Source organism: Microbispora siamensis (assembly GCF_016863095.1).
GTDB classification, from domain to species: domain Bacteria; phylum Actinomycetota; class Actinomycetes; order Streptosporangiales; family Streptosporangiaceae; genus Microbispora; species Microbispora siamensis.
This window is the reverse complement of sequence record NZ_BOOF01000043.1, coordinates 1-57,671: the sequence shown is the minus strand read 5'-3', so window position 1 is coordinate 57,671 and position 57,671 is coordinate 1. Positions and strand designations below refer to the sequence as shown.

General features: G+C 73.0%; 46 protein-coding genes (1 of these 46 running past the window's edge). 21 read left to right on the top strand and 25 right to left on the bottom strand.

Features of this window, described 5'->3' with window-relative positions; translation table 11 throughout:
* A protein-coding gene (locus tag Msi02_RS44100; RefSeq protein ID WP_204051688.1) for a sensor histidine kinase crosses the window boundary here: on the top strand, positions 1-433 show its 3' end. The gene continues 1,745 nt to the left of window position 1, outside the view; 433 of the gene's 2,178 nt are visible here — the last part of the coding sequence; its start codon lies beyond the left edge, outside the window; it ends in the stop codon at positions 431-433.
* 12 nt (positions 434-445) lie between these two features.
* Here the strand turns inward: Msi02_RS44100 and Msi02_RS32325 are convergent, their stop codons facing one another.
* A complete protein-coding gene (locus Msi02_RS32325; RefSeq protein ID WP_204051687.1) occupies positions 446-1,054 on the bottom strand; it encodes a response regulator transcription factor in 609 nt (202 codons plus the stop codon).
* Positions 1,055-1,152: 98 nt separating this feature from the next.
* On the opposite strand from Msi02_RS32325, the gene Msi02_RS32320 reads away from it, so the two are divergent.
* Genes Msi02_RS32320 through Msi02_RS32310 form a run of 3 tightly spaced genes read left to right on the top strand, consistent with a single transcriptional unit; the run spans position 1,153 to position 5,768 of the window.
* Complete coding sequence (locus Msi02_RS32320; RefSeq protein WP_204051686.1) at positions 1,153-1,887, top strand: ABC transporter ATP-binding protein; 735 nt, start codon at positions 1,153-1,155, stop codon at positions 1,885-1,887.
* Positions 1,884-4,271 (top strand): FtsX-like permease family protein, encoded by a 2,388-nt coding sequence (locus Msi02_RS32315; RefSeq protein WP_239108914.1) that lies wholly within the window; start codon positions 1,884-1,886, stop codon positions 4,269-4,271. Before Msi02_RS32320 ends, Msi02_RS32315 begins: the two co-directional genes overlap by 4 nt.
* Before the next feature lie 42 nt (positions 4,272-4,313).
* The gene (locus Msi02_RS32310) at positions 4,314-5,768 is read left to right on the top strand and encodes an alpha/beta hydrolase (RefSeq protein WP_204051685.1); all 1,455 of its coding nucleotides are present in this window, start codon (positions 4,314-4,316) and stop codon (positions 5,766-5,768) included.
* Positions 5,769-5,773: 5 nt separating this feature from the next.
* Here Msi02_RS32310 and Msi02_RS32305 read toward each other — a convergent pair whose 3' ends face one another.
* Genes Msi02_RS32305 through Msi02_RS32295 form a run of 3 tightly spaced genes read right to left on the bottom strand, consistent with a single transcriptional unit; the run spans position 5,774 to position 8,738 of the window.
* On the bottom strand, positions 5,774-7,426 hold the full coding sequence (locus Msi02_RS32305; protein WP_204051684.1) for a phospho-sugar mutase: 1,653 nt from the start codon (positions 7,424-7,426) through the stop codon (positions 5,774-5,776).
* A gap of 8 nt (positions 7,427-7,434) precedes the next feature.
* Positions 7,435-8,232, bottom strand: a complete 798-nt coding sequence (locus Msi02_RS32300) for a purine-nucleoside phosphorylase (RefSeq protein ID WP_373308326.1) — start codon at positions 8,230-8,232, stop codon at positions 7,435-7,437.
* A 53-nt stretch (positions 8,233-8,285) separates the two neighbouring features.
* Positions 8,286-8,738 carry a gamma-glutamylcyclotransferase family protein gene (locus Msi02_RS32295; protein ID WP_079315968.1) on the bottom strand — a complete coding sequence of 151 codons (453 nt, stop codon included), beginning with the start codon at positions 8,736-8,738 and terminating at the stop codon, positions 8,286-8,288.
* A 140-nt stretch (positions 8,739-8,878) separates the two neighbouring features.
* On the opposite strand from Msi02_RS32295, the gene Msi02_RS32290 reads away from it, so the two are divergent.
* On the top strand, positions 8,879-10,270 hold the full coding sequence (locus Msi02_RS32290; protein WP_079316011.1) for an NAD(P)H-quinone dehydrogenase: 1,392 nt from the start codon (positions 8,879-8,881) through the stop codon (positions 10,268-10,270).
* Positions 10,271-10,280: 10 nt separating this feature from the next.
* Here Msi02_RS32290 and Msi02_RS32285 read toward each other — a convergent pair whose 3' ends face one another.
* Positions 10,281-11,441 (bottom strand): MFS transporter, encoded by a 1,161-nt coding sequence (locus Msi02_RS32285; RefSeq protein ID WP_204051682.1) that lies wholly within the window; start codon positions 11,439-11,441, stop codon positions 10,281-10,283.
* A 45-nt stretch (positions 11,442-11,486) separates the two neighbouring features.
* On the opposite strand from Msi02_RS32285, the gene Msi02_RS32280 reads away from it, so the two are divergent.
* Positions 11,487-12,515 (top strand): ROK family transcriptional regulator, encoded by a 1,029-nt coding sequence (locus Msi02_RS32280; protein ID WP_204051681.1) that lies wholly within the window; start codon positions 11,487-11,489, stop codon positions 12,513-12,515.
* An 11-nt stretch (positions 12,516-12,526) separates the two neighbouring features.
* Here Msi02_RS32280 and Msi02_RS32275 read toward each other — a convergent pair whose 3' ends face one another.
* Entirely contained in the window at positions 12,527-13,744 is a 1,218-nt protein-coding gene (locus Msi02_RS32275) for a pentapeptide repeat-containing protein (RefSeq protein WP_204051680.1), read from the bottom strand.
* A gap of 194 nt (positions 13,745-13,938) precedes the next feature.
* Positions 13,939-15,345: a hypothetical protein gene (locus Msi02_RS32270; RefSeq protein ID WP_275414196.1), complete on the bottom strand. Its 1,407-nt coding sequence runs from the start codon at positions 15,343-15,345 to the stop codon at positions 13,939-13,941.
* A 195-nt stretch (positions 15,346-15,540) separates the two neighbouring features.
* Between Msi02_RS32270 and Msi02_RS32265 the strand changes: the two genes are divergently transcribed.
* A complete protein-coding gene (locus Msi02_RS32265) occupies positions 15,541-17,475 on the top strand; it encodes an asparagine synthase-related protein (protein WP_204051679.1) in 1,935 nt (644 codons plus the stop codon).
* 26 nt (positions 17,476-17,501) lie between these two features.
* Here the strand turns inward: Msi02_RS32265 and Msi02_RS32260 are convergent, their stop codons facing one another.
* Positions 17,502-19,283, bottom strand: coding sequence for an acetyl/propionyl/methylcrotonyl-CoA carboxylase subunit alpha (locus Msi02_RS32260; protein ID WP_204051678.1), 1,782 nt, complete (start codon positions 19,281-19,283; stop codon positions 17,502-17,504).
* 199 nt (positions 19,284-19,482) lie between these two features.
* Between Msi02_RS32260 and mycP the strand changes: the two genes are divergently transcribed.
* Both mycP and Msi02_RS44095 read left to right on the top strand, forming a co-directional pair.
* Positions 19,483-20,637, top strand: a complete 1,155-nt coding sequence (gene mycP / locus Msi02_RS32255) for a type VII secretion-associated serine protease mycosin (RefSeq protein ID WP_204051677.1) — start codon at positions 19,483-19,485, stop codon at positions 20,635-20,637.
* A 116-nt stretch (positions 20,638-20,753) separates the two neighbouring features.
* Positions 20,754-22,958 (top strand): serine/threonine-protein kinase, encoded by a 2,205-nt coding sequence (locus Msi02_RS44095; protein WP_204051676.1) that lies wholly within the window; start codon positions 20,754-20,756, stop codon positions 22,956-22,958.
* Positions 22,959-23,040: 82 nt separating this feature from the next.
* Here the strand turns inward: Msi02_RS44095 and Msi02_RS32245 are convergent, their stop codons facing one another.
* Positions 23,041-23,961: a helix-turn-helix transcriptional regulator gene (locus Msi02_RS32245; RefSeq protein WP_204051675.1), complete on the bottom strand. Its 921-nt coding sequence runs from the start codon at positions 23,959-23,961 to the stop codon at positions 23,041-23,043.
* Positions 23,962-24,180: 219 nt separating this feature from the next.
* Here Msi02_RS32245 and Msi02_RS32240 point away from each other — a divergent pair, with 219 nt between their 5' ends.
* Entirely contained in the window at positions 24,181-25,044 is an 864-nt protein-coding gene (locus tag Msi02_RS32240) for an SDR family NAD(P)-dependent oxidoreductase (RefSeq protein ID WP_204051674.1), read from the top strand.
* A 4-nt stretch (positions 25,045-25,048) separates the two neighbouring features.
* Here Msi02_RS32240 and Msi02_RS32235 read toward each other — a convergent pair whose 3' ends face one another.
* Genes Msi02_RS32235 through eccCa form a run of 3 tightly spaced genes read right to left on the bottom strand, consistent with a single transcriptional unit; the run spans position 25,049 to position 30,479 of the window.
* The gene (locus Msi02_RS32235) at positions 25,049-26,176 is read right to left on the bottom strand and encodes a WXG100 family type VII secretion target (RefSeq protein ID WP_204051673.1); all 1,128 of its coding nucleotides are present in this window, start codon (positions 26,174-26,176) and stop codon (positions 25,049-25,051) included.
* Positions 26,173-26,478 (bottom strand): hypothetical protein, encoded by a 306-nt coding sequence (locus Msi02_RS32230; protein ID WP_204051672.1) that lies wholly within the window; start codon positions 26,476-26,478, stop codon positions 26,173-26,175. Before Msi02_RS32230 ends, Msi02_RS32235 begins: the two co-directional genes overlap by 4 nt.
* 20 nt (positions 26,479-26,498) lie before the next feature.
* A complete protein-coding gene (gene eccCa / locus Msi02_RS32225; RefSeq protein WP_204051671.1) occupies positions 26,499-30,479 on the bottom strand; it encodes a type VII secretion protein EccCa in 3,981 nt (1,326 codons plus the stop codon).
* Between the two features lie 124 nt (positions 30,480-30,603).
* Here eccCa and eccD point away from each other — a divergent pair, with 124 nt between their 5' ends.
* Positions 30,604-32,031, top strand: a complete 1,428-nt coding sequence (eccD, locus tag Msi02_RS32220) for a type VII secretion integral membrane protein EccD (protein WP_204051670.1) — start codon at positions 30,604-30,606, stop codon at positions 32,029-32,031.
* Positions 32,032-32,080: 49 nt separating this feature from the next.
* On the opposite strand, the gene Msi02_RS32215 is transcribed toward eccD, so the two are convergent.
* The 6 genes from Msi02_RS32215 to Msi02_RS32190 form a co-directional block, all read right to left on the bottom strand.
* Positions 32,081-32,860, bottom strand: a complete 780-nt coding sequence (locus tag Msi02_RS32215; RefSeq protein ID WP_204051669.1) for an SGNH/GDSL hydrolase family protein — start codon at positions 32,858-32,860, stop codon at positions 32,081-32,083.
* On the bottom strand, positions 32,847-33,488 hold the full coding sequence (locus tag Msi02_RS32210) for a PadR family transcriptional regulator (RefSeq protein ID WP_204051668.1): 642 nt from the start codon (positions 33,486-33,488) through the stop codon (positions 32,847-32,849). The genes Msi02_RS32215 and Msi02_RS32210 overlap by 14 nt, the downstream gene beginning before the upstream one ends.
* A 143-nt stretch (positions 33,489-33,631) precedes the next feature.
* Positions 33,632-34,009, bottom strand: coding sequence for a YbaB/EbfC family nucleoid-associated protein (locus tag Msi02_RS32205; protein WP_239108919.1), 378 nt, complete (start codon positions 34,007-34,009; stop codon positions 33,632-33,634).
* 11 nt (positions 34,010-34,020) lie between these two features.
* Positions 34,021-34,398, bottom strand: coding sequence for a YbaB/EbfC family nucleoid-associated protein (locus Msi02_RS32200; protein ID WP_204051666.1), 378 nt, complete (start codon positions 34,396-34,398; stop codon positions 34,021-34,023).
* A complete protein-coding gene (locus Msi02_RS32195) occupies positions 34,395-35,276 on the bottom strand; it encodes a hypothetical protein (protein WP_204051665.1) in 882 nt (293 codons plus the stop codon). The genes Msi02_RS32200 and Msi02_RS32195 overlap by 4 nt, the downstream gene beginning before the upstream one ends.
* 10 nt (positions 35,277-35,286) lie before the next feature.
* Positions 35,287-35,769, bottom strand: a complete 483-nt coding sequence (locus tag Msi02_RS32190) for a hypothetical protein (protein ID WP_204051664.1) — start codon at positions 35,767-35,769, stop codon at positions 35,287-35,289.
* A gap of 297 nt (positions 35,770-36,066) precedes the next feature.
* Here Msi02_RS32190 and Msi02_RS32185 point away from each other — a divergent pair, with 297 nt between their 5' ends.
* On the top strand, positions 36,067-36,507 hold the full coding sequence (locus Msi02_RS32185; protein ID WP_204051663.1) for a YbaB/EbfC family nucleoid-associated protein: 441 nt from the start codon (positions 36,067-36,069) through the stop codon (positions 36,505-36,507).
* Between the two features lie 205 nt (positions 36,508-36,712).
* On the opposite strand, the gene Msi02_RS32180 is transcribed toward Msi02_RS32185, so the two are convergent.
* From Msi02_RS32180 to Msi02_RS32155, 6 genes are all read right to left on the bottom strand, one after another.
* A complete protein-coding gene (locus Msi02_RS32180) occupies positions 36,713-38,089 on the bottom strand; it encodes a WXG100 family type VII secretion target (RefSeq protein WP_204051662.1) in 1,377 nt (458 codons plus the stop codon).
* Between the two features lie 28 nt (positions 38,090-38,117).
* On the bottom strand, positions 38,118-38,531 hold the full coding sequence (locus Msi02_RS32175; protein ID WP_079320680.1) for a hypothetical protein: 414 nt from the start codon (positions 38,529-38,531) through the stop codon (positions 38,118-38,120).
* Positions 38,532-38,548: 17 nt separating this feature from the next.
* Positions 38,549-40,030, bottom strand: a complete 1,482-nt coding sequence (locus tag Msi02_RS32170; RefSeq protein WP_204051661.1) for a WXG100 family type VII secretion target — start codon at positions 40,028-40,030, stop codon at positions 38,549-38,551.
* A 27-nt stretch (positions 40,031-40,057) separates the two neighbouring features.
* Complete coding sequence (locus tag Msi02_RS32165) at positions 40,058-40,420, bottom strand: hypothetical protein (protein ID WP_204051660.1); 363 nt, start codon at positions 40,418-40,420, stop codon at positions 40,058-40,060.
* Positions 40,421-40,499: 79 nt separating this feature from the next.
* Positions 40,500-40,799, bottom strand: coding sequence for a WXG100 family type VII secretion target (locus Msi02_RS32160; protein WP_079320191.1), 300 nt, complete (start codon positions 40,797-40,799; stop codon positions 40,500-40,502).
* 39 nt (positions 40,800-40,838) lie between these two features.
* Complete coding sequence (locus tag Msi02_RS32155; RefSeq protein ID WP_143737861.1) at positions 40,839-41,189, bottom strand: WXG100 family type VII secretion target; 351 nt, start codon at positions 41,187-41,189, stop codon at positions 40,839-40,841.
* 239 nt (positions 41,190-41,428) lie between these two features.
* Between Msi02_RS32155 and Msi02_RS32150 the strand changes: the two genes are divergently transcribed.
* Genes Msi02_RS32150 through Msi02_RS32130 form a run of 4 tightly spaced genes read left to right on the top strand, consistent with a single transcriptional unit; the run spans position 41,429 to position 45,031 of the window.
* Positions 41,429-42,586, top strand: a complete 1,158-nt coding sequence (locus tag Msi02_RS32150; RefSeq protein ID WP_204051659.1) for a hypothetical protein — start codon at positions 41,429-41,431, stop codon at positions 42,584-42,586.
* Between the two features lie 3 nt (positions 42,587-42,589).
* A complete protein-coding gene (locus Msi02_RS32145; protein WP_204051658.1) occupies positions 42,590-43,357 on the top strand; it encodes a hypothetical protein in 768 nt (255 codons plus the stop codon).
* Positions 43,354-44,658, top strand: coding sequence for a UCP033725 family protein (locus Msi02_RS43565; RefSeq protein WP_239108910.1), 1,305 nt, complete (start codon positions 43,354-43,356; stop codon positions 44,656-44,658). The genes Msi02_RS32145 and Msi02_RS43565 overlap by 4 nt, the downstream gene beginning before the upstream one ends.
* A 34-nt stretch (positions 44,659-44,692) precedes the next feature.
* Entirely contained in the window at positions 44,693-45,031 is a 339-nt protein-coding gene (locus Msi02_RS32130; protein ID WP_204051657.1) for a hypothetical protein, read from the top strand.
* A 117-nt stretch (positions 45,032-45,148) separates the two neighbouring features.
* On the opposite strand, the gene Msi02_RS32125 is transcribed toward Msi02_RS32130, so the two are convergent.
* Positions 45,149-45,529, bottom strand: a complete 381-nt coding sequence (locus Msi02_RS32125) for a cupin domain-containing protein (protein WP_079320186.1) — start codon at positions 45,527-45,529, stop codon at positions 45,149-45,151.
* 99 nt (positions 45,530-45,628) lie between these two features.
* Here Msi02_RS32125 and Msi02_RS32120 point away from each other — a divergent pair, with 99 nt between their 5' ends.
* The 5 genes from Msi02_RS32120 to Msi02_RS32100 all read left to right on the top strand — a co-directional run bounded on the left by Msi02_RS32120 (position 45,629) and on the right by Msi02_RS32100 (position 57,522).
* Positions 45,629-46,495, top strand: coding sequence for a helix-turn-helix transcriptional regulator (locus tag Msi02_RS32120; RefSeq protein ID WP_239108909.1), 867 nt, complete (start codon positions 45,629-45,631; stop codon positions 46,493-46,495).
* An 18-nt stretch (positions 46,496-46,513) separates the two neighbouring features.
* A complete protein-coding gene (locus Msi02_RS32115; protein ID WP_204051656.1) occupies positions 46,514-46,936 on the top strand; it encodes a YbaB/EbfC family nucleoid-associated protein in 423 nt (140 codons plus the stop codon).
* Positions 46,937-47,012: 76 nt separating this feature from the next.
* Positions 47,013-47,363, top strand: a complete 351-nt coding sequence (locus Msi02_RS32110; RefSeq protein ID WP_079320184.1) for a hypothetical protein — start codon at positions 47,013-47,015, stop codon at positions 47,361-47,363.
* A 2-nt stretch (positions 47,364-47,365) separates the two neighbouring features.
* Complete coding sequence (locus tag Msi02_RS32105; protein WP_204051655.1) at positions 47,366-57,013, top strand: WXG100-like domain-containing protein; 9,648 nt, start codon at positions 47,366-47,368, stop codon at positions 57,011-57,013.
* Positions 57,013-57,522: a hypothetical protein gene (locus tag Msi02_RS32100; protein WP_079320180.1), complete on the top strand. Its 510-nt coding sequence runs from the start codon at positions 57,013-57,015 to the stop codon at positions 57,520-57,522. The genes Msi02_RS32105 and Msi02_RS32100 overlap by 1 nt, the downstream gene beginning before the upstream one ends.
* Positions 57,523-57,671 lie beyond the last annotated feature (149 nt).

Below are 57,671 nucleotides of genomic sequence, written 5' to 3'. Positions count from 1 at the left end.
GGGCGCGCGGGCGGACCTGCGCTCGGTGTCGGGCGAGCAGCGGGAGCTGTCCCTGACGGCCGAGGTGGAGTCGGCGCGCACGGTGCTGTCGGCCGCCGGGATCCGGGTGACCGTGGAGCCGATCGAGCTGAACCTGCCCGCCGAGGTCGAGACCGTGCTGGGCACCGTGCTCAGAGAGGCCGTGACGAACGTGCTCAGGCACAGCGAGGCCCGCCACTGCGCGATCACGATGCGCGCCGACGAGAGCGGGTTGCGGCTGCGGGTGCGCAACGACGGGGTGAGTGCGGGTAAGACGCGGCGGGGGTCGTCCGGCATCGGCAACCTGACCACCCGCCTCGCCGCTCTGGACGGCCGGCTGATTTCACACGTCGACGGCGACCGGTTCACGCTGGACGCCTGCGTGCCGCACCCCGCGCCGGTGCCCGCGCGTTAGATCCAGCCGGCCCTATATCCAGCCGGCCTCGGTGGCGATGCGTACGGCGTCGGTCCGGTTGCGGGCGTTGAGCTTGGTGACGATCCCGGTGAGGTAGTTGCGCACGGTGCCCGCGGCCAGGTGGAGCCGCGCGGCGATGTCCGCGGCGTCCGCGCCGGAGGCGGCCAGGCGGAGCACGTCCGCCTCACGCGGGGTGAGCGGGTTGTCCGCCAGGTCCCACGCGGTGACCGCGAGCGAGGGGTCGAGCACGCGCTCGCCTGCCGCGACCTTGCGGATGGCGGCCACCAGTTCGTCCGGCGGCGCCGTCTTGAGCACGAATCCGGCGACACCCGAGCCGAGGGCGCGGCGCAGGTGTCCCGGCTTGCCGTACGCGGTCAGCATGAGGGCGCGGCAGGCGGGCAGGCGGGTGCGGAGCTCGGCCGCGGCGGCCAGGCCGTCCAGCCTGCCGGGCATGTCGATGTCGAGGACGGCGACGTCGGGGCGGTGCACCAGGGCGGCGGACAGGGCGGCCTCCCCTGACTCCACGGTCGCGACGACTTCCAGGTCCTCCTCCAGCCCGAGCAGGGCGGCGAGGGCGCTCCTGATGACGTGCTGGTCCTCGGCAAGGAGTACGCGAATCACGTGCATATGTCTACCAGTGTCCGGATCATGAGGATGTCATGGCCAGGAGGTGAGGCCGTCTCTGGGCCGCGTGATCGCTGATCGACAGGCTTGAGCACATGACAGAGGTGCTTCGCCTTGACGCGGTGAGCAAGGTTTATGGAAAGGGACAGGGCGCGGTGGCCGCCCTGCGTGAGGTCTCGGTGAACATCCCCGGCGGGAGCTTCACCGCCGTGATGGGACCCTCGGGTTCGGGCAAGAGCACGTTCCTGCACTGCGCGGCGGGGCTGGACACGCCCTCCTCCGGCTCGGTGCGGCTGGGCGGCACGGAGTTGTCCGGCATGGACGAGACCCGGTTGACGGAACTGCGCAGGCAGCGGATCGGCTTCGTGTTCCAGGCGTTCAATCTGGTCTCGTCTCTGACCGTGCTGGAGAACATCACGCTGCCGATGCGGCTGGCCGGAGCGCGGGTGGACCGGGCGTGGCTTGAGGAGATCGTCGGGCGGGTGGGGCTGTCGGGCCGCACCGGGCACCGCCCCGCCCAGCTGTCCGGCGGGCAGCAGCAGCGGGTGGCCATCGCCAGGGCGCTGGTGACCCGGCCGCAGGTGGTCTTCGGCGACGAGCCGACCGGCGCGCTCGACACGATGACCGCCCGTGACGTGCTCCGGCTGCTGCGTGAGGTGGTGGACGGCCTCGGCCAGACGGTGGTGATGGTCACCCACGACCCGGTGGCGGCCTCCTACGCCGACACCGTCCTGTTCCTCGCCGACGGCCGGATCGTGGACGCGATGGCCACGCCGAGCTCCGAGAAGGTCGCCGAGCGCATGACCAGGATGGGGGCGTACGCGGCATGATCACCGGACTCGCACTGAAGACCCTGCGGCACCGCAGGGCGGCGTTCGCGGGGGCGTTCGTGGCGCTGGTGTGCGCCGCCGCGCTGGTCTGCGCGTGCCTGATGCTGCTGGAGACCGGCCTGCGGGGCGGGGTCGCGCCGGAGCGCTACGCGGGGGCGCCGCTGATCGTCGCCGGCGACCAGAACGTCCACGAGACCGTGACCAAGTCCTCCGGGAAGGTCAAGACGAAGGCCAAGCCGCTGTCCGAGCGGGTCTGGATCCCCGAGGCGACCGCCGCCGGACTGCGCGGCCTGCCCGGCGTCTCGAAGGTGATCACCGAGGTGACGTTCCCCGTGAACGGACACGCTCTCGGGCACGGGTGGGAGTCGGCGGGGCTCACGCCGTTCACCATCGCCCAGGGACGCCCGCCGCGTGAGAACGGCGAGGTGGTCGTGGACGCCCGCGCCGGCCTGTCCGTGGGCTCGGCCCTGCGCGTGCGGGGAGAGGCGTACCGGGTCGTGGGGGTCACCGCGCAGGCTCTGCCGAGCCAGGACACGGTGTTCTTCTCGACGGCCGAGGCCCGCAGGCTCGCCGGGCGTCCCGGGCTGGTGACCGCGATCGGCGTGTTCCCTCACGTGGATGTCTCGCCGGTGCTGAATGATCACCTCGTCGCCTACACCGGGGACGAGCGCGGCACGGTGGAGTTCCTCGGCGCGGAGCGGGCGCGGGTGCGGCTGATCAGCCTGGGCGGCGCCCTGGGCGGCACGTCCCTGCTGGTGGCGATCCTCGTCGTGACCGGCACCTCCGCTCTCGCGGTCCAGCAGCGACGGCGCGAGATCGCCCTCCTGCGGGCCGTCGCCGCGACCCCCGGGCAGGTGCGCAAACTCCTGGGCGGCGAGGCGCTGCTGGTCGGCCTGGCGGCCGGCGTCATCGGATCGGCGGCCGGCATCGGCCTCGGGTTCTGGCTGCGCGGCCGGTTCGTCGACCTGGGCGCCATGCCGGAGAACCTGCGCCTGGTGGTCAGTCCGTTCCCGGCGGCGGCCGCCCTGCTGGCCGCCGTGGCCGCGGCCTGGGCCGCGACCCGGCTCTCGGTCCGCCGCACCGCGCGGATCCGCCCGGTCGAGGCGCTGGGCGAGGCCGCCATGGGCGGGGGCCTGCCCCTCGGGCGGTCGATCGCGGGCGTCCTCTGCGTCGCCGGCGGGATCGTGCTGACGCTGGTGCTGTCGGGACTCGAGACCGAGGCGGCGTCGAGCCCCGTGACGATGCTGACCGCGCTCGTCTGGACGGTGGCCGTCACCCTGCTCGGCCCGGTGCTCGCCCGCGCCGCGACCGCCCCCCTCGGCATCGCGCTGCGCGCGTCCCGCGCCGGATACCTGGCGGCGCGCAACCTGCGGACGGGCCCGGGACGGACGGCCTCCGTGATGGCGCCGCTCACTCTCCTGGTGGCCATGACCTGCACCATCCTGTTCACCCAGACCACGATGGGGCACGCCTCGGCCGCGCAGGCCGCCGCCGGCACCCACGCCGACTACGTGGTGAGCGGCGCGACGGCGGACGCGGTGCGCCGCGTGCCGGGCGTGCGAGCCGTGACCTCGGTGGTGCGCACCTCCGTGCGGATCGGGCTGGACAAGTACGGCGCGCAGGGCGTCGACGGCGGCGAGCGGCCGATCGGGCAGGCCCTGGACCTCGGGGTCGTGTCCGGCTCGCTCGACGGATTCGGCGCCCGGTCGGTCGCGCTGAGCGAGTCGGCGGCCTCCAGGCTCGGCCTGTCGGTCGGCGACGCAGTGAGGATCACCCTGGGCGACGGGACCCCGGCGGAGCCGAAGGTCGTGGCGATCTACTCGCGCGGCCTCGGATTCGGCGACCTGACCCTGCCGTACGCGCTGGTGGCCGACCATGTCGACGATCCCTCGGGCACCCTGCTGGTCGAGGCCCCCTCGGTCTCCCGTGCGGCCCTGGCCGCCGTGGCACCGGTGGTGTCGCCGACCGGAGGGGCCGCGGCGGAGACCCCGAACGCCGAGGTCAACTACGTGGCCATGGGCCTGATCATCGCGTTCAGCGCGATCGCCGTGGTCAACACGCTGGCCATGTCCACCACGGACCGGTCGCGGGAGCTGGCCCTGCTCCGCCTGGTCGGCGCGACGCGGCGGCAGGTGCTGCGCATGCTCCGCCTGGAGACCCTGACCGCGCTGGTCGTCTCCGTGCTCGCCGGGACCGGCATCGCGCTGATCACGTTGTCGGCCTTCAGCAGGGGGATGACCGGGTCGGCCCTGCCGTACGTCCCCCCGGCCGGCTACGCCCTGGTGATCGCCGCCGTGGCCGCGCTCGCCCTGGTCGCCACGAGCCTCCCCGCGCGTCTCGCGCTGCGCGCCCGTCCGGCCGAGACCATCGGCGCCCGCCAGTAGCCGGGCCGCCGCCAACCCCCTTACGACGCGAAAGCTGGAATCGTGAACCGCATCGCCTCCATCGGCGCAGCCGCCCTGATCTCCCTGTCCGCCACCCCGGTCCCGGCTCACGCCGCCCCGGCCTGGACCTCCTGCGGCACCGCCGCCGGGCTCGACCCCCGCCAGGAGTGCACGACGCTCCAGGTCCCCCTCACGTACGGCAAGCCGGGCGGCGGCACGATCTCCCTGGCCGTCTCCCGGATCCGTACGGCACGGCCGGGACTGCGCAGAGGCGTGCTGCTGCTCATCCCCGGAGGACCGGGCAGCCCGGGCCTGAGCAGGCCGAGCACGATGGTGAAGCGCCTGCCGAGCGCCGTGCTCGACCGTTACGACCTGATCGGCTTCGACCCGCGGGGCGTCGGCCAGAGCTCGCCCGTCTCCTGCGGGCTCGCCCACGAGGACCTGGCGCCCTCCCGGCTCAAGCCCTACCCCTCGGCCGGCGGTGACATCGGCGAGAACGTCGCGTACGCCCGCAGGTTCAGCGAGGCCTGCGCCCGCAACGGCGGCCCCGTGCTGCGCACCATCAGCACGCGCAACGAGGCCAGGGACATCGATGCCATCCGCCGGGCCCTCGGGGAGGAGCGCCTGTCCTACTGGGGCGTCTCCTACGGCACGTACGCCGGGGCCGTCTACGCCACGATGTTCCCCGGCCGCACCGACAGGGTCATCCTGGACAGCAACGACGATCCCGACCCGCACAAGGTCGCCCGCGCCTGGCTGGCCAACTACTCGGTGGGCGTCGAGGACCGGTTCCCCGACTTCGCCGCCTGGGCGGCCGAGCGTGACGGCGAGTACGGCCTGGGAGCGGACGGCGCGGCGGTCCGCCGCACCTTCCTGGACCTCGCCGAGCGCCTGGACCACACCCCGATCCCTTGGCCCGGGGCCAATCCGCCGCGGCTCGACGGCGCGGCCCTGCGCGAGACCATGCTGAACGCGCTGTACTCCGACACCGGGTTCCCCGGCCTGGCCGGGCTCATGCGGGCGGCGCTGGGCTCGGGTCCCCTTCCCGACCCCTCCGCCGCGCCTGACGCGGCGCTGCAGAACGGCGCGGCCTCGGTGGCCGCGACCATCTGCAACGACGTCGAGTGGCCGAGCTCGGTCGATCTGCACCGGCGGCTGGTGGCCCGCGACCGGGCGGCCCACCCGCTCACCGGAGGGATGCCGGTCAACATCGGTCCCTGCGCCTACTGGCCCTACCGGCCGGCGGAGGCGCCGGTGCGGGTCACGCCGCAGGGGCCGTCCAACGTGCTGCTCGTGCAGAACCTGCGCGACCCGGCGACGCCGTACAGCGGGGCCCTGCGCATGCGCGAGGCCCTCGGGAGCCGGGCGCGCATGGTCGCCGTCGACTCGGGCGGGCACGGGTCCTACCTGGTCAACGGCAACGCCTGTGGTGACGGCGTCGTCACCACGTTCCTGGTCACCGGTGAGCGGCCGGCCCGGGACACGATCTGCCGGTAGGCGGCTCAGAGCCCGAGGGCGACGGCCAGGTCCTTCTTCAGGTCCTCCAGGTTCTGCGCGGCCCGGGCGCGAGCGGGCGCGACGTCGTCGCCCTCGACCGGCACGACGACCTCCAGGTAGCACTTGAGCTTGGGCTCGGTGCCGCTGGGCCGTACGACGACCCGGGCGTCGCCGGACAGGCGGTAGCGCAGGCCCTCGGTCGGCGGCAGCCCCGCCACCCCCTGGGACAGGTCCTCGGCCGACTCCACCGCCCGGCCCGCCAGTTGCACCGGCGGGTGCGTACGCAGGCGCTCGATGGCCTTCGCGATCAGCGACAGGTCCTCGACCCGGACGGAGAGCTGGGTGGTCGCGTGGAGGCCGTAGCGGCGGGCCTGGTCGTCCAGCAGGTCGAGCAGCGACCTGCCGTCCCGCTTGGCCGCGGCGGCCATCCCGGCCACGGTGAGGGCGGCCCCCACGCCGTCCTTGTCGTGGACCGGCAGGCCGGCGTCCGACCCCACGCTGTAGCCCAGAGCCTCCTCGTAGCCGAAGACCAGCCCCGGGCCCGTCTTCATGATCCACTTGAAGCCGGTGAGGGTCTCGGCGTGCCGCACGCCGTGGTCGGCGGCGATCTTGGCGAGCAGCGACGACGACACGATCGAGGTGGCGACCAGCCGGTCGGCGCCCGAGGTGTGCCGCAGCACGTGCTCGGCCAGCAGGCCGCCCACCTCGTCGCCGGTCAGCATGCGGTAGCCGCCGCCCGGCAGCGGGGCGCCCACCGCGCACCGGTCCGCGTCCGGGTCGTTGGCGATCACCAGGTCGGCGCGGGTCGCGGCGGCGAGTTCGAGCGCGAGGTCCATGGCGCCCGGTTCCTCCGGGTTGGGGAACGCCACGGTGGGGAAGTCCGGGTCGGGCATCGCCTGCCGGCTCACCATGACCGGCACCTCGAAGCCCGCCACGCGGAACGCCTCGGACACGGTCGCGCCGCCGACGCCGTGCAGCGGCGTGTACGCGACCGCGATCTCGCGGGCGTCGCCGATCGGGAGCGCGGCCAGGGCCCGCAGATACGGCACGAGGATGTCGTCGTGGCCGAGGGTCTGCCAGTCCTCGCCGAGCGGCAGCGCGTCCACCCGCCCGACCGCGTCGATGGCGGCCGAGATCTCCTGGTCGATCGGCGGCACGATCTGCGCGCCGTCGCCCCAGTAGACCTTGTAGCCGTTGTCCTGGGGCGGGTTGTGCGAGGCGGTGACCATGACGCCCGCGTCCGCGCCCAGGTGGCGCACGGCGAACGCCAGGACAGGGGTGGGCCACTTGGCGGCCATGACCGAGGCGCGCAGGCCCGCCCCGGTCAGCACGCGGGCCGTGTCGGCGGCGAACACGTCGGACTTGTGCCGCGCGTCGTAGCCGATCACCACGTGGCGTCCCGGCCCGAGGACGCGGGCCAGCCCGGCGGCCGCCCGCATCACCGTGACCCGGTTCATCCGGTTGGGCCCGGCTCCGAGCGCGCCGCGCAGGCCCGCCGTGCCGAACTCCAGCTTCGCGCCGAAGCGGTCCTCCAGCGCGGCCAGATCACCACGCCCGTGTTCCCCGCTGCGCTCCAGGAGCGCGTCGAGCTCCGCCCGCGTCTCGGGGTCGGGGTCCTGGTCACGCCATTCCCGGGCGAGCCGTACGAAGTCGGTCATGGTGCTCCCTACAGCTTGTCGACGACCTGGGCGAGCAGGACGCCCATGCGGGCGGCCGTGGCCCGGCCGACCTCCAGGACCTCCTCGTGGTTGAGCGGCTCGCCCACCAGGCCCGCCCCGGGGTTGGTGACCAGGGAGATCCCGAGCACCTCGGCCCCGGCCTCCCGGGCGGCGATCGCCTCCAGCACGGTGGACATGCCCACCAGGTCGCCGCCGAGCGTGCGCAGCATGCGGATCTCCGCGGGCGTCTCGTACGTCGGGCCGCGGAAGGCGACGTACACGCCCTCGGCCAGCGTGGGGTCCACCGCGCGCGCGAGGTCGCGCAGGCGCTTGGAATACACCTCGGTGAGGTCGATGAACGTCGCGCCCGTGAGCGGGTTGTCGCCCGTGAGGTTGATGTGGTCGCTGATCAGGACGGGGTCGCCGACCTTCTGGGTCTCCGGGCGCAGCCCGCCCGCCGCGTTGGTCAGCACCACCGTGCGCACCCCGGCCGCGACGGCCGTGCGCACCCCGTGGACCACCGGCTCCACCCCGCGGCCCTCGTACAGGTGCGTACGGCCGAGGAAGATCAGGGCGTTGAGCCCGGCGGAGGTGCGCACCGCGCGCACCGTGCCCGCGTGACCGGCGACCGCGGGAGGGGAGAACCCCGGCAGTTTCGTCACCGCGAGTTCGGCGACCGTCTCGCCGATCGCGTCCGCGGCCGGGACCCAGCCCGAGCCCATGACGAGGGCGACGTCGAAGGAAGGGATGCCGGTGAGGTTCCTCAGCGTGGTCGCGGCCTCGGCCGCCAGGTCATATGGGGTCACTTTGCTGAGGGTACAGAAGAGCATGAACCCGGCCGATAAGTGCCGGGCCCGTGTCAGTCGCCGAGCTTCTTACACGGGCGGGTGCGCAGCCACGCGACGTAGTCGTCGGGCGCGCCCGCCTTCTCCGCGGCGTCGGCCAGGATGCCGATGTATCGCGCCGAGGGCAGCCCGCCCTCGTAGGAGTTCAGCACGTACGACCAGGCGAGCACATCCCCCTCCAGCGTCGCGACGCGGAGCCGGAGCTTGCGGTAGAGGCCGAGGTCGGTGGCCATCCAGCGGTCGAGGGACGCCTCGTCCCACTCCGGCACGTCGTACAGGACGACGAATACCTGCTCGTCGGCGTCCTCGACTATCGTGGCGAGAGCGCCCTCCCAGCTGACGTCCTCGCCGCCGAAGGTGAGCCGCCAGCCCGGGAGCCAGCCCGTTCCTCGCATGGGCGAGTGGGGCGCCCACTCCGCCATCTGCTTGGGGTCCATGTTGCTGCCGTAGGCCGCGTAAACAGGCACGGCACACAAGCCTAAACCAAGATCCCGAAAGTTGGACGGGTAGCGCGCGCACGGAGGTGTGGCGAAAGAAATCCGCGTAGTTGGCCCGTTACGCGCACCTCGCCGGGAATACGAAGCCAGGATGCGGGACAATGGAGCATGTGACAAGGATCGTGATCATCGGTGGTGGCCCCGGCGGATACGAGGCGGCCCTGGTCGCCGCGCAACTGGGCGCCCAAGTCACCGTCGTGGAGGAGGAAGGGCCCGGCGGGGCGTGCGTGCTCACCGACTGCGTGCCGTCCAAGACCCTGATCGCCTCCTCCGTCCGCAAGCAGGCGCTTCTCGACGCGTCGTCTCTCGGGGTCCGCTTCGACGGCGGCCCTGACCACGACGCCGGCGGCGTCGCCGTGGACATGATCGACGTGAACAAGCGCGTCAAGGAACTCGCGCTGGCGCAGTCGAACGACATCGCCGCCCGGCTGGCCGCCGAGGGCGTCGAGGTCATCCGCGCCCGGGGCCGCCTGGTCGACCCCCAGGTGGTGCGCGCGGGGGACCGTACGATCCGGGCCGACGTGGTCATCGTGGCGACCGGCGCCCACCCTCGCGTGCTGCCCGGTGCGGAGCCCGACGGCGAGCGCATCCTCAGCTGGCGGGAGCTGTACGACCTGGAGGAGCTGCCCGAGCACCTGATCGTGGTCGGCTCCGGCGTCACCGGCGCCGAGTTCGCCGGCGCCTACCGGTCGCTCGGGTCGGAGGTCACGCTGGTCTCCTCGCGCGACCGGATGATGCCCAACGAGGACGCCGACGCGGCCGAGGTGCTCGAGGAGGTCTACCGGCGCCGCGGCATGAACGTCATGGGCCGCTCGCGTGCCGCCTCGGTCAAGCGCACCGAGCACGGCGTCGTCGTGACCCTGGAGGACGGCCGCACCGCCGAGGGCAGCCACTGCCTCATGACGGTCGGCATGGTGCCCAACACCTCGGGGCTCGGGCTTGAGGACAACGGCGTGCGGCTCGACCGCAACGGCTTCATCGAGGTCGACAAGGTGTCGAGGACCTCCGCGCCGGGCGTGTACGCCGCGGGAGACTGCACCGGCGTCCTGATGCTCGCCTCGGTCGCCGCCATGCAGGGCAGGATCGCCGTCTGGCACGCGCTCGGCGAGGCCGTGCAGCCGATCCGGCTGGCCACCGTCGCCGCCAACATCTTCACCGACCCGGAGATCGCCGCCGTGGGCGTGTCGCAGCGGCAGATCGAGGCGGGCGAGATCGAGGCCAACGTCGTCAAGCTGCCTCTCGCGACCAACGCCCGGGCCAAGATGCAGGGCTTCAACGACGGTTTCGTGAAGCTGTTCTGCCGTCCGAACACCGGCATCGTGCTCGGCGGCGTCGTGGTCGCCCCGCGCGCGTCGGAGCTGATCCTGGCCGTGTCGGTGGCCGTGCAGCACCGCCTGACCGTGGACCAGCTCGCCCACACCTTCGCCGTCTACCCGTCGCTGTCGGGCTCGATCACCGAGGCCGCCCGCCGCCTCATGTCCCCGCTGACCGCCGGCATCTGACGGCCGGACCTCAGTCAGCCGCGGCGACCGGTACGCGGACGGCGGCGCGTGGGCGCAGCGCGCGCGCCGGCCGGATCATCGCCGCGACCATGCACGTCACCAGGGCGAACGCGAACGGGAAGGCGAACGTGCCGGCCAGCCAGCCGATGACGGAAGGCGCCACCAGCCCCGACATCCAGGTGATCGTCGCGACCCCCGCGACGCCCTCGGCCGGCGTACGGGCGGCCTGGCCCGCCGCCGCGAACACCAGCGGCACGACGACGGCGACACCGGCGCCGAACAACGCGAACCCGGCGATCACGGGCGCGGGAGTCCGGAACGCGACCACCATCACGCCGCCGAGCACGGCCGTGACGGCCCCCGCGCGCACCGTCGCGACCGGCCCGAGCCTGCGCACCACGAAGTCTCCGGCGAGCCGCACCGTGACCATGCACGCGGTGAACACGGTGAAGCCCGCCGCGGCGAGGCCCGCGCCCGCCCCGGTCACGTCCTTGAGGTAGATCGCCGCCCACTGGCCGCTGGCCCGCTCCGCGAAGGTGGCGAAGAAGCCGATCAGGCCGATCAGCAGGACGGCCCTCGGCGGCACCGTGAAGCGGGACGGCGGCTTCTCGTCCGGCGCGGGCACGTCGTCCAGGAGCGCACGGCTTCCCACGGCGCCCACGGCGATCAGCGCCGCCGCCATGAGGGTGAGATGCGCACGCGCGTCCAGGCCCGCCTGCGCCGCCGCGGCCCCGAGACCCGCGCCGCACAGGTTGCCGACGCTCCACATGCCGTGCAGGCCGGACATGACCGAGCGGCCCAGGCGCCGTTCCACGAGCACGCCCTGGGCGTTCATCGCCAGGTCGCACATCCCGGCCGCGGCGCCGTACAGGAGGAACGCGGGCACCAGCCACAGCGGGCCGGGCGAGAGCACGGGCAGGGCCAGCGCCGCGCACCACAGGGCCAGCAGGGTGCGGGTCGTCGCCTTGGTTCCGAAGCGGTAGGCCAGCCGCGCCGTCATCGGCATCGCGAGGAACGAGCCGATCGGCGGGCAGAGCAGGACGAGCCCGAGCGCGGCCGTGCCGAGGCCGAAGTGGTCCTGGAACCAGGGCATCCGGGTGGCGAGGGTGCCGGCCACCGCGCCGTGCACGGCGAAGACGACGGCGGTGGCCCGTTGATGTCTGTCTCGCATGGGGCTAAATTAACAGGTAGGGTTCCTGATAAAAAGTGGGTTTTCATGAAGACCGCGACACCCCAGCTCGCACGGGCCATCAACGACCGGCTCGCGCTCGACCTGCTCCTGGAGCGGGGCCCGCTGACCGCGCCCCAGTTGCGCGCGCTCACCGGCCTGTCCCGCCCGACCGTGTCGGACCTGATCGAACGCCTCCAGGTGAACGGCCTGATCGGGATCACAGGGGAGAGCGGAGGCGACCGGCGCGGCCCCAACGCCAGGCTCTACGGCATCGTCGCCGACCGGGCGTTCGTGGGCGGGGTGGACGTGCGGCGTGACGTGGTCAACGTGACGGTCGCCGACATCGTCGGGGGCATCGTGGGCGAGGCGACGCGGCCCATCGGGGAGAACCTTCCCGCGCTGGTCGCGGAGGCGCTCACCGAGGCGGCCGGCTCACGTCCCCTGCACGCCGTCGTGATCGGCGCGCCCGGGATGGTCGACCCGCAGACCGGAGACCTCGCGGCCGGGAACGCCGAGCCCGCCTGGCGCCCCGGACTGCTCCCGGCCCTGCGCACCCTGGTCGACGCGCCGGTCGTCATGGAGAACGAGGTCAACCTGGCCGCCGTCGCCGAGCAGGCCACCGGGGCGGCCGCCGGGCGGGACGATTTCGTCCTGCTCTGGCTGGACGACGGCGTCGGCGCGGCCGTCGTGCTGGACGGCAGACTCCGGCGGGGCGCCTCCGGCGGCGCCGGCGAGATCGGCTTCCTCGGCCGGCTCGACATCAAGGTGTGCGACCTGCTGGGCGCGCAGGCCGTACGCGGGCTGGACCTCCCGGCCCTCGCGGACAGGGTCGCGACGGCCGCCTTCACGCTCGTCGCCGTGCTCGACCCCGGCCTCGTCGTCCTCGGCGGCGCCACCAGCCTGGCGGGCGGCGACCCGCTGGCGGCCCTGGTCGCCGAGCGCCTGGCGGAGGTCTCGCCCGTCCCCGTGCACGTACGCGTGAGCGGCATCCCGGACAACCCCGTCCTGAGGGGCGCGGTCTCCACCGCGCTCTCGATCGCCCGCGACGCCGTCTTCGGGCAGGGCCGCCGGTGAACTCGCCGAGGTCAGTGGTGGCCGCCCGTGGCGGACAGCCGTGACCTGACCTCGTGCAGGGCCTGCCGTCCCCGTGCGACCGCCGCGGCGGCCGCCCGCAGGTCGTACGGCGTCTGGGCGACGTTCAGCGCCTGCTTGGCCGCCTCGTACGCGTCGAGTGCCGCGCGCCACTCGAACGCCGGGCCGCTGACCTGGTTGATCTTCATCTCGAAGTCGAGAGCGTCGATCTCCTCGCCGAAGCGGGTCACGTCCTCCTCGGCCGCGTGCCTGGCCACCGCCATCTCGGCCACGAACCGCTCCTTGCGCCGGTGCGCGACGCCCCAGAGGATCAGCGTCAGGCTCAGGCCGAGCCCGGACACGATGACGAGGATGAGCGCGGGCGACGGGCCCTTCGGGCGGCCCGGCAGGTCCTGCCCCCACGTGGTCGTCCTGTCTCCGGCCGGCTCGTCCCCGGCGGTGGTGCCGGGCGCGACGGCGTCGTCGGGGAGGTTGACCGGCGTGCCCCGGGCCCCGGTGAGGTCCACGTCGTCGGCCTGGATGAAGGAGGCCTTGTCGACGTTCGCCCCGTGGAAGTCCGCGCCGTCGAGTTCGGCCTGGGTGAACTCCGCCTCGGACAGATCGGCGTCCTTCAGCACGGCGTGCTCCAGGTGGGCCTGGCCGAGTTTGGCCTCGCCGAGCTTGGCCCGGGTGAAGTCGGCCTTACGGCCCTTGATCTGCCCGAGCGTGGCGTCCTTCAGGTCGGCGTCCACCAGTTGGGCGTCGGTGAGGTCGGCCTGGCTGAGCACGGCCCGGGTGAGGACCGCGCCGGTCAGGTCGGAATGCGGGAACTCGGCCTGCACGGCCTCCGCGTCGACGAGGACCGCCCCGCGCAGGTTCGCCCGCTTGGCCCGCATCTGGCCCATGTCGGCCTCGGTGAGGTCGGCGCCGCGCAGGTCGGCGTAGTCGAGATGCGCCTGGCCGAGGTCGGCCTCCTTCAGCGAGGCCTTGCGCAGGACGGCGCCGGTGAGGTCCTTGCCCGTGAGGTCCACCCTGTCGAGCTTCGCGCCGGTGAGGTCGGCGCACCGCAGGTCTGGAGGCAGGGTGGCGCTGGTGAGGTCCTTGCCGCGCAGCTTGACGCCGCTGCCCGGTTTGCAGGGCGCGGCGGCCGCGTGAGCGGCGGTCGCAGGAAGCGACAGGAACGCGAGCGACAGGAGCAGGGCGGTGACGGACAGGGGGGCGAAGCGACGCACGGGGAGCCTCCTGAGGGGAACGTCCCGAGTTTCCCATGCGATCTTTAACCGCACTTGCAATCCGCTGACGGCCCCCGGCGTCGGCACTTCCTTGGGTGTCCAACGAGGCCGTGGTCGCGGCCCCGGGACATGACGAAGGGGCGGACCCGGCCGGGTCCGCCCCTCGTCGATGCCGTGCAGGAAGCGTTCGGGCGTTACCAGTCGCCTCCGCCGAAGTCCCCTCCGCCGAAGTCGCCGCCGCCCCAGTCGCCGCCACCGCCGCCGAAGTCTCCTCCGCCGCCGAAGTCGCCGCCGCCACCCCAGTCGCCGCCGCCGGCCTCCACGCCCGCGGCGTAGCCGGAGTCGTATCCGGCGCCGTATCCGCCGTGGCCCCAGCCGCCGAACGCGTTGCCGAGCATGGTGCCGACGAGCATGCCGGTCAGCAGGTCGCCGCCGCCGAAGCCGCCGTAGTAGCCGTACGCGTAGGGCTGGTAGGCGGGACCGGCGTCCCAGTAGGGCCTGCGGTGGCCGTCGACCATGACCTCGCGCATCTGCGGGTCGAAGCCGCGCTCCACCGCCTCGGCGTCCGCCGCGCAGGCCGGGACGTCGCGCACCGCGCCGCCGGGGGGCGCCCAGCGGACGTTGCGGACCGACGGGCCGTGCTGCGGGTTGAAGAAGCACGGGGGCAGCCGCTCGGGCAGCGGCTGGTTGTTCACGCGCGCCTTGACGCAGGCCAGCGCGTAGCGGCCGTCCTCCAGCGTGGAGGTCACCGTGCGCAGGTCCTCCGGGCGCTTGATCGCGGCGAGTTCGGTCTTGGCCCGCTCGTAGGAGTCGAGGGCGCGCTGCCAGTCGCCCGTCGTCTCGGCCTGCGGGAGCATCTTGACGTCCACGTCGAGCGCGGTGATCTCCTCACCGAACTTCGTGACGTCCTCCTCGACTGTCTGCTTGACGGCGGCGAGCTCGGCGGCCTCGCGCTCCTCGCGCTTGCGCTTGTTACGGCGTCCGATGATCCACAAACCGGCACCTCCCACAACCGCGATGCCCAGAATGCCGACGAGCACACCCGAACCGCCACCGCCGGTCTTGCTGCCCGGGGTCATCGGGTCCTTACGGTCGCCGCTCGCGAACTGGTCGATCCGGTGGACGAAGTCCTCCATCACGGCGACCGGGTCGCCCTTGTTGTTGGCGGCGGCCAGATTCGCGATCTGGCCGGCGGCGCCCCGGGAGTTCCTGCCCAGCGCGCTGGACCCGGCGAACAGGTTCGTGCCGTCGATCACGGCCACGGTCGCCGACGTCCTGCCCGCCTGGGCGAGCGCGTTGCCGAGCTGGGTGATGTACGCGCCCGCCTGCTGGGACGAGGTGATCGTGCCGTCCGGCAGGGCGACCGCGTAGATCTTCGTGTCCGCGTTCTTGAGCGCGTCGCGTATGCCCGACTGCTGGTCGGACGACAGCGGGGCGCCGCTCTGCACGAACAGCGGGTTGCCGCTCTTCCAGGACGACAGGACCGTGGTGGGGTCCGGGGGAGCCGCCGCCATTGCGGACGGCGCGAGCGCGAGCAGGGTGATGAGCCCGGCGAGCAGCGCCGCCAGGGCGGCCCCCACCCGGCCGAGCGGTGTCTTCATGGTCACGGCTTCAAGCCTCCTTCGCCCTACTGGACGAACGGCAGGGCGCGATGGTTCCTCCACAAAAACCTATCGTTCCGCACCCGGAACCCGGCATGCGTCCTCCTGCCGGTGAATGACCGTGGCGCCGGTCGCCGAACCGTCCGTGGCGATCTCGCATCGAACCCCTCAACGATCGACAAAGTGAGGTGGCAGTTGCGCGTTTACTTGGGCATCGCGGCCAAACGGGCCGGTGCGCCGTTGCCTCCCGTGGGGTTGGCCGCGGCCCTGGCCGCGATCGGCCGCGCCTTCCCCGTGCCCGCCGAGACCGTCACCGCGGAGGAGTGGCGGTCCGGCGCGGGTGACGTGGCGCTGCTGGCATGGTCGAACGAGCCCGAGGACGGCGTCCTGCCTCTCCTGGTCAGGGGTGACGGGGTCAGGGGCGACCGGCGGGTGGCCGGCGTCACCGGTCACCTCGCCGACCCCGCCGACGCCGCACGCCTGCTGGCGGCCGCTCGCCTGGGGGAGACCGCCTGCCGTACGGGCGGCTGTTTCTCGGTGTTCCGCGCGGGGGAGGGCGAGCTGACGGCCGCAACCGGGATGACGGGGGCCTGCCCGGTGTTCCACGCCGAGACTCCGGACGTCCACGTCGTCGGCAACCGGGCGCTGCTCGTTCACCTGGTCGCCCGCGCCGTGATGACGGGCACGGCCCGTCCGGCCGTCGCCTGGAACCTCCCGGCGCTGCAGTCCATGGTCAGGATGGGCTACTTCCTGTCCGACGAGACCCCGTTCGACGGGGTGCGCGCGCTGCCGCCGACCACCGAGATCGGCATCGTGCGGGGGCTGGCCGCGACCGGCGAGACCCCGCCGCCCGAGGCGCGCCCCCGGCCCGGCTCCGCCCGCGGCATGCGGGCCCAGGCCGACGAGCTCGCCGCGGCGTTGCTGGCCTCGGTGCGCCCACTGGCGGCCGTCACCGAGCCCGTACGGCTGTCGCTCACCGGCGGCAGGGACAGCAGGCTCCTGGCCGCGCTGCTCCATCACGCGGGCATCCCGTTCACCACGGCCACCTCCGGGCGCGAGGGAACCGCCGACGTCGTGCTGGCGCGGCGCGTCGCGGCGGCCCTCGGCGTGGAGCACCGGGCGGTCGAGCCGAAGCGGTCGGCGGACGCCGCGCACCTGGTCGTCGCCCACCCCAGAGTCCGCGCGCACAACGTCGTGCGCGTCTGCGAGGGCATGCTGTCGGCGTACGAGAACGTGCCGGAGGCGGCGGGCTTCGATCCGCGACCGCGGATGTCCGGGCACGGCGGGGAGGTGCTGCGGGCGGGGTTCCTCCACAACCAGGAGGACCTCGGCGTCGCCGCCATGCGGCGCAGGATCGAGGGGTTGTTCACCAGGAACGCCGACCTGCTGAGCCGGGAGGCCGCGGACCACGCCCGCGAGCTGGCGGAGCCGTGGCGGCGGCGCGGGCAGGACGACCCGGCGGGGACGCTCGACCGGCTCTATCTCACCTACCGCGTCGGCCGCTGGCACGCCGCCTCCCGGGCCGCGCTGCTGCGCGGCGGGACGCCGGTTCCGCCGTTCCTCGACAACCTGGTCGTACGGACCGCGCTGAGCATCGACCCGATGTGGCGGCGGTCCGAGGAGGTGGTCCACCGGTGCATCGTGGCCTTCGCGCCCGGGCTGAGGGACGTCCCGATCGAGGGCAGGCCGTGGCGGTTCGCTGCCGAACCCGCGGGCCGGACGTTGCTGGACCGCGTACGGCGTCACCTGCGGGACGTCCCCTCGTCGATCGCCGGTGGAGGCGGCCCCAAGGCCTGGAACTGGCGCGTCGACGTTCCGCAGGCCCTGGCCGCCGAGCTCCGGGCCGGCGTCCTCGCGTGGGACGGGACGGCCGTCACGGACGAACTGGCGCGGGTCGTGGACGAGGCGGCGGTGGCCGGCCTGTTCGCCAACCTGCCGGCCACACCCGAAGGGCGGCCGAAGGCGCGGCGACCCCATGTGGCGTGGCACCTCTACACGGTGGCCGCCATGCTGGCCGACGGCTTCTCCGGCTCCGCGCCCCCGGCGGACGCGCCGCTGCGGATCGCCGATCCGGTCGACGACCGCGAGGACCAGGCAGGCGCCCGCGCGCCTTCGGGCACACGGGCGTGACCCGGCCCCCACGGCCGCGCGCAGGCTCAGGCGTCCTTGATCTCGCACAGGACGGCCCCGGCGGTGACCGTCTGGCCGACGGCGGCCGCGAGGCCGGTGATCGTGCCGCCCTTGTGGGCGGTCAGCGGCTGCTCCATCTTCATCGCCTCGAGGACGACGACCGTGTCGCCGGGCTCGACGGTGTCGCCGTCGGCGACGACGACCTTCACGATCGTGCCCTGCATCGGGCTCACGAGGGAGTCGCCGCTCGCCGCGGCCTTCTTCGCCGCGCCCCCGCCGGACCGCCGGGGCGCCGCCTTCCTGGCCGGGCCGGAGCCGCCGGTCGCGCCCGGACCGGACGAGCCCAGACCCGAGGAGCCCAGGCCGGCGGGCAGGACGACCTCCAGGCGCTTGCCGCCGACCTCGACCGTGATCCGCTCGCGCTCGGCGGCCTCGGCCGCCTCCACGGCTCCCTCGTACGGAGGGATCTCGTTGACGAACTCGGTCTCGATCCAGCGGGTGTGCACGGAGAACGGCTCGCCGGTGAAGGCGGGGTCGTCCACCACGGCCCGGTGGAACGGCAGCACGGTCGGCATGCCGCCGATCTCGTACTCCGCCAGGGCCCGGCGCGACCGCTCCAGCGCCTGCTCCCGGGTCGCGCCGGTCACGATCAGCTTGGCCACGAGCGAGTCGAACGCCTGCGGCACGCTCATCCCCGTCTCGTAACCGCCGTCCAGCCGCACGCCGGGGCCGGACGGGACGCGCATCGAGGTGATCGTCCCCGGCGCGGGCAGGAAGTTGCGGCCCGCGTCCTCGGCGTTGATGCGGAACTCGATGGAGTGGCCGCGCAGCACCGGGTCGTCGTAGCCCAGCGGCTCGCCGTCGGCGATGCGGAACATCTCGCGGACCAGGTCGATGCCGGCGACCTCCTCGCTGACCGGGTGCTCGACCTGCAGCCGGGTGTTGACCTCGAGGAAGGAGATCGTGCCGTCCTGGCCGACGAGGAACTCACACGTGCCCGCGCCGACGTACCCGGCCTCGCGCAGGATCGCCTTGGAGGAGGAGTAGAGGAGTTCGAGCTGCTCGTCGGTCAGGAACGGCGCCGGGGCCTCCTCCACCAGCTTCTGGTGGCGGCGCTGCAGGGAGCAGTCGCGGGTGGACACGACCACGACGTTCCCATGGGCGTCGGCCAGGCACTGGGTCTCGACGTGACGCGGCCGGTCGAGGTAGCGCTCGACGAAGCACTCCCCGCGCCCGAAGGCGGTGACGGCCTCGCGCACGGCGGACTCGTACAGGTCGGGGATCTCCTCCAAGGTGCGGGCCACCTTGAGCCCGCGCCCGCCGCCGCCGAACGCCGCCTTGATCGCGATCGGCAGTCCGTGCTGCTGCGCGAAGGCGACGACCTCGTCCACCCCGGAGACGGGGTCGGGGGTTCCGGCCACGAGCGGGGCGCCCACGCGCTGCGCGATGTGCCGCGCCTGGACCTTGTCGCCCAGCGCGGTGATCGCCGAAGGCGGCGGGCCGATCCAGATCAGGCCGGCGTCGAGCACGGCCTGGGCGAAGCCGGCGTTCTCGGCGAGGAAGCCGTAGCCGGGGTGGACGGCGTCCGCGCCCGTCTTCCTCGCGACCGAAAGGATCTTGTCGATGTCGAGGTAGGTCTCGGCCGGGCTCTGCCCGCCGAGCGCGTGCGCCTCGTCGGCCACCCGCACGTGCAGCGCGTCCAGGTCCTGGTCGGCGTAGACCGCGACACTGGACATGCCGGCGTCTCTGCAGGCCCGGGCGATCCGTACGGCGATCTCACCGCGATTGGCGATCAGGACCTTGTGCACCGCGTCCATCCTTCCCTCGGGCCCCTGGGTTACGAGCCTTCGTGGATTTTATGCACGTGTCGACGCCGGACGGCGTCCGCCCCCTTGCTGAGTGGGACTGCTGTCGCGCCTTTTTTCCGCCGCTTCCGAGCCCCATCGCCGGTATGCCGGTTTCGAACCGGCGGCACCGGCCGAGCTCGACCGGTTAGGCTGATCACTCATGCGGGGACCCGGCCTTCTGGCGACCGTGCTGGCTCTGCTTCTCATGGCACCACTCGCGCCGCCCGCACAGGCGCGCGCCGCGCCGGTGCGTTGCGCGCCGCGCAAGGGCAGCATGCAGGTGGCCGAGCCGTGGGCACAGCGCAGGCTCGACCCGAAGCGGGTGTGGCCGCTCACCACGGGCGAGGGGGTCACCGTCGCGATCATCGACAGCGGGGTGGACCTGACGCACCCGCAGCTCCGCGTGGCCAAGGAAGTCGATTACACCGGCACGGGACACCGCGACTGCGTCGGCCACGGCACCGCCGTCGCCGGGATCATCGCCGCCCAGTACGTGAAGGGCGTCCCCTTCGTCGGCGTCGCGCCGGGCGTGCGGCTGATCTCGCTCAAGCAGACGAACGAGGAGAACGGAGACCCGGACACGCTGGCCAGGGCCATCGTGGACGCGGCCGACGCGGGCGCCGACGTGATCAACGTGTCGATCGACGCCCACGACGACCCGAAGCTCAGGCAGGCCGTGGCGTACGCGCTGGGCAAGGACGCGGTGATCGTGGCCGCGGCCGGCAACAGGACCGCGGAGGACGGCACGCCTGAGGCCTCCTATCCCGCCGCCTACCCCGGTGTGCTGGCGGTGGGTTCCGCCACGCCCGACGGCAGGCGCGCCGACTTCTCCAACACGGCGACACCCGTCGGGGTGCTCGGCCCGGGCCAGGCCATCACCTCCACCTGGCCGGGACGGGCGTACATGAGCGGGCTGGAGGGCACCAGCTTCGCCGCGCCGTACGTCGCGGGGGTGGCGGCGCTGGTGCGTGCCCGCCACCCGGAGCTGAGCCAGGAGCGGGTGCGGTGGCGCATCACCGCCACGGCGGACGGCGGCGTGGGGACGGGCACGGGTGCCGGGATGGTCAACCCGCTGCTCGCCGTCACCGCGATCCTGCCGCTGGAAGCCGTCGACGCCCCCGTCATCGCGCCGCCGGCGCCGGCCCCGCTGCCGCAGAACGCGGTGAGCAGGGCGGCTCCGGTGGACCAGGAGGCGATCGACCTGGCGCTCACCATCGCGGCGGCGGCGCTGTGCGCGGTGGGTCTGATCGTGGCCGTGCGGGTGTTCGCGCCGATGGGCAGGCGCAGAAGGTGGCGCCCCGGCCGCGAGGGTTGACATGCCTGCTTTGAGTAATTGACGGTTAAATGTTTTGGCCTGCCGGAAACCGCTGCTTTGTGCTGCGTCCTCTTGGTTGAATGATCCTGATCAGGTCACTTCCAGAAAGGACTGAGATGCACCCTTTACGGCCGGGTGATCCCGAGCAGATAGGCGAGTACGCCATCCTGGGACGGCTGGACGAGGGGCCCCGCGGCGACGTCTATGTCGGCAAGGAGACCGGCGACGACGCCCCTGTGCGGGTGATCAGGCTCTTGGCCGCCGAGCCGGGTTCGGGGCAGGCCGTCCTCGACCGGCTCACTGTGGCCACGCGTGTGTCCAGCTCATATGTGGCCCGCACGATCACGGCGGGCCTGCTCGGTGATCGGCCCTACGTCGTCAGGGAACACGTCGAGGGGCGCAGTCTGGCCGCCGCCGTGGCGGCCGAGGGCCCGCTCTCCGGGGAGGCGCTCGAACGGGTCGCGGTGGGCGTGCTCACCGCGCTGACCGCCGTGCACCTCGCCGACCTCGCGCACGGCGCGCTCACCCCGCACAACGTCATCGTCTCCGACGACGGGGTCAAGCTGACCGACGTCGCCGTCGGACCGCCGGTGGGCGAGCCGGCGTACCGGGCTCCCGAGCAGATCAGGGGCGAGCGGTACGACGCGTACGCGGACATGTTCGCCTGGGCCGCCACGGTGGTCTTCGCCGCGACCGGGCGTCCGCCGTTCCCGCAGGAGCCGCAGGCGGTGCTGAACGCGCAGCCCGACCTCGGCGGCCTGGAGGAGCGGCTGCGCCAGGTCGTGCTGCCCACGCTGGCCAAGGAGCCGGGGCAGCGGCCCACCGCCTACGCCGCCATGCTGCAACTGCTCGGCGGCGGTGCCGCCGGGGCGCAACCGGCGGCGGGCCCCGGCGCGACGGCGGTGCTGCCCGCGCAGCCGCCGCAGCCGCCGGTCGGGGGAGTCCCCGTTCCGCCGGCCCCGCAGCAGACGTGGGGTCCGCCGCCCGTCCCCCAGCAGCCCCAGCAGGTGCCCGCCGTCGCCTGGCAGCCGCCCGCCATGCCGCAGGAGCAGCCCCCGCAGCAGACGTGGGGTCCGCCGACCACCCAGGGCCAGGTCGAGACGGCCAGGCGCAAGCCGTTCCCCGTCGGCCTCGCGGCCGCGGTCGGCGCCGTGGTCCTGCTCTCCGGCGTGGGGCTGTGGGGCGCCGGTCACTACGCGGAGGTCCAGCTGTCGCCGGCCGCCGCGGAGCGCGCCGCGGGCCAGCACGGTTCCGGTGGGCGCGTGATCGCGGACGGCGGAAACGTGGGTGGCGGGACCACGGGAGGCGCGACCGGAGGCGGCGGGCAGGCCCCGACGGCGGCGCCGCAGGTGACGGTGCCGTGGGCGCTGTCGTCCGACGACCCGGACTCGCCCGTGCAGCCGCTGGTGCTGCCGAGCGAGTGGCCGACCGACGCTCCGGTGACGCCGGAGCTCACCTCGGTCCCGACCCCCGGCCCGATCGTGCCGCTGCCGACCCAGCCGGTGGTCCCGCCGCCGGCGCAGCCCACCGGCCGGACGCAGCCGACGGCGCATGTGACGACCACCGCCACGGTCACCGCGACGCCCAGTCCGGTGCCGACGGAGCCGACTCCCGAGCCTCCGCCCTCACCGTCGCCGAGCCCGGCGGCCACGGAGACGCAGGAGACGGTGCCGAGCCCGGAGCCCACCGTGCCCGCCCGGCCGCGCCCGTCCGACACGCCGGTGCCGACCACCCAGGCGCCGGCGCCAAGCACTCCGGCACCGAAGCCGACCACCCAGGCACCCAAGCCGAGCACCCCGGCACCGAAGCCGACGACCGCGGCGCCCAAGCCGAGTACTCCGGCCCCCAGGCCGACGACCCAGGCACCGAAGCCGAGCACCCCGGCGCCCAGGCCGACCACTCAGGCACCGAAGCCGAGTACTCCGGCGCCCAGGCCGACCACCCAGGCGCCCAAGCCGAGCACCCCGGCGCCCAAGCCGACGACCGCGGCGCCGGCCAGGAACCCCTACAGCGCGACCCAGGTCTGCGGGTCGGGCTTCTACGTGCAGCACAGCAGCCCTCTGGCGGCAGGCACCGTCTACCAGCTGTACAACGCGAGCACCGGGGAGAACTGCGTCGTCACCATCAAGACGACCGACGTCGGCAAGGCGACGCCCGTCTCCGCGACCCTGGAGGTCCAGGGCGGCGGCAGCAAGACCGACAGTGGTAGCTACGAGTACTACGCCGGCCCGGTGAAGCTACAGGCCAAGGGCAAGTGCGTCAGGTACTCCGGCCGCGTCGGCTCGGCCGGCACCAGCTCCGACTGGGGCAACTGCGGCTGACCGATCCACACGAAGGCCGGGCGGGCACCCGCCCGGCCTTTCGTCTGCGCGGCCGCGCCGACGGGTGACGCCCGGGGACGTGTCACGCGGAGTCGGCGTCGTCCACCACTCGCCGGCCGTCTCCCCGCGGGTCCCGAGGGGACATCGCATCGCCGGCGGGGCCGGGGAGGGTCCAGCTCGCGAGAAGGTCCAGGGCGCGTTTCGAGGGCGAGTCGGCTTCGGCGGTGTAGACGAAGAGCGTCATATCGGGGTCTCCGGGCAGGGAGAGCGTCTCGTACTCGACGGTCAGTTCACCGACGAGAGGGTGACGCAGCCGCTTGGAGCCGTGGGTGCGCTGGTGGACGCGGTGCTGGTCCCACCAGTGGGCGAACTCGCGGCTGTGTTCGCGCAGGTCGGCGATGAGGGCGGTGGTGGCCTGGTCGTCCGGGTCGCGGCCGGCGTCGAGTCGCAGGCTCTCGACCGCGGCCCGTGCCTGGACCTCCCAGTCGGCGAACAGCGATCGGGCGTCGCCGTCGAGGAACATCCACCGTGCGTAGTTGCGGCGCCGGGGCGGCAGCCGTTCGAAGTCGGTGAACAGCGCTTTCGCCATCCGGTTGGCGGCGAGCACGTCGGTGCGGCGGCCGAGGACGAGGGCGGGCTCGCCGTCGAGGGCGTCGATGAGCTGGTAGAGCCCGGGGCGCACCCGCTGGACGCCGCGGGCTCGCCGCCGTACGGGCGCCGCGGTGATTCCGATGAGGTCGTGCAGATGCGCGCGTCCCGCGTCGTCGAGCCCGAGGGCACGGCCGATGGCCTCGACGACGGCCGGTGACGGGGTGATGCGCCGGCCCTGTTCGAGGCGGGCGTAGTAGTCGGTCGAGACTCCGGCCAGGAGGGCGACCTCCTCGCGGCGCAGGCCCGGGACCCTTCGTACGCGGCCGTCCGGGGGCAGGCCGGCCCGTGACGGGTCGACCTGGCTCCGGGCCCGTCTCAGGAAATCAGCGAGTTCGCGGTTGGTCTCGGCCATGCGACCCAGTCTCCCCCTCGCCGTCCGGTCCTGACTGGCCCTGTGCGTCCTAGGTTCCCCTGTGCTCGGTCGCACGGTGCGCGGTCGTACAGGGCGCGACATGGCTCCCTACGGCCGGTCGTGGCGGTCCAGGCTGGTGCCGTGCCGGTCCCCGGGACTTCCCGGCCGGCGCTACGGCGACATTCGACAAGCAGAGCATTCGACAAGCAGAGGATGACCATGAGCTTCCCGACAGATCGACCGGCCGTCTGGTTCGTGACCGGCACCTCCCGCGGCCTGGGCCTCGAACTGGTCAAGCAGGTTCTGGAGCGCGGTGACCGCGTGGCCGCGACGACGCGGTCGTCCGAGCGGCTGCTCGCCGCGCTCGGCGGCGACGGGATCGACCCGTCGCGCCTTCTTCCGCTCACCGTCGACCTGCGCGACGAGGCGGCGGTCGGGCGGGCCGTCCGGGAGACCACCGAGCGCCTGGGAGGCCTGGACGTCGTCGTGAACAACGCGGGCTACGGCTTCCTGGCCGCGGTGGAGGAGACCGGCGACCGCGAGGTCCGTGACATGCTCGACGTCCAGGTCGTGGGCGTCTGGAACGTGCTGCGCGCCGCCCTGCCCGTCCTCCGCGAGCAACGCGGCGGCCACGTCGTCAACGTGTCCTCGATCCTGGGGCTGACCGCCGTCCCCGGCTGGGCTCTCTACTGCGCCGGGAAGTTCGCCCTGGAGGGGCTGAGCGAGGCCCTCGCCGCCGAGGTGGCGGACTTCGGCATCAGGGTCACCATCGTCGAGCCCGGCTACTTCCGCACCGACTTCCTCACCGAGGACTCGCTCGCCCTGCCCGCCGAGACGACCGTGCACTACCCGGCCATCCGTGCGATGACCCGCGACCACCTCAAGCTCCAGGGCAGCCAGCTCGGCGACCCGGTCAGGGGCGCCGCCGCGATCATCGACCGGGTCCTGGCCGGGGAGGGCCCGCTGCGGCTGCTGCTCGGCTCGGACGCCCACTCCTACGCCACGGCCAAGGTCGGGGCCCTGCGGGCGAACGTCGAGGCCGCCGCGCTCACCGCGCCCGCCACCGACTTCCCGGCCGCCTGAACGATCAGTATCCGCGGTAGCCGGTGCCGGTCTTCATGCCCACCACGCCGGGCACGGCCGAGACCGAGCCGTAGCGCTCGATGGCATAGCGGACGCCCGCGATGATGTTGTCGACCGGGTTCCAGATGTCCTTGTGCCCCGGCAGGGACCAGCGGTTGAACGTGGGATCGATGGTCTGCATCAGCCCCTTCGAGGGGGTTCCGGCGGCCGCGTTCGAGTCCCAGTTGTTGATCGCGTGCGGGTTCCCGCCCGACTCGTGCCGGATGATCATCCAGATGTCGTCCCGGTTCATCTTCTCGGCGGGGTAGCCCTGCGCCTTGAGGATCTCGATGGCCTGCTCGATCCACTCCTTGACCTGGCCCGTGGGCGCGGGCCCGCCGCCGGCCGGCGGCGGGCCGCTGGGGCCGTAGCCGCCGAAGCCGCCGCTCCCGCCCGAGCCGCTCACGCCGCTGAGGCTCGTCGGGCGGTACGAGGCGTACGTCGGGTGCGCCTTGTCACCTGGGGCCCCGGTGTAGCCGGGGGTGCGCTGCCAGTCGACCGGGTGCCCGTGCCGGGGCACGAACTCCTGTTTGCCCGGGTCCGGGATCTTCGCGAAGGTGAGCGCGCCGTCACGGTAGTCACCGCCCAGGCGTGTGCCCAGCGTCTTCGCGGCGTCGCCGACGGCCGTGGTCACCTGCTCCAGGTGCGGCCGGGCGTCCTCGACGCCCCGGGAGACGATGGCCCGCAGCCCGTTCTCCAGCTCCTTGCCCGTGGCATCCGGGTTCCGGCCGCGGTAGGCCGCCGCCTCGGCGACCACGTCGGCGCAGATGCCGTCGATCTTCGACTTGGCGCTCTCCAGCGCGCCGGCGACCTTCTCCAGCGCGCCCGCGCACGCGACCAGGGCGTCGTGGAGGCCGTCCGCCGCCTTGCCGTACCTGTTCATGTAGGTGACGAAGGCGTCGGCGGAGCGGCCCTGCCACGCGGCGTCCACGGTGCGCACGGCCCGGCCCACGCCGCCCGCGTAGTCCTGCGCGTCGCCGGCCGCGCCGCGCCACTTCCCGGCGATGTCGCGGATCTCGCCGGGATCGCCGCTCACCTTCTCCGCCATGGCGGCCAGCTCGGCGCCGCCCGGCAGGTCCGCGACCCCACTCATACCTGCATCGAGGTGGACGTGGCCTTGTGGGCCGTCCTGACGTTGTCCTGCACGGCTTCCAGTGCCCGCTCCACGCCCTTCAGCTTGGTTCTCGCGTCGGCCGCCTCCGCGGTCAGCGCGGAATAGGCAGCGTCGACCGCCGCCGCCAGCGCCGCCGCGCCGTCCACGTGCCCGAAGGCGGCCGCCCGGGTGCCCGGCGTCTCGGGCAGGCCGCCGTGCAGGCTCTCGTACTGGCCCCAGGCCTTGCTCACCGCCGTACGGCAGCCTTCGAGCGCCTGGAAGTGGATGTCGAAACCGGCCACGTACCGCTCCTCTCCGCCTGTCACTCTTCCCCGGGAGGAGGCAGGAACGCGGTCTGGGCGAGCCGCGCGCCGAACCTCCTGTCGACGTGGTAGCCCCGGCCGGGCGGCAGCGGATGCGCCCGGACGTTGCCGAACAGATAGCCCTCGTCCTTGTTGCCGGACAGGATGACGGCGGGGCTGGCCATGTCCTTCAGCTTCTGGATGACCGGGTCGTACATGGCCCGGCCGGCGCCGCCCATCTGACGCGACAGGACCAGGTGCAGCCCGATGTCCCGCGCCTGCGGCAGCAGGTCCACCAGGGGCAGCAGCGGGTTGGACGAGGTGGCGACCAGGTCGTAGTCGTCCACGACGACGTAGACGTCGGAACCCTGCCACCAGCTCCTGTCCCGCAGTTGCTCGGGCGTGAGGTCCGCCGGGGGCAGCCGCTTCAGCAGGGCCCCGCGGACGTTGTTGATCAGCTCCTGGGCGGCGGTGCTCGACGCCGCGTAGCCGATGCGGTGGGCGGTCGCGGCCGAGTCGAGCAGCGACCTGCGGTAGTCGATGACGATCATCATCGCCTCGTGCGGCTGCCGCCTGGCCACCAGCCCCTCGGCGACGAGCCGCAGCAGGTTCGACTTGCCGCTCTCGGTGTCGCCGAGGACGACGAAGTGCGGGTCGGCGTCGAAGTCGAGCAGCACGGGCGAGAGCGTCGCCTCGTCGATGCCGATGGGGATCTTCGGTCCCGTCTCCTCGGGACCGGGCAGCGAGGCCGCGGGCAGCACCGGCGGCAGCAGCCGGATCGCCGGCGCGGGCGGGCCCTGCCAGGCCTCCCTGACCGCGTGCACCAGCCCGCGGACGCCCGCGGCGAGGTCCTCGGAGCTTTGCACGCCGTCGATCCGCGGCAGCGCCGACAGGAAGTGCAGCCCCTCCTTGGTGAGGCCGCGTCCCGGCACGCCCTCGGGGACCGCCAGCGACGCCTTCCTGTTCACCTCGGACTCGTAGGCGTCGCCGAGCTTGAGCTCGACCCTGGTGCCGAACAGGTCGCGGATGCTCGCCCGGAACTCCGACCACTTGTTGGTGGCCGCCACCACGTGGATGCCGTATCCGAGACCCCTGGCGGCGATGTCGGTGACGACAGGTTCGAGCGACTCGAACTCCTGCCTGAGCGTCAGCCAGCCGTCCACGACCAGGAACACGTCGCCCCAGCCGTCGCCGTCGCGGCCGGACTCGGCCCGCATCCGCCGGTAGGCCGCGACCGACTCGATGCCGTGCTCGGCGAAGTCCGCCTCACGCCGCTCCAGGATCGTGGAGATCTCGGCGACCGTACGGCGGACGCGGTCGGCGTCGAGGCGGCTCGCGACGCCGCCCACGTGCGGCAGCGCCTCCAGCGAGGCCAGGGAGCCGCCGCCGAAGTCCAGGCAGTAGAACTGCACCTCGCGCGGCGTGTGCATCAGGGCCATGCTCGTGATCAGGGTCCGCAGCACCGTGCTCTTGCCGCTCTGCGTGCCGCCCGCGACGCCGACGTGGCCCGCGCCTCCCGACAGGTCCAGCCAGTAGGGGTCGCGGCGCTGCTCGAACGGCCGGTCGACGATGCCGACGACCGCGTGGAGCATCCCCCGGCCGCCCCAGGTCGCCGTGGTCAGGCCGTGCTCGGGGGTGACGGACAGCGGCGGCAACAGGTGGGCAAGCGTCGGCGGCTCGGCCAGCGGAGGCAGCCAGATCCGGTGCGCGGGCGGGCCGTGGCCGGCGAGCCGGCCGACCACGACGTCGAGCAGGCTGTGCCGTGGGCCGCCGGCCTCCTCGGCGGGCACCAGTTCCCTGGGCGTCTCGGTCACTTCCACGGGCGCGAAGGCGGTGCCGTACTCCACCACGTCGCGCACCGGACGGCCGGCCTCGCCGGGCGCGGACCGCGTGGGGTCGGCGTGGTGGGGGCCGGACACGTAGGCGGCCTTGAACCGGGTCATCCCCGTGGTGTCGTACTTCAGGTAGCCGTTGCCCGGCGCGGGCGGCAGCTCGTAGGCGTCGGCGACGCCGAGCACGACCCGGCTCTCCATGGCCGAGAACGTGCGCAGGCCGATCCGGTACGACAGGTGGGTGTCGAGACCGCGCAGCCGGCCCTCCTCCAGGCGCTGGGAGGCCAGCAGGAGGTGCACGCCGAGCGAGCGGCCGAGCCGCCCGATCATCACGAACAGGTCGATGAACTCAGGCTTGGCGGTGAGCAGCTCGCTGAACTCGTCGATCACGACGAACAGGGTCGGCATCGGCTTGAGATCGGCGCCCTGCTCCCTGGCCCGCTCGTAGTCGCGCAGCGAGGCGTAGTTGCCCGCGGCGCGCAGCAGCTCCTGGCGGCGCACCATCTCGCCGTGCAGCGCGTCGTGCATGCGGTCGACGAGCGGCAGCTCGTCCTCCAGGTTGGTGATGACCGCCGACACGTGGGACAGGGACTCCAGGCCGAGGAACGTGGCGCCACCCTTGAAGTCCACCAGCACGAAGTTCAGGATCTCGGAGGAGTGCGTGATGGCCAGGCCGAGCACCAGCGTGCGCAGCAGCTCGCTCTTGCCGGATCCGGTCGCCCCGATGACCAGGCCGTGCGGCCCCATGCCGCCCTGCGCCGACTCCTTGATGTCGAGCTCGACGACCCGTCCGTCCGCGCCGAGGCCGATCGGCACCCGCAGCCGGTTGCGTCCGGCGCGGGGCTGCCAGATCACCGCGGGGTCGAGACGGACCGGGTCGCCCACGCCGAGCAGGTCGGTGAGCGAGGTGTTGACGCCGAGCACGTCCTGCGCCTCGCCCTGGGCGCCGGCGGAGGCGCGCAGCGGCGCGAGCTGCCGGGCCAGCCCCTCCGCCTGCGGATAACCGAGGCGGTCGGGGTCGCCGAGCCGGTTGCTCGACCGCCGCCCCGCGTGGTCGATCTTGACCATGTGGAAGCCGTCGGGCTGGACGTCCAGCCGGAGCGTGATCGCCTCGGGGGCCGGTCCGGTCACGCCGGACAGGTCGATCACGGTCACGCCCTGGATGGCGTCGGAGCCGAGCTGGCTGTCGTGTGGCACGTGCCCGCCGTCCACGATCACCACGTGGTACGGCAGGGCCTCGGCGGAGGCGCCAGGGCGGAACCTGGCCCGCTCCCTGAGCTCCTCACCGACCAGCGCGTCGAGGTGGGCGAGGTTCTCCGCCATGAGCCTGACCTGGCCCGCGGCGTCGGCCTGCTCGGGGTGCAGGGCGTGCGGCAGCCACTTCACCCACTCCCAGTGGGGCATCCACTCCTTGCTCGCGCAGATCATGATCCGCATGTCGTCGGGGGAGTGGAAGACGACGAGCTGCGCGATCATCGCCCGCACCAGCTCGCGCACCGCGGTGGGATCGCCGGTGAGATGGATGCGGGCGAAGGAGTGCAGGGCGACCGCGACGGGCAGCCCCGACACCGTGGCGTGCGCCCGGACGAACCGGCGCAGCGCGCCCGCCGACAGCGCGTCGAGGTCCTCCACCGGCTTGGTGTCCGGCGGGACGAGCTGGATGGCCAGCTTCTGCACGCCGGTGCCGAGCCGTACGGTCGCGAAGTCGTCGTCGCGCGGCCTGCGCTCCCACAGGCGCGGGCCCATCGCGATCCACCACAGCGAGTCGGGCGGCGGGCCGCTCCACTCCAGCGCCTCCCGCTGCTGCACGGCGGCCCTGCGGACCTTCCTGCGGATCTGCGACAGGTAGCGGAAGTAGTCGCGGCGCAGCCCGTTGAGCCGGTTCCTGCGCTCACCGGCGTTGCGTCCGAGCTGGCCGACGCTCATGCCGACCATGGAGACGGCGAACAGTCCGCTGGCCACGTACATGAGGGGGTTGCCGGTGCCGCCCGCCGTGAACATCAGCGCCATCGCGGCGCCGCCGGCCAGCATCGGCACGTACGTGAGCACGGACATCAGACCCTGCGGCTGGACCTCGGGAATCTCCGGCGGGGATTCCAGGAGGATCTCGCCACGGGGCGGTTTGGGGCCCGGGCGGCGCTCGGGGCGCGAGACCACGACAATGCTCATCTGACTGACTTTTCTACCAGGTTTGCCGATATTTTCGGGCTGTCAGAGAGATCTTCGGGAGAGGATTCCCGCTGTGTCATCGCCGGCCCCCCTTCACGTTCAGCAGGGTGTCGTCCAGCAGGGCATGGTTCAGCATGGCCCGGCCCAGCAGGGCGCGTTGCCGCAGGCGGCCGTGCCGCTGCCGCCCCTGTGCCACGTCACCGTGGTCGCCCCGCGCAGGAAGGCGGACCTCGCGCTGCCGTCGGACATCCCGCTGCCGCACGTCATGCCCGGACTGCTCCGGGCGGTCGGGGAGGTGGGAGGCGACGCGGCCGCCGCCCCCGGCTGGGTGCTCCAGCGTCTCGGCGGCCCGCCGCTCGACCTCGGCCAGAGCCTGGGCACGCTGGGCGTCCTGGACGGGGAGGTCCTCTACCTGCGCCCGCGCGACGCGGTGCTGCCGCCGGCGGTGTACGACGACGTGGCCGACGTCGTCGCCACCGGGACCAAGGAGGGCGGCGGCAGGTGGGAGCCGCGGCACACGAGGCTGCTCGGCATGGGCGTGGCCGCCGGGCTGCTCGCGCTCGGCGCCGTCGTCCTCGCGCTGGCGGCGGCCCCGCCGCGGCTCACCGCGGGCGTGGCCGGAGCCGTCGCGGTGCTGCTCGTCGCCGCCGGAGCCGTGGTGTCCAGGGCCGTCGGCCAGCCCACGGCCGGCGCCCTCGTCGGCTACGCGGCCCTGCCGCATGCGTTCCTCGCCGGACTGTTCACGCCCGGAGCGTCGGGCTCCGTGCTGGTTCTCGGGGCGCCGAACCTGCTGGCCGGGCTCGCGTACACCGCGCTGGTGGCGACGGTGGGCGGCGTGCTGATCGCCGACGGCGTGGCCGGCTTCCTCGGCGTCGCGGTCGCGGCCGTCGCCGGGGCCGTGGGGGCGGCGTGCGTGATGGTGTTCGGGGGATCGGGCGCCGGGGCGGCGGCCGTGGTCGCGACGGCCCTGCTGGCGCTGAGCCCGCTCATCCCCACGCTGTCGTTCCGGATGGCCAGGGTGCCGCTGCCGCCGCTGCCCACCAGCGCCGAGGAACTGCGCAGCGACAACCAGCGGATCGACGGCCCGCTGGTGCTCCAGCGGACCGCGCAGGCCCACAGGTACGCCACCGGCATGGTCATCGCGATCGCGCTCGCCGGTGTCGCGGCGGAGCTGCTGCTCGTCCAGCACGGCGGCTGGGTCGCCCGCGTGACGGCGGCGACGCTGGCGCTCGCGCTGGCCATGCGGGCGAGGGTCTTCGCGGGGGTCACCCAGCGGCTGTGGATGATCCTCGCCGCCGTGACGGGGGCCGCCGCGCTGGCGTTCGCGCTGGGCACGGGCGCCGACGCGGTCGCCGAGGTGGCCGTGACGATCGGGGTGCTGTGGACGGCCCTGCTCGTGCTCGGCCTCGGCCTCTGGCTGCCTACGGGCAGGCCCTCGCCGTTCTGGGGCCGGGCGGCGGACATCCTCGACGCGCTGCTGATCGTCGCGCTGGTCCCGCTCACGCTGGGCGTGCTCGACCTGTACGCCTGGGTGCGCGGCCTGTCGGGCTGACCCCTCGGATCGCGAGGCGGCACTTCCCGAATGCACTGGCCGCCTGAGGTCACCCGGTCGGCCGCACGGGCAGCAGCGTGGGGCGCTTGGCGGTGCGACCGTCGCCGGACGACCTGCCGAGGAGGCGCCGCATCAGCCACGGGCCGAGGAACGTGCCCGCCCAGCGCAGCTCGGCGCCCAGAATTCGCCACCCGGCCGGATCCACCGGGGGATGCAGGGGCAGCGTCCAGCCGTCGTCGCTGCCGGGCAGGCCGAGGGCGTGGGCCACGGCCGCGGCGATGCGCTCGTGGCCGAGCGGACTCGCATGCAGCCGGTCGGCGCTCCACAGCCGGGGGTCGGTGGAGACCGCGTGAGACGCCGTCTCGGCGACCACGACCCCATGCCGTGCCGCCGCCACCCGAATGCGGTCGTTGAGTTGGAACACCCGCGACCGGAGCGGCCGGGCGATCGGCGCGATCTTCCCGACGTCCGGGAACGTGAGGGTCGCGACGCGGGCCCCGGCGGCCGTGAGAGCGGCGAACATCGCCTCCAGGTGCCCGGCCACCTCGGCGGCGTCGAAGCGGGGCCTGATCAGGTCGTTGACACCGGCGACGACGGTGACCAGATGAGGGCGGAGGGCCAGGGCCGGCGCGAGCTGCTCGCCCCGCACCTCCCCGGCGAGCCGCCCCCGCACCGCCAGGTTGGCGTACGTGACCTCCGGGTCCACGGTCGTGAGCCGCTCGGCGAGCCGGTCGGCCCAGCCGCGCGGGTGGGCGGGGTCGCCGTCACCCAGCCCTTCGGTCTGGCTGTCGCCGAGGGCGACATAACGCAGGGGCTCACCGTTCGGCATGGGCCACCTCCGGGTTCCGCGGGGCTGGCGCGGTCCCCTCTCGGGTCATGGCCGTGGTTCCTCCGCCCGGCCCGGCCGCGCTCCTTTCCCGCAGGATCGCCGCGATCCGCAGGCACCAGTCGCGGTTGCCCTCCTCGAAGGCCAGACCGCGCAGGCAGGTCAGGTACGGCCCAACGCGCCCCCCTGTGCGGAGGAACTCCTCCTCGCCCAGGCCGCCGCGCATCTTCCGCAGGATCCGCCGGAACAAATCGATCTTGGCTTCGGCCATGGCGGCCCTCTCCTCGACCTGCCGGATCAGCGGCCCGGCGTCGACGTGGTCGGCCGCCTGCACCTTGACGAGCAGGTCGTCGCGGATGAACGACGGCTTCGACGCGGCCGCCGCGAACCGCTCCAGCTCCGTGAGCCCGGCGTCCGTGACGTGGAAGAGGCGCTTGGTGGGCCGGGTCTCCTGGACCACCTGCCGCCCCGCGACCAGTCCCTCCCGCTCCAGCCTGGCCAGCTCGGCGTACAGCTGCTGGGGCAGGGCGTGCCAGAAGTTCGCCACACCGACGTCGAACGCCTTGGCCAGTTGATAGCCGCTGAGTTCGCCGTCGAGCAACGCCGCGAGGACGGCGTGCCGCAAGGCCATGGAACCGCTCCCTCCGCTCCTTCATAGTCAAGGATATGACTATTCAAGAAACTGAGCATCGGGGAAGCGGCGTGCCGGCGGCCCTGGCGGGTCGACGGCCGGAGCCGTCCAGGAGCCGGCGAGGGAACCGGCGGTGTTCCCGGCTAGAGCCGGCCGATGCCTTCGGATGACGCCCGCTCGTCGAACGCGCGGCGGGCGTCGCCGAGAAGGCCGGCCACGTGGGGAACCCCCGCGGCCTCCAGTCCGCTCCGCAGCATCTCCTCCTTCGCCGCCTCCGCGGCCGCCTCGGCCCGCCGTACGGCCTTCAGGACGGCCTCGGCGAGCGCGCGGCTGTCGAGCCTGCGCATGCTGAGCGGATGGATGTCGACGGCGCGGAGCGTGCCGACGGCGTCGACGGTCGCCGTGACCCGGCCCCCGTCGGCCCTGCCGACGTACTCTCGCGTGCTCCACTCGGTCGCGAGCTCCTCCATCAGGGCGGCCGCGGCCGACAGCCGCTCCATGCGGGCCCGGAGCTCACGCATCTCGTCCACGCTCACTCCTCCCGCAGCAGGGCCTGGACGTGAGGGGCGAGCGGGTCGCCGGCCGGCGGTGAGTCGGCGAACTCCTCCATGGCCTTCGCCAGCCGCTCGCCCGTCCCGCGCCGCGCGGCGCCGATCGCGCCCTGAACCGCGGCGGACATCGCGACGGCGTCGAGGTCGCGCATGGCGCGCGGGTCGATGGTGAGGCCGAGCAGGTGGCCCGCTCCGGTGACCCGGGCCACCACGGCACCCGTGGCGTCGGTCCCCTCGATCACCTCCTCGCTCAGCCCGTGGAGCAGGTCGGCGAGCGCGCCGACGCGGCCCTGGACCTCCCGCACCAGGCCGGCGACGTCGCCTTCCCTGCCCTCGTGGAACGCGGCCGTGTTCTTCACTGAAGATCCTTGTTCGCCGGCTGCCAGTAGTCGTGGATGTGCGCGCGGTCCGCCACGTCAGGGGTGAGCGTGAGGTCCCGGCGGCCCCGCGCCGGGTCGCCCTCGTCGAAGAAGGCGGCCCGCACGTCGTTGAGCTTCTGCTCCAGCTTGTTGAGGTCGCTCTCGTAGGCCATGTAGATGTCGGCGAACTGCTTGACGAGGTTGCCCAGCGCACTGGCGAACACGCCCACCTGCGATATCAGCGCGACCCGCCCCGCCGGGTGCGCGCTCATGGCCGCCAGCGTACGGAGGATCGGCGCCGAGGCGGCGTAGAGGCCGAACACCGACAGGTCGTACTCCAGGACCTCCTTGAACTGGCTGTGCATCGCGCCGCTCATCTCGCCGGTGACGCCGTGGAGCTTCTCGTACAGGACCGTGGTGTTGAAGCGGACCCGCCGCCCGAGCAGGTCCGCCGCGTGGCCCTTCCAGTTAGGGCTGACGTCCTGGAAGTAGGAGAACCAGATGTCGGACCTGCCGCTCTCCAGCCGGCCGCCCATCTCCTTCCAGAGCTCCCGACGGTCGTAGAAGAGGAAGGGGTTGCCGAGGTTCAGCGTGGCGGCGACGTCCAGGGCGAGGGCCGCGATCCCCAGCCCGGACATGGCCGCCGCCGTACGCGTCTGCTGCCGCAGCGGGTTCAGCGCCTTGACCAGGTCCCGGAAGAAGCCGGGATCGGTACGGGTGGCGGCGGAGGCGGCGGCCGTGTCAGCCGTGTCGGCCGGCGCCACGGAAACGGCTCGCTGGACGTTGCCGCTCGAGTCCGTGATGTAGAGCTCCTTGGGGCCCGAGGCGGGCCGGCCGGGCACGAACAGCTTGCCCGGCTCGCTGGGCGGGGTCGACATGCGGATCCTCTCAGATGCGCGTGTTCTGGATGGCCGCCTTGCCGGCCTGCTCCGCCGCGACGTAGTTGTCGGCGGCCCTGACCAGCGTCTCGCCGTCCCTGTGCAGGGCGTCGCCGAGGATGCCGGCGGCGCTCGACCAGGTGTCGGAGACGCTGTTGAACCGGTGCACGAAGGTGAGCCCGACGATGGGGATCCCGGCGAGCGGAGCGAGGTTCCAGCCCTGGAAACGGGGCGTGGCGTCCCCCAGCCGCCGGACGCCGTCGGCGGAGCCGCCCACGGTCCCGGCGAACTTCCTGATGAAGCCCGCGGCCACCTCGTAGCCGGGCAGGCCGGACGAGCCGCCGCCCGGGTCGGGGGAGTACGCGGCCGGGGTCGCGGCCGGCTTCGGGGCCTGAGGCGCTCCCGCCTGCCGCCCGCGCAGCGAGTCCGGCAGGCAGGGGCCGGGCGGCGGGCAGGGCGGAGTGTGCGGGCACGGGCTGACCATCGACGGCACGGACGGAGCCGGGGAAGCGGGGGACGTCCGCGTCGCGCTCACCGGGCCGGTGGGCGACGCCGTCGCGGAAATCGCCGGTGACCGGCTTGGCGAGGGTTCACCGTATGACACGTGATCTTCCCTATCACCGGGCTTCGTGCCCTTGCCATGCGCCAGGGCGACGTTTCCGCAGGTGGATAGCGGAAATTAGACGGATGTTCACTGATGTGTAACGGGTGAGCACGTAGACCCCGTACGCCCCGCTTTGAATGCGTTAACTTGCCGATGTTCCGAAAATCGCGGGGGAAAGGGGCTCGGATGACCGCCGGCGGGTTCGAGGACTTCGACATGGAGCGGTTCAGGGAGCGGGCGGACGCCAGGATGGCCGCCGTCGAGCGGCTCCAGAAAACCCTCTCCTCGCTCGTGGGCCGAGCCCGGGACGAGGACGGACTGGTCAGCGTGGAGTTCTCCAGCCAGGGGCTGAGCGAGCTGGAGCTCCATCCCAAGGCGATGCGGCTGAGCTCGGGCGAGCTCGCCGATCGGATCAAGGACACGATGCGCGCCGCGTCCGACGACCTGTACCGGCAGATGAACCGGGCCATGGCCGAGGTGCTCGGGGAGGACGGCGACCAGACGAGGTTCCTGGACGACCCGGAGGCCGTGCTCGCCCAGGTCAGAGAGGCGGAGTCCGCCTTCGACCGGACCGCCGAGGACGTGCTGGGCGAGCTCGACCGCATCAGCCGCAGACTCAGCATGTGACCGCCCTGATCCGCCGCCCGCCCGCCGCGTCACGCGAACGGGCCGGACGGGGATGCCCGGGACGCCCCGCGAGCAGCCCGCGCCGCCCGCCCGGGTTCCAGGTCATGTCTGACGAATGTTGCCCGTCGCGCAGCATTCGTCGGGCGCTCCCTAGCGCCGATTCTCCTCGGACACCGTTTCCGCCGTCGGCGGCGCCGAGCCCTCGTCAGCCGATGCGATGGGGGCTGATGGGGCTCGTCACGCGCCAGACGTCCGGCTCCGGGTCGTAGATCTCCCGTTCGCGCTCGTCCTGCCCACCCCCATCGGCGCCCGCCGGTGCGTAGGGGAACAAGGGCGAGCCCGCACCGCTCTGGCCGGTCCGGTAGCCGCCCAGGACGGCGCCGGCCTCCGCGGTGCCACCGGCCCCGTAGCCGGTGCGCGCTCCGCCGTACACGCCGATCACCCCGCCGGGCGGCAGCGTGCCGGTGGGCCCGGACGTCGTGACGGGGATCCGCGCGTCCGGATAGCCGGTGAACGCGTTGGGCGTGGTGCCCGCGGGAGTCGTGCCGCCGGGCAGGGGATGGGCGTTCGCCAGGCCGGTCCTGTCGGAGCCGCCGATCACGGCCGGAGCCGTACCCGATCCGTCGCCGGAGCCGCCCGCCTGTCCTGTGCTTGTTTGTCCTGTGTTCGTTTGTCCTGGGTCCGATGAGCCGCCGGGGTCGGGGGACGAGCCCGCCGTGCCGGGGTCGCCCGCGCTGCCGGGCCCGTTCGCGCCGGACCCGCCCGTGCCGTCGCCGTTGCCGGAACCCGTGCCGTCGCCGCTGCCGGAGCCGCCGCCCGAGTGGCCGCCTCCGCCGGATCCCGAACCACCGGATCCGGACCCGGACCCGGAGGAACCCGAGCCCGAACCGGACGTGCCCGAGCCGGACGTGCCGTCACCGGAGGAGCCGCCGTGCCACACGCCGTCGGTGTTCGTGACGGGCGCCCCCGTCCCGCCCACGTGGATGCGGGGAGAGCTCGCGAGGTCGATGTGCAGCGGCTCGATGGCGGGCAGGTCGAAGGCCAGGCCGTCGGCGAAGGCGTTGTTCGCCTCCTGGATCTTCTCGTTGAGCGCGCGGAAGTGGCTGCGCGCCGCCTCGTCGGGGTCGGCCGCCGGGCTTCCCGTGGTGCCGCCGCCCGCACCCTCGTCCGAGTTGCTCGGGGCGGCGGGGAAGTTCGTCCGCGCGTCCCCGACCACGTCCGCGTACCAGGACATCGCCGCCCCGCTCGCGGTCATGGCGTCGCCGAGCGCGCCCGCCGTGGCGTACAGCGCGCGGAGCGCCGACTGCACCTGCTCGGCCGCCGGGCCGCGCCAGACCTCGGACAGGTCCTTGGCGGTCCTGCTCAGCGCCGCCTGGATGCCTATCTCGGACGGTCCGTTGCCGCCGACCTTCCCGCCCACCAGATCGGCGGCGTCGATGAACGCCTGACCGGCCCGCCTGACCTCGTCGGGTTTCGCGGCGTCCAGCTTCTGCTTGATCTGTTCCCGGGAGAGGTTGTCCGGGTCGAGCCCGTAGAGGCTCGCGTACACCTTGATCGGCTCCCAGCCGGCTTCGGCCCCCATCGCGATCTTTCCCCTTGCCCTCGGCAGCTCACGCGCTGCTGCTCGTGTGGCCCTTCTCGTAGTTCACGACGGCCTGTTCGACGGCGCTCACCATCGCCTCGATGCGGTCGATCAGCAGCTGATACTTGCCGCTGAGCACCTCGTGGGCCTGCTCGGCGTTCAACCCGAAATACTTGGCCGTCTCCCACGGGCCGGTCTCCGAGGGGCCGACGTTGGTCAGTCCCTGGACCTCGCCCGCGGTCCCCGGGCCGCTCCAGGTGGCGCTCATGCTGGCGGGAGCGCGCCCGCGCAGCGTGCCGAGCTCCTCCCGCAGTCCCTTGAGGATCTGCCGGACCCGCGTGTGGTCGATGTACACCTCGTCCGGGCCTCCGCCGAGACCCGGCCAGGTTTCGGGCAGCCGCAGCTTCGGCGGCGGCGACCCGCCGCCGGGATCGTGGCTCAACTCTCGCCTCCCTCGCCTTACGCCCTGTCGATGCGGGGGGACGTGGTCTTCTGGTCGCTGACGAAGAAGTCCTCGTCTTCGAGCAGCCAGGTGGTGCGCTCACGCTCCTGGCGCTCGCCGTCCCCGCCCGTGCCGTGCGGCGCCACCGGGACCATGCCGTTGCCCGCGCCGGTGCGCAGGGCCGCCGCGTTCGCGCTCGCGCCGCCGGTCCCGATGCCGCCGGTCCCGATGCCGGAGCCCGCGCCCGAACCGCCGCCCGCGCCGTATCCGCCGCCGTACCCGGTGCCGGAGCCAGTGCCGGAGCCAGTGCCGGAGGCGCCGGTCGGGCCGCCGAAATCGGCCGGCTGCGGCGTGTGGGCGGAGAGGCTGGTGCCGTGGCCGGTCCCGTCGAGTCCGGCGCCGTTCAGCCGCGTGCCGTTCGCGCCGGTGCCTGCGGAGCCGCCGGCGCCCGCGCCGCCGAGGCCGCCGTTCAGGTCGCCGCCCGGCCCGTTGCCGTCCAGTCCTCCGCCGTTGCCGTCGAGTCCGCCGTCGCCGATCCCGGCTCCGGGGACGCCCGTGCCGCCCGGTCCGTACGGATCGCCGGAGCCGTTCCAGCCGGGGAAGCCGCCGTCGCCCAGGCCGTTCAGGCCGTCCGGGCCGGAGCCCGTGCCGAGGTCGCCGAGCGAGGCGGGGTTCTGCCATCCTCGCACGTCCGTGGGGAGCGTCCCGTTCGGGAGGGTTCCCCCTGGACCGGTCACCGGCGTGTACGCCGGGGGCGTCGTGTCGAACTTCGGCACGTCGGTGTCGAGCGACGCGGGGAAGAGCGCGTTGGCGGTCTGCGTCGCCTGCGTGAGCTTCTTGAGATGCTCCTCGGCCGCCTTCATGTCCTTCTCCTCCTTCGACTCTCCGAAGAGATTGAAGAAGGGGCCGTCGCCGAAGACCGAGCCGATGGCGCCGCCGATGCCGCCCACGATGAACCCGCCGACGCCGCCGATGACGGCTCCGGGGATGGCCCCGACGCCCGCGAAGGGGGAGCCCGCGATCGCGCCGCCCGCGGCGCCCACCGCCCCCGCCTCCATGGCCGCGTCGTACCAGTCGACGTCGCTCTTCGTGGGCTTGGGGACGTTCTCGCCCCTGAACTGGTTGAGGGAGCTGGCGTACACGTCCAGCGCGGGCACCACGCCACGTGGCGAGGGCGGTCCCGTCTGTCCCGCCGGAAGGGAGTTGTCCACGATCGCGGTCATCACCGCGGCCGTGGAGGCCCTGAGCCGGCGCAGCTGCTCCTTCACCTGCTTGGCGTCCTCACCGCTCGTCCAGTGTTTGTCGAGCGCGTCCAGGTGCCTGTCGAGCGTCTCGACCACCGTCTTGAGCTTGTCGTGGACGCTCTTGAACTCGCCCGAGGCCGACCTGATCAGCTCGGGATCGGTCTTCTCGAGCGCGGTGCGCAACGCGTCCAGCGTGACGACGCCCGGTTCCGACGCGTCGATCGACGCCCTGATCGGCATCTTCCTCTCGGCCACGACGCCTCCTCAACCGCTCTCGTCCGACTAGACGTCCGCCACGCCGACGTGCCGCGCGCCCGCCTGCTCCCCGGCGTCGAGGTTCCTGATCGCCAGTTCCAGGCGCTCGGCGGCGATGCCGAGGGTCGAGGCGATCTCCGCGTAGACGGCGGTGACCGCGCCCTCGGCGCCGGTCAGGCTCATGTGGAAACCCATCGCGGCCTCCCAGAAGCCGCCGACGGCCTCACGCCGCGCGAGCAGGCGCTTCACCGCGCCGCCCTCGGGGAAGGCGACCGGAGTCACCTCGCGTTTGGACGCCCCGGGCGCCAGCAGCTCCAGCGCCTCCTCGAAGTCCTTGCGCGCGTTCCTGAGGGCCGTGCGGCTGACCTCCACGCCACCGTCGCGAGCCATGCGTCACACTCCCGTCAACGCCGTGACGGGCACCGGCCGAGGAGCGCCGGTGCCGCCGGCCGTACTGTCGGACGTCCGCTCACTTCCCGTCGAACATGGCGGCGTTGATCCGCTCCACGTCCTGCATGTTCATGTTGGTGATGTTGATGTTCTTGGCCAGCAGGGACACGATGTCCGCCAGGCCCTTGGCCTCCTGCTGCCAGATCCGCCTGGTCTGGTCGTAGGCGTCCTTGGCGCTGCCCTGCCAGATCGCGGTCTTGGTGTTGAGCTTGTTCTCCAGGTTCTCCAGCTCCGTGACCAGCCTGTTAAAGGCGTTCTGGAACTCGGTCTCGCCCGTGTCGAGACCGCTGAAGTTGACCTTTGTGATGTCGAAGTCCACCGTCGCGCTCTCCGTCCGTTCCTGGTGGTCGTCTCGGGCTCAGCGGCTGTACGAGGCGGGCGGGGCCTGGTTGATGAGCGCCTCGATCTTGTTGATCTCGGCGGTCGCGTGGGCGTTGAACTCGGCGTAGTTCTTGTTGTTCGCCCTGATGCTCTCCGCGAGGGTCTGCAGGCTGCCCAGGATGACGTCCATGCGCTCGTGCCACAGCAGGTGCACCTTGTCGAACGCGTGGTGCGACTCGCCCTGCCAGTGGACCTTGAGGTTCTCGCCGGCGCTGTCCAGGTAACGCTGGATGCCGCGGATGTTCTCGGCCGCGTCGCCGATCCAGGTGATCGCCTCGTCCAGGTCGTGCCGGCTCACTTGGGCCTGGCTTGCGCCAGAGTGCGACATGGTCACCTCCACTGATCCTGTCGAATTCCCCCGACCAGGAGGGTCGGGTGATGACCCAAAAGTCACAGTAATGGATCAGTGTGGGGCTTGCCGGGGCTGTCCGAGATTAAGATTTTGTCACGTCTCTTGCGGTTTTGTCAGACGGCCGGTTAGGAGATTTGTACGTTTTACGAGCTTTGTGGCGACTCGGCCGTAAGTAGTTGAAAACGCAATCTGCCGGGAATCGGCTGGAGGATGCTGTGACCGATACGAGCGGGGGCGCGACGAATCCTTTCGCCGGCCTCGCGGCCTCCATGGGAGCGAACGGCGGCGCGGTGGATCCCCGCCTGTCCGACCCCGAGTTCTTCATGCGCTACTCCGAAGTCGGGAAGTTCGCCAACCAGGTGGCGAGTCACGGGCAGGCCCTGTCCGACACGAGTGCGGCGATCAAGAACATCCACCTGCCCATGGGGACATTCGGCGTCATCGGCGGCGGCCTGAACGGCGTCCACAGCAAGCTGCGGGACCAGGCGGCCGACGCCATGGCGAAGGGCAAGGGCGTCCTCGACTCCTGGAAGCTCGCGCTCGACAAGGCGGTCGAGAACGCCAAGGAGGGGGAGAAGGAGAGCTCGGGCAAGACCGGGAAGGGCGGCCTGAACGGGCTGGGCGGCGGCACGAAGGGCGCCGGGATCGACCCCAAGAAACTGGGGCTCGGCGGCGGTGGGCTGCCGAAGACCGGCCCCTCCGGGCTCGGGAACGACTGGAAGCTGCCGAAGGACAAACTGGGCACCGACCTCGACGACAGCCTGAAGCACCCCGACCTGCCCGACCCGAGCACGCTGCCCGGCCCCGGCGGGAAGGGCGGTGACCTGCCCAGCCCCGGTGACCTGCCCAGCCCCGGAGGCCCGAACGGCACCGGCCTCGGCGGCAGCGGGCTCGACCCGAACGGACTGAACGGGAACGGGATCGGCCGCACCGGCCTCGACGGGCTCGACCGGAACGCGCCGAACCCCCAGGCGCCGACCGTCCCCGGCGACACCGCTCTCTCGGCGCACACCCCGGCCCCGCCCACGGTGCCGACGCTCCCCGACCTCGGCACGAGCGGCTACGGGCCGACCGACTACTCCACGGGAACCCGGACAGGCACCGGCGGCTCCGGCTCGGGTGGGTACGGCACGAGTGGCTACGGCTCGGGTGGCTACGGCTCGGGCGCGTCGACCGGCTATGAAGGCGCCGGCCGCGGCGGCATCGGAGCCGGCGGGGTGCCCGGGGTGCCGTACGCCCCCATGGCGGGCGCGGGAAACAACGGGGAGGACAAGGACCGCCACCGGGGGCCCGCGGTGCCGGAGGACGAGAGCACCTGGTTCGGCGAAGAAGACGTGGCGCCCGCCGTCCTCGGCATGCAGGAGGAGGACTAGGAGATGGCAGACCTGGCGACGGGCAGGTTCATCACGGGCGCCGGCATGGCCGCCGCGGCGGCGCGCATCGAAGGGACGGGATGGCCGCTGGCGGGGCTGCTGACGACGATGATCTCAGACCCGGAGGCGATGCGGCAGGGAGCGCGCCAGTGGCGCGAGGAGCCCACGGCCGACGGGAAGCAGGCCGGCATCGCCGCGCTGCGCACGGACCTGGACCGGCAGTTCACCGCGCTCGAGTCCGACGGGCATCTGAAGGGGAAGATGCTCGCCACACTCAAGGAGAAGCACGCCGAGCTGAACACGCAGCTCGACAACTTCGAGAGGTGCAGGGAGTGCGTGAGCGGCAGCCTCGACTCGGGCGCCGACCTCTACGACGCGGCGAGCTGGGTGTCCCTGTCGCTCGGCGGCTCGGCCATGGCGGTCGCCGTGTTCAGCCAGGCGTGCAAGGGCCAGGTGCTGACCTTCGCCGCCACCCGGCCCATGGTGGCGCGGGCGATGGTCGGCCTGGGCCAGGTGGCGCAGAAGGTGGTCGGCACGATGATGAAGACGAGCTGGAAGGTCGCCGGCATCCTCACCGTGTCCGGCTATCTCTACAGTGCGGCCAGCGCGAAGTTCCCCGGCATGACGGCGATCGCCGCCGACGTGCCCGACCTCACCAGGGCCAAGGTGGCCTTCGACCCGGCCACCGGTGGTCTCACCGAGCCCCAGCCCGACCTCGGCGACCTCGGCGGGACGAAGGCGCCGTCCTTCCTGCCGCCGTTCAGCCTGTGACCGACCGGCGGCCGGTGACGGACTGGGCCGCGAGCGCGTTCGAACGGCGGCTCGGGGCGGCGTACGAGGCGGGGGACATCGCGCTCTGCCTGAGCATGCTCAGGGACACCGAGCTGGCGCTGCCCGTGCCGCCGGACGGTGACGCCGCCTGGCCGACGATCACCGCGCCCGACCGGGTGTGGCTGCCCGCCTACACGTCGGTCGAGGCGATGCGGGCGGCCACGGGACTGTCGCGGGTCAGGATCACCTCGCTGGTCGAGCTGGCCGCCGGCTGGCCCGATCCCCGGTGGGGCCTCGCCGTCAACCCCGGCCTGCCGGTGCGCTTCCTGCTCGAACCGGGGACCGTCGCCAGGCTCGCGGTCCCCACCCTCGCGCAGGACCGCAGGGCGGAGCCCGAGCCCGCGCTGCCGGTCGTGCAGAAGCCGCTGACGCCGCACGACCTGCGGGCCTACCTCGGAGAGGGGGAGTCGCGGGTCTCCGGCTACTGCCACCACGCGCTCGACGTCGCGCACGTGGCGACGCCGGCCGTGCTCGCCGACGCCCTCGGCCGGGGCGCCGACGACGGCCTGCTCAGCGGCGAGGGCTCGCTGTTCCTGCTGCGGTGGCGCACGGTGGGGCTCAACCTCTACCGCACGCCGTACGGCGGGACCCACGAGGCGGGCATGGCGGCGGTGGCGGGCTGGGTCATCGAGGAGCCGCCGTTCGCCGGCATGGGCCTCGCGCCGAACGTGGACTCCTTGGTCCGTGAGTACAAGGTGGACGCCGTACGGCTGCCGCACGGCTCGGAGATCGTCGAGCTGACCGCGGCCGGGACCGAGACCGTACGCGCGGTCTACGACGGCGACCTCGGCCGCTGGATGCCCGGCGAGCACCCGGCGCAGGCTCCGGCGCAGGCCACGGCGAGCTGCTACCGGGCGCGCTGGCGGGGAGCCGGCTTTCCGGCCAATCCCGACCCGGGACACGACGGGCTGCTGATCCGGCTGCTCGGCGACGGGCCGGCCGACGGGTTCGAGGAGCGGGCCCCGGGCCGCTTCGTGCGGTCGGTGCCCGCCGAGGAGTGCGAGGCCGTCTTCCACGTCACGCGGGTGTGCGCGTGGCGTGGCGCCCCCTGCCTCGTACGGGACGAGCGCGCAGGCGAGCTGCTGCTCGAATACACCGGCGGGCGGCTGCCGGTGGCGCGGGCGCTCGGCATGGAGCGGATCGAGCGGGGCGTCCACCGGCGCTGGGTGGCCCGCGCCGAGGTGAGCGAGGTACGCGAGCATGCCGAGCCCCTCGACCTGGGGCTCGGCGCATTAACCTGATTGCGGGACGACTCGGATCGGAGGCCGGACGCAGATGAGCGAGACCGATCCGCACATCCACGTCGAGCGACAGGTGATGCAGGCCGGTGCCGCCTACCGCAATCTGATCGCGTCGTCGTTGGGGCGCGCGCCCGACGCGCCGGATGTCGTCACCACCGGGTGCGGACTCCGCGTGCCCTATGCGATGACCTCGGTCCGTCCGGAAAGCGTCACCTGCCTCGCCTGCCGGGAACACGCTCACCGGGAGCACCTGCGCTACGCCGAGCAGGTGGAGCGCCTGAGCCGGATGCCCGGCGCGCCCGTCACCGGCGACCAGGCGGCCAAGGCCGCGCAATGGGCCCGGGACCTCGCGAAGAGGTTCTCCGGCGCGTGATCCGCCGCCCTCACGACATCTCCGAGGAGCACACCGTGGAGATTCCGCGCCACGCCGTTGTCCGGCCGGTCCATGCCCAGCTCGGCACGCCCTCGCGGGGTGATGAGGGGGCTCTCGCTACCCGAGCTGCTCGAGGGGTTCGGCGGCCTTGGTCATCGGACCTTCGGTGTCACCGGTGTTGAGCGTCCCGATCGGCTCCACCAGCATGATGGCCGTCTCCTCCTCGGCCACGGGGCAGTGCTCGACACCACGCGGCACCACGTAGAGTTCGCCGGGTCCGAGGACGACGTCCCCTTCCCGGAGCTGGATGGTGAGCCGGCCGCTGATCACCACGAACAGCTCGTCGGTCTCCGGATGGGTGTGCCAGACGAACTCCCCCTTCAGCTTGGCGAGCTTGACTTCGTAGTCGTTGAGCTCGGCGATCTTCTTCTGCGTCCACAACTCGTCGAATTGGGAGAGCTTGCGGGCGATGTTGACGGGATCGAGGGAAACGGACACCCTGTGGCACCTTTCGGGACATGCACCGCCTGGGTAGGGCGATGGCGGATGTGATGAGCGTGGCCCGCTCCACCGCCGCCCGTCTTGTACGTTCCTAGCGTGATCGCTCACCGCCCGCCGACGATCAGGGCCTGGCGGCCGCCGGTGCCGGGCATCGCCGAGGTCTTCCACGCGCACTTCACCGATCACGCCTATCCGGCTCACACCCACGACACGTGGGACCTGATGATCCTCGATGACGGCGCGGTCGACTTCGGACTGGACCGTCGCCGGCACGCGGCAGCCGACCTTTCCGCCGTTCTGCTCCTGCCGCCCGGCGTCCGGCATGACGGCAGGACCGTCACCGCCGCCGGTTTCCGCAAGCGCGTGCTCTATCTGGACACCACGGTGCTGCCGGAGCGCCTCACCGGTAGGGCGGTGGACGCTCCGATCCTCGCCGACCCACTACTGCGTCACCGAATCCACCAACTGCATCACGCTGTCGGTCATCCGGGAGAGGCGCTCGAGGCCGAATCGCGCCTTCTTCTCGTCGCGGAGAGACTGCGCTTCCATCTCGACGCGTTCCGGCATCGCACACCCGGCCGTGAGGCGCACCGGTTGGCCGTGGAGCTGCGCGAACTGCTGGACGCCCGGGTCCGGGCGGGTCTGTCGATACGGGAGGCCGCCGACGTCCTCCACTCCCACCCGACACACCTGATCCGCTGCTTCACGCGGACGTACGGCCTGCCGCCACACGCCTATCTCACGGGCAAGCGCATCGAACTGGCGCGCAGGCTCCTGCTGAGCGGTCAACGGCCCGCCGACGTGGCGACGAGCGTGGGATTCCACGACCAGGCGCACCTGAACCGGCACTTCACCCGGCACGTCGGCACCACACCCGCGCGGTACGCCAGAGGCGTCACTAGCCGGATGTCAAACGAAGGTGTGATAATCCCGGATATTGGACATAGATCATCATTGGGGTGAACGCGGTCGATCGGGGTGATGAACACGACCGGGGGACAGACGCCGGACGCCGCCGGAATGCGGGCGTACGCCGAGGAACTGCGGGCCACGTTCATGCGCCTGCAGGAGGAGGCGCCCGCGCTGCACGAGAAGGCGCGTGCCGTGCAGGTGACGGAGAAGTCGCGTGACGGGCTCGTGGCGGCCACCGTCGGCGCGAACGGCGACCTGATCAGGCTCGACCTCGACCCGCGCATCTACCGGCGGCAGGACGCGCGCGGTCTGGCCGACGCCATCACGCAGACCATCCACGCCGCCGTGGCCAAGGCCCAGGACCGGGTCGTCGAGATCTTCGCGCCGCTCATCCCCGCCGAGCAGATGAGGGCGCACATCGACGGTGACCTCGACGCCGTGCTCGAGCAGATGTCGATGCAGATGCCGAAGCGGATGACGGAGAGCCCATGAGCGAGCGGAGCGAGCGAATCGATAAGCACAGTGCGATTCGCTCATGCGACCCCGAGCCGCCAGGCGAGGGGGTGGCATGAGCGAGCTGTTCGAGGTGAATTACGTCGACATCCGCCCGCAGCAGCTCGCGAAGGGCCTGTCGCAGTGGCACGCCGCGTCGTCCGAGGCGGAGAGCGGCTACGCCGCCAGCCTGCGGGAGATCCGCCGGCTCAACGCCGCCGAGCCGTGGGGGCACGACACGGCCGGCGCCGCCTTCCGCTCCGCCTACATGCAGGGCGATGGTCCGGACACGCTGATGAAGCAGGGTGAGGAACTCGCCGCGAAGGTGGTCGAGCTCGGCCCGACCGTACGGCGCAGCGCCGAGAACGCCCGCGGAATGGACGCCGAAAGGGCCAGAGAGGTGCGCGAGATCCTGAAGCGGGTCTGACGATGACGCACTCCTCCACGACGGTTACGGGCTCCGGCGCCAAGCCGGCCACGACGAACGGCGACGTCACCTCGACCGGCGACGGGCTGCCCGAGTTCGCCGACGGCGGCGGCACGGTCGTCGACGTGACCCCCGCCTGGGGCGAGTCGCTGCCCGCCTGGGCCGACGACCTCGTCGCCCTGCTCACGGCGGGCCAGACATGGCCCGAGGCGAGCGAGAGCCTGCTGTGGCAGCTCGCCCGGGCGCACCGGTCCGCGACCGTGAGCGTCGTACAGTCCATCGATCCGGTGGGAACCGCCGCCGTCGCCGTGCTCAGCGGAATGCAGGGCCCGTCGATGCAGGCGTTCCTGACCCGGCTCGGCGAGCACTACTCGGAGAAGTCCGGCCTGCTCGGGGTCGCGAACAACCACTTCGCCTACGCCGCGCAGGCCGACAACTATGCCCGCTCGACCCAGTATTCGAAGTTGTCCAACAACGTGGTGTTCTGGATCGCGCTGATCGCCACGTTCATCGCGCTCGTCGCGGCCTTCTACTCCGCCGGGACCTCCACACGGTTCATCGGGCCGATCGCCGCCCGCGCCCGCGCCGAGATGGAGAAGATCCTCGAACAGCTCGCCCTCGCCGCGGGCCGTCCCGCCGCGGCCCAGGCGCTCGCCAGAGGGACCGTGCTGGCCTCGGTCCGGGCCGGCCTGCTCGGCCGCATCCTCGCCAACCCCCTGGGGAGGGAGCTGTTCGAGGAGATCGGTGAGGAGATCGCCGGCGACGCCCTCGCCCAGTCCGAACAGCGGAAGAGGGGCACCCGCGACGGATGGGACTGGAAGATGACGAGCGCCGCCGCCCTGGGCGCGGCGGGCGGCGCGGCCGTCGGCATGCGGGCCGCGCACCCGATCAGCAACCTGGTCAACAGGATGCCTCTGATCAGGAGGCTGAACACCGACGCCCCCGGTTTCGGCAACGCGTTCAAGCGCTTCCCCGGCCGGGCGCTGACGACCGGCCTGACCAACGTGATCGCGTCCCCGGCCGGGAGCGTCCTCGCCAACGGGCTCGTGTACGGCCAGTGGGAGCTGCCCGACGGGGAGTCGCTGCTCGGGGCCGCCTTGTCGGGTGCGGGCCGTACGAACACGATCAGCCCGTTCAACCCGGACGTGATCGAGGCGGTCGTCAGCCCGCGTACGGCCCTGGCCTCGGCGTACGACACCAGCCTGCGTACGGACCTGACCCGCGCCCTTGCCGGCACGTCTCCGGATCCCACCGCCGGGCAGCCCTCCGGAGGCGCGCACACGGGCGGGGCCGGCGGTCCGGCCGCCACGTCCGGCGGTGCCGGGCACCCCGCGCCCACGACACCGGGCGCATCCGCCCAGACAGCGAGCGCGGCGCCCAGCGCTTCCGGCCAGCCGGTCGCCACCGGGCCATCCCCCGCACAATCCGCCGCGAGCACGACGAACCCCGGCACAGCCGGTCCCGCCAACGCGGGCGGTGCCAACCCCGGTTCGGCCGGCTCCGGCAGCACGACGAACGCGGGCACCGCGAACGCGGCGGGTGCGGGCACCGTGAATCCGGGTCAGGCGCCGACGGCAGCGCAGAGCGCGTCCGGCCAGCCGGCCACCGCCAATCCCGCCCCGGCGTCGGGTGCGAGCGCCCCCAACCCCGCTTCGGCCGGCTCAAGCAACCCGGCCGCCGCGTCCACACCTGCCGCCCCCACCGCGACGCCCACGCCGGCCGTTTCAACAGGGACGCCGTCGTCCGTTTCTTCCTCTGGTGGCACCACGTCCGCCGCCGCGGCGTCACCGGCCGCCTCGGCACCGGCGACGTCTCCGGGGACGACCGGCGGCAGCACTTCCGGAAGCACCGCCGCGGCGCACGCTTCGGCTCGTACGGCGGTCTCCGATGTGCTGTTCACGATCGCGCCCGATGTGCTCTTCCTGCGCGACGGACGGGGCGCCAGGCTGACGGGTCCTGACGGAAGGCCGATCCAGTTGTCGGGCGAGGACATGAAGGTCCTCGCGGATCGGCTCACGGCCCGTGCCTCCGAGGGCGTGGACACGCCGCGGCTCCGCGCGGAGGCGGCCGCCCTGCTGGGGGCGAGGATCGCCGAGGAGAGCCTGGGTCTCCCGGTCGAAGGGGCCCTCGACGCGCTCGCCCGGTTGGCCGATGCGACGCCGGACAGCCGCACCGCCGCGGTTGAGGTGGCGGGTGAGGTGCTGGAGGACAACCCACGCGGCTGGCGGCCCGACCGGCTGAGCGACGCGGGGGCCGGACTCGTGGAGGAAGCGCTGGCGGTTCCGCCGCGCGGACCCGACCACGCCCTTCGCGTCGGCCGCTCCTCCGACACCGCCGCGGACATCGTCCGCCGCGCCGAAACCCTCGCCGGGATCCCGTCCGCCAACGGCACGAATGGGACGGCCAACCCGGCGAGCGGAGGCCAGGCCACCGCGGCTTCCACAGGGGTGCCCTCCTCGAACACCGGGACCGCCCCGGCGACGAACTCCGGCCAGACGGCCAACCCGCCGGGGCCGTCGGCGGCGCCGTCCGGCACGCGGCCGGGACCGCGTACGACCCGGGGGCGTGGCCGGGTGACCGCCCGGCCGATCGCGCGGAGCCTGTTCGTCGCCGACGGCAGGCCGCCGCACCTGGCCGACGTGTCGCCGCAGGAGGTGGAGCAGGGCTTCCTGTCGCTCCACGCGTCCGACGTGGCTCCGGACGTGACAGGGCTGAGCACGGCCGGCGAGCAGACGGTCGTCGTGGACTCGGGCCGGCGCGGCGCGCAGCACTTCCGGTATGAGATCGGCCGGGTGCCCGACGGCCGCCTCGCCAGGACCAGGGTCCGGTCGGGCACGGCCGACGACCCCCATGTCGTACGGCTGTCGCCGCGCCTGGCGAACGACATCCTGCCCCGGGTGTGGCTGCACGAGATCAGCGACGTCTTCCAGCGGATGTCCGGCCCGCGGCAGGGCGTGATCCGCTCCTTCCTGAGCAGTACGGCCGAGCCGGACGCCACGGCCTGCGTGACGGCCCGCTATCGCGAGCACGCGCTCCTGGACCGGCAGTGGCGGGCGGCCCCGGCGCAGGAACGCCCCGCGATCGCGCACGAGATCGAGCAGCTCGGGCGTGAGATCGAAAGGCTCGGGCACCTCGCCCCGGCACCTCCCTGGTCGGCGCCTCGGCCGCCGTCCGCCGCATCCCCGACGACGTCGTCCGGTCCCGCACCGCAGACCTCCACCGCACAGAATCCGACCGCGTCGGATCCGGTGGCGGACCTGCTCGGGCTGGCCCGCACCCAGCGGGAGACGATGGCGAACGCCGCCGACGAGCTGCTCAAGGCGGTCAAGGAGAAGATCGGCAGCACCAGGGCGGCCAGGGCCGACGCGAACAAGGCCGAGGAGGCCGCCGCGAAGGCGTCGCGGGAGGAGGACCGCGGCGCCGAGGAACGCCGCCGCAAGGCGCTGGCGGACCGCGACGTCCACCGGGCGAGCGCCGAGCGTGCCCGCCGGAGCAAGGAGGCGTACGCGCGGGCGATGCGGCGGGCGGTGGAGGCGCGCACCGCGTACGAGACGCTGGAGAACGCCCTGAACGCCCTTCCCGCGGGCCGTACAAGCACGCTGCCCGCGGAGATCGCCCGGCTGGCCCGGGAGGCGGAGGCCGCCCACACCGCGTACAAGGAGGCGGTGGCGGACGCCCTGCCGTCGCCGGAGGCCATGACGGAGGGGACCCCGGCGGGCCGGCTGCCCCACCTCGAACGGCTCACCCAGGTCGTCAACGAGATGCTCGAACGCGCCGGGATCGACCATCGCTACGCGCCCGATGAGCTGTCGCAGGTGTTGCGGTCGAACTTCAGATGGCTGGTGTCGCAGGACGGCGTGGTGCTGCGAGTGGGCCGCGGCACGCGGGCCGAGCTGCGGTTGCGGCTGAAGGTCACGGACCTGGTCGAGGTCTTCGGCCATCCGGTGCGGCACTCCCAGTCGATGCTCGGCCAGTTGCCGCAGGGCGGCCGCTCGGCCTCCGCCACCGCCAACCGTGCGGTGCGCCTGGCGCCGAATCTCGACGTGAACGCCCTGACCAAGCCGTGGCAGGACGTTCACTGGCTCGGGATGCTGATGAAGTTCGGCGTGTTCAAGGCCGGCGCCACCTTCGGCAGGAGCGAGTCGTTCAGCGGCAACGCGTCGGATTTCGCGCTGGCCGGTGCCGTGCAGGACAACGCGGGTGAGGCGCTGGTGCTCGACGGGCTCGCCTCGGCGGAAGTGGAGCTGCGCACCGCGACCGGCACCGAGACGGCGCGCGTGGACAGCGGCACGGCCGACGACGCCCAGAGCCTGCGGGTGTATCTGCCGCACACGCACGCGCAGCGGGGACCGGCCGAGGTCACCCGGCTCTCGCGAAAGGAGTGGCAGCGCACGCCGTTCCCCGAGCACGCGGTGACCGGGCTGACCGGGCTGCAGGACCTCGCCGAGCGCACCGCGGAGCGGACCGGCCACTCCGAGATCGGCGGCATGACCCGCGACCAGATCCTCACGATCATGACGAAGGAGCTGCCGGCCCGGCTCGGCGAGGCGATCAACGATCCCGAGGGGCTGCGCCGCCCGATCACCGTCAACGGGCGGGTGGTCGGCCATGTGCGGATCAAGACCCGGGTCGTGATGGACACGGCGCGGCCGGTCGGCACGCCGAGCAGCAAGCACCGGCTGGAGCGGCTTCGCGTGGGGTTCTCGGGCGCGTCGGGCTCACGGTCCGCCGGCCGGTCCTTCGAAGTCAAGGGCACCGCGGGAGTCCAGCTTCCCGTCGGCGATCAGCACATGCTCCACGCCGCCGGTCTCGGCGGTTACAAGACCGCCACACCGCGCCTCACGGGCGGGCTCGGCCGCTCCTGGTCGCGGTCGCGGTCGATGAGCGCGGGCGGCACCGCCATCCGGCCGAGCGTGCAGCGCTGGGCGGGCCACACCCAGGCGTACGCGCTGGAGCTCGAGCACACGGTGACCGTCCAGCTGAACACCGACGACGCCCCGCGTGCCCCCCTCAGCGGCCGGAGCACGGGCCTGTTCCGCATGCCGGAGCCGCAGGCGTACCGCTACGGCCTTCCCGTCGACCGGTCGGCCCTGCTGAAGGACGGCAGGCTAAGAGACGACCCGAAGCCCGGCGTGCCGAAGGGCCGCCTGCCCAGGCTGCCCGGCTGGGCGCGCGGCGCAGCGGGCGGCATCACGGGGGCCGGGCCCGCGCTCGTCCAGGCCAGCGAGCGGCCGGAGAGCGTCAGGAACTTCGACGAAGCGCGCGCCAACGTCGTGACGCAACTGCGTGCGCTCGGCCTGCTGCCGGACGAGAACGGCCGTCTGTCCCGCGATCCGCTGACCCGGGCGAGCCAGATCGCCAACATGATCGAGGTGGCCGAGCAGTTCTCCCCGGCCCGCTTGCAGACCGGCTACGACCAGGCCTTGCAGGACGGCATCCTCCTCGACCTGGTCAGCCAGGGCATCGGCCGGGCCAGCCGGCACTTCACGGTGCGAATCCGGTTCACGCAGTCAGGCCAGGAGGAGTTCCTGGGCACCAGCGCCGCCGACGTCCCGGCCGACCTCGACATCTCGTCCGAGACCTCCGGCCGCACGGTCAGCCGGTCGCGCGGCGGGGCCCGGGACATCGGCCCCGCACTCGGCCTGGAGACGAAGCCGGGCGAGGCCGGCTCGACCGGCGGCGACGGGGGCTTCCACTGGAACAAGGGGCGCACGACCGGCACGACACTCAACGACACGGGCAACCAGGTCACGCTGATGGAGGGCACCTCTCCGGCGGCCGTCTTCGAGGTGCCGCACCGGCTCGTCGTGGACGTGATCGAAAACGGGAAGGTCACGCCGCTGGCCCAGAGCGACGACGTGTGGATGCGGGTGCTGCTGCCCTCCGACCTGCTGCCCGAGGACCGGACCGAGCCCTCGCCCAGCCACCCGACGTCCTCGGAGGCGCTGAGCCTGGCCACCCTGCTGCACGTCGACGGGACCGGCGTGCTCGACGCCCTCCAGTCGGTGCTGCCGAAGGCGATGCGGCCGGGCTCGGTGTCGTTCCACCACCTCGCCGAGGCGTTCAACATGCGCAACCTCGTCTCCCACCCGGAGTGGCTGCTCGCCGCCCCCGACAGACCCGCCACGACGTACAGCACCGCCCTGGCCGTTCGCCCGCGCGGCCTGCGTACGCACCGGGCGTCGGCGTGGATCACGGCCCGGCCGGGCGAGTCGACGTTCGTGACCGCGGCCGACATGGTGATCGGCGACATCAACTTCACGATGGGCGCGCACACCACGCGGACGGAGACGCGCGGCGGACGATCGGTGGACGCCTCGACGGGCGCGAACGAGGCCCTGCCCGGCCCGTTGGGCGGCAAGGAGGGGGTCGGCGGATCCGCGGCGGGGAGCAGGTCCTCCTCGATCTCCGACACGGCGATCTGGGGCAGGGAACGGCTGGCCATCGACACCGGCAAGCACTACGTGTTCGCGATGAAGGCGGACATCACGGTTTCCGGGGACGAGACGGGCAACCGGCGGGCCGACGCCGAGCCGCTGCGGGACAGGACCGTCGTCTACTCCCTCCCCGAGCGCGACGCGCTCGACCTGTACGGCAGGGGCAAGCTCAAGCTGCCCCTCGACCAGGTGGCCGACGCGGTGACGCGGCTGCTCGACGGCAACCTCCGGCTCGACCCGCGTACGGCGGTGCCGCTGGTCCGCAGATACCTGGCCGACCGGGCGCGGACGCGCAAGGACGGCCGTCCACGGCCCGACCTGGAGCAGAAGCACCCCCGCGACATGCTCGCCGAACGGCTCGCCAAGGACTTTCCGATGAGCGTGGCCGCCGAGGGGAACCGGCTCAAGCACATGCACGAGCGACTGCCGGACCTCGCCACCCGCGTGGACGTCCCCGACCTCTATCGGGACTCCCTCGGCGAGAGCACCGTGAAGACGGTCGACCTCAAAGCCCCGGACGGCAAGGAGACCCGCCTGATCGACCAGGTGCTCGACCAGATCGGCAAGGTGGCGCCCGGCGCGCTGAAGCGCGACCCGGTCCTGCTGCGCAGCCTGTTCGGCGACTTCGCCGGCAAACGCTGGTGGGGCAAGATCGACGACATGAGCGGGCCGGAGGGCTTCGTCAAGACGTACTCCCTCAAGATCGGCCCGCACCTCACCGAGGACGTCACGGTCAGGATCAGCGCGGTGCTCCACGGCGACCAGGCGACGTACGGCGGAAACGTCCACAACTTCGGCCAGATCCTCCAGGACTACACGTACACGCAGGAGGACCGCGCCGAGTCGTCGGGCAAGACGTTCGGCGGCAACGCGAACGCCGGCGCGGCACAGGACACCGGCAGCGGCGGCCGCGCGGCCGCCACCGACCGCTCGCACACCGGCACGGCATCCACCGGCACTCAGCGGACCCGCATCCAGCGTGCGGCGGCGTTCCGCGGGGGGCAGCTCGTCAAGCATCCGGTGACCATCACGATCGAGGTCGAACGCACGTCGAGCCGCCTGCGCGGCGGCGTCGCCAAGATCACCGGCGTGCCCCCGACCAGCACGACCACGCTGGACGGCACGATGGCCCGGGTGCTGCCGGACGGCATGGTGGCGAAGGAGGGCACGGTCGCCGCGCGGCCGCCCGCCCGGCCCGACGTGCGGCGGGTCGTGCCGCCGGAGGTCTTCGTGACCGAGCGGCTCAGGGCCGACGACCTGCTGCGCGCCGTGTTCGACCGGCTCTCCCGGACGGACCTGCTCGGCGGGGCGACCGCCATGGAGCACTACGCCGAGCTGGCCAAGGCGCTCACCGGGAACGGGCTCACGACCCGGCTGGAGCGGATGACCGGCCCCGACGGGCACCGCCTCATCCGGCTGCCCATGCCGGGCAGACCCGGCCAGGTGGTGGACGTGCGGATACACGCCGACCTCTCCGAGCCCGACCCGGTGGCCCTCGGCCTGAACGACACCGAACTGGGGCAGGTCGACCGCGAGCAGAACACCGCCGGCACGGCCACCGACCGGGGGCAGATGCTGCCGCTCGGCCGCACGTACAGCGGGGGGCACGCCGCGGGCGCCGGCGCCGACCTCGGCGCCGGCGACCAGACCGCGCAGTCGAGCTCCGGCAGCGGCGGCAACCGCGACGAGACCAGCGTCTTCGAGAAGGGCACCGGGGCCAAGGTGCGGTTCCGGGTCGACTTCGACCTCCGGTTCGAGGTGCGCCAGGTGGCGCGCGACGGCGCGGAGACGGTGCTGCGGACCGTGGACATCCCGCACGGCACGACCGGCACGGCCCACCTGATCATGTTCCAGCACGCGCTTGAGGAGATGCTGGCACGTCGCGACGCAGGCGTGACCCGGCCGCGGTGGGACTTCCACCGGCAGCGGGCGGCCGCCCCCGGCGTCTTCTTCTCCCACGACACCGTGCGCACGCTGGCCGCGAGGCAGCCGTCGTACGACCCGGCGGCGCCCAGCAGAGCGATGGCCGAGGTGCTGAGAGGACGGACGGGGACGCAGCCGGTGGGCATCATCGCCGAAATCGGCCAAGCGAACGCGACGGCGCCGGGGCCGATGGCGCTCGTGGAGGAGGCGAGGCTGGTCGCCCGCGACCTCGGCGCCGACGTCCACCTCCATCTCACGCGGCCCGACGGCACCGTCGAGCGCTACCGTGCCACGCCCGCGGGCGAACTGTCCGGCGAGTCCTTCGCCGAGGCGCTCGGCTCGGTGCCGCCCGACCTGGTGGCGCTGGCCGAGCGGCACGGCCTCGACCTGCGCGACCTGTACGGCGGGCGGTCCGACGGGTTCGCCGACCGGATCGGTGAACGGCTCGACGCCCTCGGCGTCGCCCGGCCCGCACCGGCCGACCCGGGCTGGCCGGTGCCCGAGACGGCCGCGGACGGCACCTGGGGCGGCAACCCCCTCGTCACCGCCCCGCTCGCCGGCAACGTGACGGCCGAGCCCATCCCCAGGACCGCGTTCGTGGCCGACGGCCGGGCCCCGCACCTGCCCGACCTGTCGAACGCCGAGATCCCGGCGGCCGTCGCCGACCTGCGCCCGGCCGACTTCGGCCGGGGCGTCCACGCCGTGACCGCGACGCCGGATGGCACGGTCGTCACCGTCGAGACCGCCAGGTTCGGCACGGAACGCTTCGTCGTGCTGCCCGAGGACCCCGGCGGCGGACGCCCGGGCCGTACGGAGGTCAGCGCGGGCACCGGACCGCACGTGATCCGGCTGGCGCCGAGACTGGCCCCCGACGTGGTGGCCCGGGTGCTGCTGCACGAGATCAGCGACACCCTGCAGAAGCGGGCGGCGGCGGAGCAGGGGACGATGCGCCGCTTCCTGAACGCCCTCGATCCCGGCTACGACGCCTGTGCCTCCGCCCGTTACAACGAGCACGCCTACCTGTCGCGCAGGTGGAGGGCGACGACCTCGGACGAGGAGCGGGCGCGGCTGCGGCACGAGATCGAGGCGGTCGCCCGCGACCTCGCCGCGCGGGGCCAGGCGGCGCCCCCGCCGCCGTGGATCACCGTGCCGCCCCAGGCGCCGGTCCTCGACGTGTGGGAGCGGATGCGCAGGCTCAGCAACCCCTCCGGGTGGGAGCCGCCCGACGACGAGGACGAGACCGTCCCCGCACCGAAGGACCCGGCACAGCGACAGATGAGGAACGTGTGATGCCGTACTCGATCGCCAGGAGCAGGGACGAGGCGCACCTCTATCTCGACCTGAACCCCTGCGCCTGCGGCTCGGCGGACACCGACTGGGACAGCGGCCTGGCGAGCGTCGAGGGGGAGCTGGTCACGTGTTACGAGGGGCGGTGCGCGGCGTGCGGCGCCGAGCGGGAGCACCTGTTCGGACTCCCGGAGCGGGAGGTGACGCCCACGGGCTTCCCGACGTTCGGCGGCGCGGAGCCGTCCGAGCTGCTGGACCCCGGCGAGTGGCTGTGGGTGGCCGACCTGACGGCGGGCAACGTCCCTGAGGGTGGGGAGCGGCAGGCGCTGTCGATCGCGCGGGCCGCGGTCGAGGAAGTGATCAAATTCGTCCCGCCCGGGCAGGACGAGGTGCCCGAGGACGCGTTCTGGTCGGAGCGGGGACGGGCCGTGCGCGCCGCCGAGCCGGGGCGGTTCCGCCTCGACCGGCTGCTCGTCGTACGCGACACCTACCGGGAGCTGGCCGGAGCCTAGAGTGAGGGGAGTGACTCCTCCGCTCCCTGAAGGGAGCGGCTTCTCGCTAGGCCGCTTCCGCAGCGTCGCGAAGGGCAAGCCCTGCCCTGAGAATGTTGGTGGCCGCGTTCACGTCGGCGTGTGCCTTGTGGCCGCACGCCTGGCATCGG

Excerpts from the sequence above, each read along its gene's own strand:
- Msi02_RS32215 (WP_204051669.1), bottom strand. The coding sequence starts at position 32,860 with ATGCCGAACGGTGAGCCCCTGCGTTATGTCGCCCTCGGCGACAGCCAG.
- Msi02_RS32280 (WP_204051681.1), top strand. The coding sequence starts at position 11,487 with ATGAAGACCGCGACACCCCAGCTCGCACGGGCCATCAACGACCGGCTC.
- Msi02_RS32115 (WP_204051656.1), top strand. The coding sequence starts at position 46,514 with ATGAACACGACCGGGGGACAGACGCCGGACGCCGCCGGAATGCGGGCG.
- Msi02_RS32180 (WP_204051662.1), bottom strand. The coding sequence starts at position 38,089 with ATGGGGGCCGAAGCCGGCTGGGAGCCGATCAAGGTGTACGCGAGCCTC.
- Msi02_RS32270 (WP_275414196.1), bottom strand. The coding sequence starts at position 15,345 with ATGAAGACACCGCTCGGCCGGGTGGGGGCCGCCCTGGCGGCGCTGCTC.
- Msi02_RS32205 (WP_239108919.1), bottom strand. The coding sequence starts at position 34,009 with ATGCGTGAGCTCCGGGCCCGCATGGAGCGGCTGTCGGCCGCGGCCGCC.
- Msi02_RS32105 (WP_204051655.1), top strand. The coding sequence starts at position 47,366 with ATGACGCACTCCTCCACGACGGTTACGGGCTCCGGCGCCAAGCCGGCC.
- Msi02_RS32155 (WP_143737861.1), bottom strand. The coding sequence starts at position 41,189 with ATGTCGCACTCTGGCGCAAGCCAGGCCCAAGTGAGCCGGCACGACCTG.
- Msi02_RS32195 (WP_204051665.1), bottom strand. The coding sequence starts at position 35,276 with ATGTCGACCCCGCCCAGCGAGCCGGGCAAGCTGTTCGTGCCCGGCCGG.
- eccD (WP_204051670.1), top strand. The coding sequence starts at position 30,604 with ATGGTTCAGCATGGCCCGGCCCAGCAGGGCGCGTTGCCGCAGGCGGCC.
- mycP (WP_204051677.1), top strand. The coding sequence starts at position 19,483 with ATGCGGGGACCCGGCCTTCTGGCGACCGTGCTGGCTCTGCTTCTCATG.
- Msi02_RS32185 (WP_204051663.1), top strand. The coding sequence starts at position 36,067 with ATGACCGCCGGCGGGTTCGAGGACTTCGACATGGAGCGGTTCAGGGAG.
- Msi02_RS32305 (WP_204051684.1), bottom strand. The coding sequence starts at position 7,426 with ATGACCGACTTCGTACGGCTCGCCCGGGAATGGCGTGACCAGGACCCC.
- Msi02_RS32240 (WP_204051674.1), top strand. The coding sequence starts at position 24,181 with ATGAGCTTCCCGACAGATCGACCGGCCGTCTGGTTCGTGACCGGCACC.
- eccCa (WP_204051671.1), bottom strand. The coding sequence starts at position 30,479 with ATGAGCATTGTCGTGGTCTCGCGCCCCGAGCGCCGCCCGGGCCCCAAA.
- Msi02_RS32315 (WP_239108914.1), top strand. The coding sequence starts at position 1,884 with ATGATCACCGGACTCGCACTGAAGACCCTGCGGCACCGCAGGGCGGCG.
- Msi02_RS32145 (WP_204051658.1), top strand. The coding sequence starts at position 42,590 with ATGGCAGACCTGGCGACGGGCAGGTTCATCACGGGCGCCGGCATGGCC.
- Msi02_RS32110 (WP_079320184.1), top strand. The coding sequence starts at position 47,013 with ATGAGCGAGCTGTTCGAGGTGAATTACGTCGACATCCGCCCGCAGCAG.
- Msi02_RS32245 (WP_204051675.1), bottom strand. The coding sequence starts at position 23,961 with ATGGCCGAGACCAACCGCGAACTCGCTGATTTCCTGAGACGGGCCCGG.
- Msi02_RS32320 (WP_204051686.1), top strand. The coding sequence starts at position 1,153 with ATGACAGAGGTGCTTCGCCTTGACGCGGTGAGCAAGGTTTATGGAAAG.
- Msi02_RS32130 (WP_204051657.1), top strand. The coding sequence starts at position 44,693 with ATGAGCGAGACCGATCCGCACATCCACGTCGAGCGACAGGTGATGCAG.
- Msi02_RS44095 (WP_204051676.1), top strand. The coding sequence starts at position 20,754 with ATGCACCCTTTACGGCCGGGTGATCCCGAGCAGATAGGCGAGTACGCC.
- Msi02_RS32235 (WP_204051673.1), bottom strand. The coding sequence starts at position 26,176 with ATGAGTGGGGTCGCGGACCTGCCGGGCGGCGCCGAGCTGGCCGCCATG.
- Msi02_RS32165 (WP_204051660.1), bottom strand. The coding sequence starts at position 40,420 with ATGGCTCGCGACGGTGGCGTGGAGGTCAGCCGCACGGCCCTCAGGAAC.
- Msi02_RS32285 (WP_204051682.1), bottom strand. The coding sequence starts at position 11,441 with ATGCGAGACAGACATCAACGGGCCACCGCCGTCGTCTTCGCCGTGCAC.
- Msi02_RS32210 (WP_204051668.1), bottom strand. The coding sequence starts at position 33,488 with ATGGCCTTGCGGCACGCCGTCCTCGCGGCGTTGCTCGACGGCGAACTC.
- Msi02_RS32100 (WP_079320180.1), top strand. The coding sequence starts at position 57,013 with ATGCCGTACTCGATCGCCAGGAGCAGGGACGAGGCGCACCTCTATCTC.